Source organism: Microbacterium sp. 5K110 (assembly GCF_005774735.1).
Classification (GTDB): Bacteria; Actinomycetota; Actinomycetes; order Actinomycetales; family Microbacteriaceae; genus Microbacterium.
Genome location: NZ_VBUM01000016.1, coordinates 1 through 47609, shown reverse-complemented (window position 1 = coordinate 47609; position 47609 = coordinate 1). Strand labels below are relative to the sequence as shown.

Below are 47609 nucleotides of genomic sequence, written 5' to 3'. Positions count from 1 at the left end.
CTCCCGCGCCCACCGCCCCGCTCTCGGACGCCCAGGTCGCGGCGATCGCCGCGGGCTACGCCGGTGCGGGCGCGGCACTCGACCTGGGCGTCCTCGTCAACGGCGGGCCCGTGGCATCCGTCCCCGTCCGCATTCCTCTCGCGATGACCAACCGACACGGGCTCGTCGCCGGTGCGACGGGCACCGGGAAGACCCGCACGCTGCAGCTGCTCGCCGAGCAGTTGTCGGCCCACGGGGTGGCGGTGTTCGCGGCCGACATCAAGGGCGACCTCTCGGGTATCGCCGCGCCCGGCGTCTCGAACGAGAAGCTGCTCGCGCGCACGAGCGCGCTCGGGCAGGACTGGACGCCGCGCGCGTACCCCACGGAGTTCTACGCCCTCGGCGACGACGCCGGGTCGGGCATCCCGGTGCGGGCCACGGTGTCGGGATTCGGGCCGCTGCTCCTCAGTCGCGTTCTGGGGCTGAACGCGACGCAGGAGTCGAGCCTGGGCCTGGTGTTCCACTACGCCGACGAGAAGGGCCTCGCGCTCGTCGACCTCTCCGACTTGCGTGCCGTGCTGACGTTCCTGACCAGCGACGAGTGCAAGAGCGAGCTCAAGGAGCTCGGGGGCCTCTCCGGCGCGACCGCCGGTGTCATCCTGCGCGAACTCGTCGCTTTCTCGGCCGCCGGCGCCGACACGTTCTTCGGCGAGCCCGAACTCGATGTGACCGTGTTCCTGCGTACGACCGCCGACGGCGAGGGCGTCGTGAGCCTCCTCGAGGTGCCGAACGTCGCCTCGCGGCCCGAGCTGTACTCGACATTCCTGATGTACCTGCTGGCCGAGCTGTACGAGGCGCTCCCCGAGGTCGGCGACCTCGACAAGCCCAAGCTGGTGTTCTTCTTCGACGAGGCGCACCTGCTCTTCCGCGACGCCTCGAAGGCGTTCCTCGCCGCGATCACGCAGACGGTGCGTCTCATCCGCTCGAAGGGCGTCGGCGTCTTCTTCGTCACACAGACGCCGAAGGACGTCCCCGCCGACGTGCTCGCACAGCTCGGCTCGCGCGTCCAGCACGCCCTCCGTGCGTTCACCCCCGACGACGCGAAGGCGCTGCGCGCGTCGGTGCGCACCTACCCCGCCTCGGGCTACGACCTCGAGCGCGTGCTGCAGGAGCTCGGCACGGGAGAGGCGATCGTCACCGTCATGAGCGAGAAGGGCGCGCCGACGCCGGTCGCCTGGACGCGGCTGTTCGCCCCGCGGGCGTCGATGTCGCCGATCCCCGCCGCCGACCTCGGCGCCGCGGTCGCGGCATCCCCGCTCTTCGCGCAGTACGGCACCCCGATCGATCGGGAGTCGGCGCGCGAGATCCTCGGCGCCCGCATGCAGGCGGCGGCCGAGGCGCGCGACGCTGCCGAGCGGGCGAAGCAGGCCGCCGCCGACGAGGCCGAGTACGCGAAGCAGAAGGCCGCGATCGACAAGGCCCACGCCGAAGCGCAGAAGAAGGCCCAGCGCGAGTACGAGCGACTGCTCAAGAGCACGTCGGCCCCGGCACGGCGCACGACGGCCCCGGCGGCGCCGCTCGACGATCTGCTCGGTCGCGGTTCGACCAAGACGATCCTCAACGGCGTCATCCGGGGCCTGTTCGGCACCGGGCGCCGGAGCTGAGCGCGCTCAGCTCCGGCGGATCTCCAACGGCATCGTCGACGTGTCGATGAGGGGGTCCTCGTCCTGGCGTGCGACGACCGCCTCGGCCTCGGCGGGGGTCTCCACGGCGGGAACCGAGCCGAGCAGCGGTCGGCGTGCGGTCTCGCGCATCGACAGCAGGGCGACGAGCCCGAGGGCGGCGAAGAACATGATGTAGAACGCCGGCATGAGCGTGTTGCCGGTCCACTCGATGAGCGCCTGGCTGAACAGCGGGGTCGTCCCGCCGAAGAGCGACACCGCGATGTTGTACGCCACCGCCATCGCCCCGAAGCGAGAGGCGGTCGGGAAGAGCGCCGGCAGAGCGGATGCCGAGATCGCGACGTAGAACGCCACCGGCACCGCCGCGAGGAACAGGGCGATGATGACCGCCCACAGCTCGCCGATCTGCATGATGAGGAAGGCGGGGATCAGCAGCACCAGCGCGGAGGTCGCGGCGATCGCGTACACCGGCTTCCGACCGATCCGGTCGCTGAGCTTGCCGATGAAGGGGAGCGTCGCCGACATCACCAGCAGCACCGGCACGGTCGCCACGGCGGCGCCGAGGTTCGAGATGCCGACCTCGGTCTCGAGGTAGGTGGGCATGTAGCTGGTGAGGGCGTACCCGGCGGTGTTGGTCGCCGCGACCAGCGCGATGCCGATCAGCAGCGCGCGCCAGTGGTGACGGACGATACCGGCGAGGCCCTGACGCGCCATCGGGTCGTCGGAGCCGGCCTCCTGCGCGGCCTCGGCGGCATGGGTCTGCTCGAACGACGGGGTCTCGGGAATGCGGAGGCGGAAGTAGATCGCGACGATGCCCAGGGGGATGGCGAGGAGGAACGGGATACGCCACCCGTACTCGACCATCGCGTTCTCGCCCGAGACCGCGGTGGTGATCGCGGTCGTGATCGCCACGACCGAGGCCCCGGCGGCGAAGCCGACGTACGAGCCGACGTCGAGCCACGACGACCAGAAGCCGCGGCTGCGGTCCGGGGAGAATTCCGACACGTACGTCGTTGCTCCGGCGTACTCGCCACCGGTGGAGAAGCCCTGCACCATCTTCAGCAGGTACAGGGGCACGATCGCCCACAGCCCGATCGCCGCGGAGGTGGGCAGCATGCCGATGAGGGCCGTGGCGGCGGCCATCATGGCCATCGTGAGGAACAGCACCTTCTGACGCCCGATGCGGTCGCCGAGGGGGCCGAGGACGAAACCGCCGAAGGGGCGGACGAGGAACGAGATCGCGAACCCCAGGAGGGTCACGAGCAGACCCCAGGGCTCGGGCAGGTCGGAGGTGAAGACGACGGCGAGCGTGACGGCCAGGTAGCCGTAGATGCCGAAGTCGAACCACTCCATGAAGTTGCCGACGACGGTGCCTCCGATGGCCGTGCGTACGCGTTTCTTGTCCACGACGATGACGTCGTCGACCTCGAGTCGAGGGCTTTCGGGGGCCACGGGGGGATGTTGGCTCATTCCTCTACCCCTACCGCGATCGTCCGGAGTTTTCCAGTCGACCGGGGTGCGCGGCGGCGGTGTGGTATTCCCGTCGCGAGGTCAGGAGAAGGCCAGGGTGCCGTCTCCCCACGCCCGCCGGAGTTCGCCGTCGAGGTCGTCCACGACGAGGTCGTGCCGGTCGATCACGAGCGTGGTCCGGGCGTGGTCTCCGTCGACGGAGAAGGGCGGCCAGTCGGGCGCGTCGGGCGCGTCGGGGGCGTCGCCGTGGGCGAACGCGGTCCAGCGGCGCTGCATCCGCGCGGAGATGAGTTCGGCGACACGGCGGCCGCCCAGGCGGAACGTGAGGTCCTTCGGTCCGCTCACCAGGTTGCCCCACAGATAGGGGAGTTCCGTCGCGTGCGTCGCGCCGAGGCCGATGAGCCGCAGGAACGGCGAGGCGTGGTCGAAACGGTACAACCAGACCGGGGCCGCCGCCGCGTGCCCCTCCGCGACCCAGAGGGTGGGCAGGCGGAAGCCGATGTCGCGGGCCACGCCCAGCCCCACCGCACGGTGACGCACGTGCTCGTACGCGGTGAGCACTTGTTCACGGCTGGGGAGTTCGACGCCCGGGTTCTCCGACGCCATGTCGGCGAACATCGTGTCGATGCGATCACCCGTGATCGGGATGAGCGGCGACTTCATGTACGAGAACAGCGACGCCTCGTCCTTGTTGGTGCCGATGAGGAGCGGGACCGGGATGCCGCGGCCCTCGCGCAGCACCGTGACCGGCGCCTCGGGCAGGAGCGTCCCATCGATCACGGGGGCGAAGGCGAGCGTCCCCGGATCGGTGGTGGGGATCTCGGCATAGACGGTCTTGCCGGCCGCGACGATCTTCTCCGCCGGGGCCGAACGCAGCAGGTCGGCGGCCCCCGGGTCGGCGGGGTCGATGCCGAGCTCGCCGAGGAAGCGCTCCGCGACGTGCCGCGCGCGCTCCGGTCCGTAGACGCTGGACGCGGGGGAGGATTGCGCGATCGCGCGGTGGAACAGACCTTCCGCGGACGGGGTGGCCAGGAGCGTCGTGACCAGACCTCCGCCGGCGGACTCGCCGAACACCGTCACCCGGTCGGGGTCGCCGCCGAAGGCCGCGACGTTGCGCTGCACCCACCGCAGCGCCAGCAGCACGTCCTTGAGGGCGAGGTTGCCGTCGAAGCCGGCGCCGGGCAGGGCGCCGGAGAGGTCGACGAAGCCGAGTGCCCCGAGCCGGTAGTTGAGCGTCACCACGATCACGTCGCCGGAGGACACCATCGCGGTGGCGTCGTACAGCGGCTGGCTCGACGACCCGAAGGTGTAGGCCCCGCCGTGCAGCCACACCATCACCGGCCGCGGCGCCGCGGCCTCGGACTCGGGGGCCCAGACGTTGAGCGACAGGCAGTCCTCGTCCTGTACGGCGCCGTCCCCGAGCGGGATCGCAGGGTTCGCGGGCTGCGGGCAGACGGAACCGAAGACCGTGGCATCCGTCTCTCCGTCGGCGTCGGGGGCGGCCACCGGGTCGCGGAAGCGACGCTCACCGATGGCGGGAAGAGCGAAGCGGATGCCGCGCCACGAGCGCACACCGCGGTCGACCATGCCCACGAAGACACCGGCGGGGGCGGCGGCACGGCAAGAGGGGGAAGAAGTATCCATGAGGGTCCTCACGCGATCAGCTGGTGGATGAGATGGGCCGCCTCGTTGGCGGCGAGGACGGCGAAGAGCACCGTCATGATCACGGCGTTGTGCGCGATCATCTCGTTCTTCAGGCGGTCCAGAGCGCTGGTGATCCCCGGGATGCCGGTGGCTCCGAGCGCGGTCGGGACCAGGAGCGTGATCGTGCCGACCACGGCGACCCCGATGCACAGCAGCACCGCGAGGGCGATCGGCGCGTGGGCCGCCCCGATGAGGGCGCCGCCCTTGAGCTCGAGCGGGAGGTTCTTGCTGTTGGTCGCCGCCATCAGCAGCCCCAAGCCGGCGGCGCGGGCCGGGGTGATGGCATCCATCGCGGCGAGCCAGCTCGGCGGGGTCGCCGCGGTCCCGGGCTTCGGGCGGCTGCGCCAGCTGAGGATCGCCATGACGCTGAAGCCGACGGTGAGCAGCCCGCCGAGGACCATCACCACGATGCGGCCGCCCTCGCCGTGCGAGGAGCCCGCCGATGCGCCCGCGGATGTCGCCGCGCCCACGGCGAGCACCGCGAGCGTCACCGCGAAGAAGGTCGCGGTGTAGATCGGCGCGGCCACCCGGCCGCGGGCGGAGAGCAGGATGGCCACGACGGCGACGATCGGCAGCGGCGAGATCGCCATGCCGACGGCGAGGGGCAGGAGTGCGGTGAGTTCGGACATCGGGGCCGACGCTACGCCGGGGACGGCGAGCCCTCGGCGGAATGTTCGGCTGACACGACATCCGTCTCCGCGATCGCGAACCGTGCCTCCAGGACAGCGGTGTCTCCCGCATCGCGGAGCCGCGCCCCGAGCGCGTGAGCCCGCGCTCCTCCGCGCAGGGCGGCCCCGCGCGGAGGGGCGCCGGGGGAGGTGACCCGTACGTCGAGCCGCGGCCCGCCCGCGGTGGCACGGAGCTCCACCGCGACCGCCGCCGCTCGTTCGCGCGCGTGCTTCGCGGCGTTGAGGAGGCCCTCCGCGACCACGTCGATCACGTCCCGCGCGAGAGCGGGATCGGTCTGCAGCGCGCCGCGCGCGGCGTCGGTGACGTGCGCGTCGACGGGCATCGCGCGAGCCCACGTGGCCAGCAGCGCATCGAGGGAGGCGGCCCCCGCACCGGTCGCCGGGGCATCGAGGGCTCGCCGGACGCCGTCGGCGACAGCGGCCAGCTCCGCGCGGAAGGCCGCGAACTCGTCGGGACCCGGATCGGGATGCCGCAGGACGAACTGCACCGCCGCGCCCTGTCCGTCGCGATGCAACCGCTCCGCCGCTTCGTGCAGGCCCGCCCGCACGGCACGGGTACCCAGGTCGTCGGCGCGGACGCGCTCGGCGATGGCGCCGGACAGCCGCCGGCGTTCGATCGCGAGAGTGCGTGCCCCGCCGCGCCAGCGCGCGAGGGCCGCCGCCAACGCCGGGTAGGCCAGGGCCGGGACCGCCGACGCGGGGAACGGCACTCCCTGCGCCGCCCCGATCGCCGCGAGGACGACGCCCACCGCGACCACCGAGACGGCGAAGATCGCCCCGCCGGCGACGCGGGCGCGGCGCAGGCGCGGCAGCCGGGGAACGGTATCGACGAGCAGCCCCAGCACGACCGTGGCGGAGAGGCCGAGCGCGAGATCGATCGGCGCGATCGTGCGGACGGCGTAGGGGAGGACGGCGACGCCGTAGACGGCGGCCGTCAGACCGAGGGGCGGCAGCCGGAAGCCGCCGCGCGGGGGACGGGCGCGCGCGGCGGGCGCGGTCGGCTGCGACGGCAGCCCGTCGGCGAGAGAGCCGAGGGCGTGCGCGTGGGTGCGCAGCTGCGTCGCCAGTGCGCGCACGTCGTCCGTCGTCACGGGCTGGGCCGCTCCGATCGCGGCGGCGGCGGCCGACACCGCGCGGCGGGCCTCGACGCGGAAGTCCGCCACGCGATCGGCGCTGCTCCGCAGCTGAGCGAGAACGGCGCGCAGGAGGGCGTCGGTCTCGCGGGTGGCGCGCGCGGCTCCGACCAGGACGGCCGTGCCGATCAGGGCGATCGTCCACACCGCGAGGTTCGTCGCCGCCCGCAGCGGCAGGGCGTCGGGAGTCGGGGCCGGCAGCCCCAGCGCGAGAGACAGGGCGTCTTGGCCGACGGGGCGGAGGATCGCGGTGACGACGAGGGCCGTCGCGACGATCGCCGCTCGCGCGACCGGGGCCGACACCCGGCGCTCGATCACGGCGACGAGTCCCCACGCCGCGGCGAACATCGCCGCCGTCATCAGCGACACCGTCGCGCGTTCGACCGGGGTGAGTGCGGCGGGCAACGGCGCCAGCACGATCAGCGACACCGCGATGACGGTGACGAACGTCCAGCGCGTGACGAACCGGCCGCCGGCGAGGGCGGCGGCGATCGTCTTCACGGCGCGGAGCCGAATTCGGCCAGGTACAGCGCGCTCGCGCGCACCCGGGGATTCGTCGCCGGGTCGGACCCCAGCGCCAACCTCTCGAAGATGCGGCTCACGGCACGCTCGACGGCGCGCGTGGTGGTCCCGCGCTCACGGGCGATCTGCGCGTTCGACCATCCGCGCGCAACGAGCGCGAGCACGTCGATCTGCCGCCGCGTGAGCCCCGCGAGAGGAGACGGCCGGGGAGACGTCGGCGCCGGCGGGATCGCCTCGGCGAGGGCCGCCTCGATGGCCTCCACGACGACGTCGGCGCTGGTCACGTCGAGTTTGGAGACGAACACCGCTCCCTCGGGGCCGACACGGCCCGCCCCCGCCGCGGCCCGGGGGAAGCTGCTGAGGAACACCACGGCCAGGTGCGGCGCGAGCCCCGTGAGCATCGTCGCGAGTTCCACGCCGGAGGGACGCGTGCCCAGGTCGATGTCGGTGAGCAGGACGTCGGGGTCGGTCGCGGCGAACGCGGTCGTGGCTTCGGCGGCGTCGGCGGCACCGGTGGGCTCGAACCCACGATGGGCGAGCATGTCGCACAAGAGCGCGCGCATCGCCGGTTGATCCTCCACGACGAGCACGCGTCGCACCCACGCGGTCTCCACGGCCCTCACCCTAGCGTCGTCAAGCCCCCGTCGATGTCGGGGGCCGGGCGTACCGTGTCGGCATGAGCGAGCTGTCCGCCCCCACCGGCCGTGAACCCGCGCTCGTCGCGCAGCCTCGCGCCGACGGGTCACCGCCGCGGGCCCTCGTCCTCGGGGCGACCGGGTATCTCGGCGGTCGGCTCGTACCGCGCCTTCTGTCGGCCGGGTACCGGGTGCGCGTGCTCGCGCGCGATCCGCGCCGGGTCGAGGCCTTCCCGTGGGGAGACGAGGTCGAGACGGTCAAGGGCGATGCGACCGACCGGGCGGCGGTGACCCGCGCGGCCGAGGGCGTCGACGTGCTGTATTACCTCATCCACTCCATGGGCGGAGGGCGCGACTTCGAAGACACCGATCGACGGGCCGCCCGCACGGTCGCCACGGCGGCCGCGGCGGCGGGGGCCGCGCGCATCGTCTACCTCGGCGGACTCCACCCCGACGACGCGCCCCTCTCGGCCCACTTGCGCTCGCGCGTCGAGGTCGGCGACATCCTCCTCGCCAGCGGCGTGCCCACGCTCGTCCTGCAGGCCGGCGTCGTCATCGGCTCGGGATCGGCGTCGTTCGAGATGGTGCGCCATCTGACCGACGTGCTGCCCTACATGCCCGCGCCGAAGTGGGTGCGCAACCACATCCAGCCGATCGCGGTGCGTGACGTGCTGCACTACCTGCTCGGGGCGGCGCGCGTCGCGCCCGACGTCAATCGTGCCGTCGACATCGGCGGCCCCGACGTGCTGCGCTACGGGCAGATGATGAACGGCTACGCGATCGAGGCGGGTCTGCACCAGCGTGCGATCGCGTCGCTGCCGGTGCTGACGCCGCGCCTGGCCTCGCACTGGGTCAATCTCGTCACCCCGATCCCGAAGTCGATCGCGCGTCCGCTGGTCGAGTCGCTGCAGAACGACTGCGTCGTGAAGGACCGCGCGGTCGACGACCTGATCCCGCGCCCCGAGGGCGGGTTGATGCCCTACCGCGAAGCCGTCCAGCGCGCGCTCGGGCGCCTGAACGACGACGCGATCGAGACGAGTTGGCAGGATGCCGAGGTCTCCGGTGCCCCGAGCGACCCGCTGCCGAGCGACCCCGAGTGGGCCGGTCGCCTCGTCTACACCGACGAGCGGACGATGCGCACGAGCGCCAGCCCCGAGCAGTTGTGGTCGGTCATCGAGGGCATCGGCGGCGAGAACGGCTGGTACTCCTCGCCGCTGCTGTGGGCCATCCGCGGGTGGATGGATCGCCTGGTCGGCGGCGTGGGCCTGGCCCGCGGGCGCCGGAGTCGCTCGATCGTGACGGTCGGCGACGCCCTGGACTTCTGGCGCGTCGAGGCGATCGAGCCCGGGCACCTCCTGCGTCTGCGCGCCGAGATGAAGGTGCCCGGCGGGGCGTGGCTCGAATTGCGTGCGAGCCCCGACGGCGGCGGCGCGCGCTTCGATCAGCGGGCACTGTTCTTTCCGACCGGCCTCGCCGGGCGGCTCTACTGGCTCTCGGTCCTGCCTTTCCACGGCTTGATCTTCAGCGGGATGGCCCGGCGCATCACGGCGGCCGCCGAGTCGGTCCAGCGCGACGATCTGGCGCCGAAGGCGAAGGCGGGACGCATCGCGCCCGAGATCCCCGAGGTCGAGACGATCGCCTCGGGCTCCGACGCGCACGCCTAGGCTGAAGAGGTGCCGCACACCGCTCGCGTGATCACCGTCTCCGACCGCTCCGCCGCGGGGCTTCGCGAGGACCGCGGGGGCCCCTTGACCGTCTCGCTGTTGCGCGACGCGGGGTTCGATTGCGCCGACGCGGTCGTCGTCCCCGACGGCGCCGACAACGTGGAGGCCGCGCTGCGTGCGGCGATCGCCATGGGAGCGGGCCTGGTCGTCACGACCGGCGGGACCGGCATCGCCCCCACCGACCGCACCCCCGAGGGCACGGCTCGAGTCCTCGACCGCGAGCTTCCGGGCATCGCCGAGGAGCTCCGCCGCCGAGGACTGACCGACACCCCGCTGTCGGTGATCTCGCGCGGGCTCGCGGGGATCGTCGACCCGGGCACGCTCGTGGTGAACCTCCCGGGCTCGACCCGGGCCGTGGCATCCGGGATCGCCGTCCTCGCCGAGCTCGCGCCGCACGTGCTCGACCAGCTCGCCGGAGGAGACCACTCATGAGCGCCGTCCGCATCGCCCGCCTGTCCGAGGTGCCGCTCGACCTCGACGCGCACCTCGACGCCGTCGAGGACTCCTCGTCGGGTGCCGTCACGACCTTCGTCGGCCGCGTGCGCGACACCGACCCGGACGCGACCGACGCCGTCGTCGCGCTCGAGTACAGCGCGCACCCCGACGCCGAACAGGCGCTGCACCGCCTCGCCGAGCAGGCCGCCGAGGGTACCGACGCGATCGTCGCCGTGAGCCACCGCGTCGGCCGGCTGAGCGTGGGGGAGGCCGCGGTGGTCATCGCCGTCGCCTCCGGCCACCGCGCGGCCGCCTTCGAGGTCTGCCGCACGGTCATCGAGACCATCAAGACCGACCTGCCGGTGTGGAAGCGACAGGTGGAGGCCGACGGCACGACGGCCTGGAAGGGCCTGGGCGGCTGAGCCCGGGTCAGCCGCCCGCGAAGGGCGGCAGCACGTCGACGTGGGTCGCGCCGGCCAGTGGAGCGTCGTCGTCTCGACGCTCGCCGTCGACGAGCACCGCGCAGCGATCCAGGATGCCGCCGAGCTCGGGGTGGTCGGCCACGATCGCCGCGCGCAGTGCGAGCAGGGTCGGCTCGTCGCGGTCCTCGGCATCCGTCCCCGCCGCGTCGGCGGCGGCGGCGAAGTAGCGCACCCGCACGCTCACGCGGGCTCTCCCGGGCGGTGCCAGTCGCCGGACTTGCCCCCGGTCTTCGCCACGATCCGCACGTTCTCGATGAACGTGCCCTTGTCCATGCCCTTCACCATGTCGACGATCGCGAGCGCGGCGACCGAGACGCTCGTGAGCGCCTCCATCTCGACACCCGTGCGGTCGGCGGTGCCGACGGTCGCCTCGATCTCGACGCCGTCGTCGACGATCGCGAGATCGACCGAGGCGCGGTGCACGCCGATGACGTGCGCGAGGGGAAGGAGCGCGGGCGTGGACTTCGCGGCCTGGATGCCGGAGATCCGCGCCACGGCCAGCACGTCGCCCTTCGGCGCGGTGCCGTCGCGCAGGGCGGCGACGACCTCGGGGGCGCAGCGGACGAAGCCGCGGGCGGTGGCGGTCCGGACGGTGGGCTGCTTGGCGGTGACGTCGACCATACGGGCGTGGCCCGCGGCATCCAGGTGGGTGAAGGTCATGGAATCAGCATGACATCGACGGGATCGCCGACGGCGACGGTCGACACCTCGGCGGGCACGATCGCGAAGGCCTCCGCACGCGCGAGCGAGGCGGCGAGGTGCGATCCGGATCCGCCGGCGGTGGCGGGACGCACGGTGCCGCCGACGAGGTCGATCACCGCGGGGAGGTACTGGCGACGACCGGGCGGCGTCGTCCAGGCCTCGGATGCCGTGAGTCGGGCGATCCGTCGGTCGGTCACCGTGCGGCCCTGCAACGCGAGGAGCGCCGGGCGCACGAACACCTCGAACGACACCGCGACGCTCACCGGGTTGCCGGGCAGTCCGAACACGAGTCGGCCGTCGTCGAGGACTCCGAACGCCTGCGGTTTGCCGGGCTGCATCGCCACCCGGGAGAACACGATGCGCGCCGACAGCGCCTGGCGGACGGGCTCGTACGCGCCCGCGCTCACTCCGCCGCTGAAGACCACGACGTCGGCGTCGGCCGCGTGCTCCAGCACGGCCTCGATCGCGCTCGCGTCGTCCCGGACGGATGCCAAGACCGTGACCTCGGCGTCGGCGTCGGCGACCAGGGAGGCGAGCAACGTCGTGTTCGAGTCGGGGGTCTGTCCGCGGCCCGGCACGGCGCCGGGGGCGACGAGTTCGCTCCCGGTCGACACGACCGCGACGCGGGGGCGTCGGCGGACCTCGAGTTCGGGGACGCCCGCGGCGGCGGCCGCCGAGAGAGCGAAGGGGCCGAGCCGCTCGCCCGCGGACAGCACGACGTCACCGGTGCGCACGTCTCCGCCGCGGCGACGGATGAACGCCCCCGCGGCGGACGGTGCGCGGTGCACCTCGACGGTGCCGAGGGAGTCGGCGAGGCCTCCGGCGGTGTCCTCGAACGGCACGATCGTGTCGGCGTCGGACGGCACCGGTGCGCCCGTCATGATGCGCACGGCCTCGCCGGGACCGAAGCTTGGGTTCTCGGCCGACCCCGCCGGCAGATCGCCGACGACCCGCAGCGACACCGGGTGCGCGGCATCCGCCCGCTCGACGTCGGCGAAGCGCACGGCGAACCCGTCCATCGACGAGTTGTCGTCGCCGGGGAGGTCGTGACGGGCGCCGACGTCGGCGGCGAGCGTCCGCCCCGCGGCGTCGGCCAGGCGCACCGTCTCGACGGGCAGCACGGTCACGGCGGCCCGCACACGGGCGCGGTGCTCTTCGACGGTGATCAGATCGGTCACGGGGTCCTCCGGGCGACGAGCGGGACGATGTCGTGGCGGGCGCGCAGGGCGTCGATGATCGCCATGCGCCCGAGGAGCGGATCGCCGGCGCCCGTGACGAGCTTGATCGCCTCGGTCGCGAGGAGCCCGCCCACCTGGACGCACAGCGAACCCAGGACCCCGACCTGCGCGCACGTGGGCGGCTCGCCGACGGAGTCCGCGGGGAACACGTCGGACAGGGCGACGGGGGAGTGCCCCGCGGGGGGCCGCGACCAGAACACCGTCACTTGCGCGGACCACTCCTGCACGGCGCCCCACACCAGCGGCATCCCGAGCTCGTCGGTGGCGGAGGCCACGGCGCTGCGGGTGTCGAACGTGTCGCTGCCGTCGATGACGACGTGCGCGCCGGCGAGGAGCTCCCGCGCGTTGTCGGGGGTCAGTCGGCGGTTCTCCTCACGGACGCGGGTGAGCGGGGAGAGATCGCGCACCGCGCGGGCGGCGGAGGTGGTCTTGGGGATGCCGATGTCGTCGACGCGGTGGAGGAGCTGCCGCTGCAGATTGGTGCGCTCGACGACATCGTCGTCGATCACGACGAGTTCGCCGATCCCGGCCGCGGCGAGGGCGAGCAGCACGGGGGAGCCGAGGCCGCCCGCGCCGACGACGGCGATGCGCGCGGCGGCGAGACGCCGCTGCCCCTCTTCGCCGATCCCGGAGAGGACGGCGTGCCGGGCGGTGCGGATGAGTTCTTCGGGGGCGAGCGAGGCCACCGGGTCGACGAGCGGCCTCATCCGCCGATCGCGCTCATCGTGCGCTCCGGCTGGATGAAATCGGCGCGCGCGAGGCCGACGCGGTCGGAGCCGTGCGCGCGGGGCTTGCGCCACATTGCCTCGCGCCAGATCTGCGCGAGGTCCTCGTCGCTCGCCCCGTCGCGGAGCGCGGTGAGCAGGTCGGTCTCTTCGTGCGAGAAGAGGCAGGAACGGATCCGCCCGTCGGCGGTGACGCGGGTGCGCGTGCAGGCCGCGCAGAACGGCTCGGTCACCGACGAGATGATGCCGACGTGCCCGGCGAGGGTGCTGTCGCCCGCACGCCGCACCTCCCAGCGTTCGGCAGGGGCGGCCCCGCGTCCGCGCGGGTCGGCGGCGAGGTCGAACGTCTGCTCGAGGGCGGCGCGGATCTCTCGCGCGGGCACGACCTGCGTTTCGGTCCACGCCCGGTCGCCGTCGAGGGGCATGTCCTCGATGAAGCGCATCTCGAAGCCGTTCGTCACGGCCCAGTCCACGAGCGGAACGATCTCGGTGTCGTTGATGCCGCGCAGCAGCACCGCATTGATCTTGATGGGGCCGAGGCCCGCCGCGCGGGCCGCCTGGAGTCCCGCGAGCACCTTGTCGAGGTGGGGGCGGCGGGTGAGCTCGGCGAAGGTCTCGGGGTGCAGGGTGTCGAGCGAGACGTTGAGACGGGTGAGCCCCGCGTCCTTCAGGGCCTGCGCCCGGCGGTCCAGCCCCACGGCGTTCGTGGTCATCGAGATCGGCAGGTCGGGGTTGTCGGCACGGATGCGGGCGATGACGTCTTCGAGATCCTTGCGCACGAGAGGTTCGCCGCCCGTGAGCCGCAACTCCTCGGCGCCGAGCGAGCGCACGGCCACCCGGACGATCCGCGCGATCTCGTCGCCGGTCATGAGCTGCGTCTGCGGCATCCAGGGAAGCCCCTCGGCCGGCATGCAGTACGTGCAGCGCAGGTTGCACTTGTCGATCACCGACACGCGCAGATCGCGGGCGACGCGACCGAATCGGTCGAGCAGCCCGCCGTCGCGCGGTGCCCCGGTCTCGCGCACGCCATCCATGGATCGAGCCTAGGCGAGCCGGGGCCGTCGGGGGCCGCCGTGGGCGCTAGCGTCGGGGCATGACGACCACGTACCGGATCGCGACCGCCGCCGGTCTGCTCGGGGTCAGCGACGACACCGTGCGCCGGTGGATCGACCAGGGACTGCTGTCGACGACCGGGACGTCGCCCGTCGAGATCCCCGGCGAGGCGCTCGCCGCCCGCGCCGTCGCGCTCGCGGACGAGCCCGACGATCCCACCGGCGTCTCCTCGAGCGCTCGCAACCGCTTCGTCGGGATCGTCACGCGCGTGCGCATCGACGGCGTCATGGCGCAGGTCGACCTGCAGTGCGGGCCGCACCGGGTCGTCTCGCTCATGTCGGCCGAGGCCGCCGAGGAGCTCGCGCTCGTTCCCGGTGCCCTCGCCGTGGCATCCGTCAAGGCGACCGTCGTGACCGTGGAAACTCCGCGCGAGCGACACTGAAGGCGCCCGAGTATCCGCACATGCGGAATACTGGATGCCGCGGGCCCCGGGCTCTGCGGAAAGGACCCCTCATGCGTCGTCCCGCCGCCGTGCTCGCCCTCTTCGGCGCCGTCGTCGTCCTCGCCGCCGCGTGCGCCGCGCAGACCCCGGCCCCGGCGGCCTCCGCGGGTGCGCTCTCGGGCACCGTCGAGGTCTCGGCCGCCGCGTCGCTGCAGCGCTCCTTCAATGAGATCGCCCGCGCGTTCGAGGCCGAGCACCCCGGTGTCACCGTGCAGACGGTCTACGACGGGTCGAGCACCCTCGCGACGCAGATCGGCGAGGGGGCACCCGTGGACGTCTTCGCCTCCGCCGACGAGAAGAACATGGCCAAGGTCGCGGCACAGGCCCCCGATCCGCGCGTGTTCGCGGGGAACACCCTCGTCATCGCGGTGCCGACGGGCAACCCCGGCGGGGTCGCGACCCTCGCCGACCTCGCCCGCGTCACGACCGTGCTGTGCGCGCCCGAGGTCCCGTGCGGGGCGGCGTCGGCCACGCTCTTGGGGAATGCCGGAGTGGGCGTCACTCCCGCGAGCGTCGAACAGAACGTCACCGCCGTGCTGACGAAGGTCGCGGCGGGCGAAGCGGATGCCGGACTCGTCTACGCCACCGACGTCGTCGGCCGCGCGGACGTGGAGGCGGTCGTGCCGGCCGGGGCCGACGCGGTCGTCAACCGTTACCCGATCGCGGCACTGGCGGACGCCCCGAACCCGATCGCGGCGGAGGCCTACGTCGACTTCGTGCTGTCGGCGGGCGGGCAGGCGATCCTCGCCGACGCCGGATTCCGCGCGCCGTGAGCGGCACGGGTGCCGGCTACGTCCCGCGCTGGCTGATCGTGCCGGCGGCGGCCGGGCTGCTGTTCCTCCTCGTCCCGCTCACGGCGCTCGTCGCGCGCGTGCAGTGGGCCTCCCTCGTCGCCGACGTGACGTCACCGGCCGCGCTCGCCGCCCTCGGGCTGTCGCTGGGGACCGGGGCCGTGGCGACGGCGGTGTGCGCGGTCGTCGGCATCCCTCTCGCCCTCGTGATCGCCCGCAGCTCCCCCCGCGCCGCCGCGGTCCTTCGGGCCCTCGTCACGGTGCCGCTCGTGCTGCCGCCGATGGTCGGGGGAGTGGCGCTGCTCTACCTGTTCGGGCGCACCGGGTGGTTCGGTGGCCTCGGCCTGCCGTTCACGACCGCCGCCGTGGTGCTCGCGCAGGTGTTCGTCGCGCTGCCGTTCCTCGTGCTGGCCGTGGAGGGGGCGCTCCGCAGCACCGGCGTGGAGTTCGAGCGCGCGGCCGCGTCGCTCGGCGCCTCGCGGGCGACGATCCTGCGCCGCGTCACGCTGCCGCTCGCCGCCCCCGGGATCGTCGCGGGCGTCGTGCTGTGCTTCGCCCGTGCGATCGGGGAGTTCGGGGCCACCGCCCTGTTCGCCGGAAACCGCCCCGGGGTCACCCAGACGATGCCCCTCGCGATCTACACCGCCTTCAACGGGGCGGGGGTATCGCAGGGCACCGCCGTGGCGCTGGCTCTGCTGCTGCTGGTCACCGCGATCGCGGTGCTGCTCCTGGTGCGGGGCTGGCGCCCGACGGGGACTCCCGCATGACGGCCGTGCTGTCGGCGCGCGTCGTCGTGCGCCGGCGCGAGTTCGCGGTCGACCTCGCGCTCGACGTGGCGCCCGGCGAGACCGTCGCGGTGATGGGACGCAGCGGTGCCGGCAAGTCGACGCTCCTCGCGGCGCTCGCGGGACTCCAGCCCCTCGACGACGGCGAGATCTCGGTCGACGGTCGCGTGCTCGACCGCACCGCGCGGCCGCGCGTGCGTACCGCCCCGATGCATCGCGGCATCGTGCTCCTCGGTCAGGACGCGCGCCTGTTCCCCCACCTCCCCGTTCGCGAGAACGTCGCGTTCGGTCCGCGCGCCGCGGGGGTCGCGGCATCCGACGCCCGTGCCGATGCCGACGCGTGGCTCGCGCGCGTGGGGCTCCCCGGAACCGGCGGCCGGCGCCCCGCCGAGCTCTCGGGCGGCGAGCAGCAGCGCGTCGCGGTGGCGCGGGCCCTGGCCGCGGGGCCGCGGGTCGTGCTGCTCGACGAGCCGCTCGTCGCCCTCGACGCCGTGACCGCGTCGGAGATCCGCGCGATGCTGCGCGATGCGCTCGCGGGCGTCACGACGGTCGCGGTCACCCACGACGCCGTGGATGCCGCGGCCCTCGCCGACCGTCTCGTCATCGTCGAGCGTGGGCGCGTCACGCAGCAGGGCGCGGTGCGCGAGGTGTTGAGCGCTCCGGCGACCGACGTCGCGGCGCGCATCGCGGGTCTCGAACGGCTCGTCGGTCGCGCCGACGGCGGCGGGTTCGCGGCCGGGGGAGTGCGCCTCGAAGCGGCGGATGCCGGGTCGCGGACGGTCGCGGCGGTCGACGGCGCCCCGCTCGCCGCGGTCTACCGCGCATCCGACGTGCGGGTGGGGTCCGAGCCCGCAGACGCCCCCGGCATCGGCGCGTGGACGGCGACCGTCTCGTACCTCGAACCGACGCCGAGGGGCGTGCGCGTCGTCACCGACGCGGGGGTCGCGGAGCTCGACGTCACCGCGGCCGCGGGTCTCACTCCCGGCACCCGAGTGGAAGTGCGGCTAGCCCCCGCGCACGTACGGTTCGTCGCGGCATCCTGATCGCTCGTCAGCCGACCAGCACCCGCCCGTCCTCGAGCCGTACCACCCGGTCGACGAGCTCGGTGGGGACGTCGACGTGCGACACCAGCAGCACGGCGCGATCGCGGCCGACGGCGCCGAGCAGATCGCGGAGCAGGACGTCGGATGCCGCCGGGTCGACGCCCGCGGTGGGCTCGTCGAGCACGAGGACGGGGAAGTCGCGCAGCAGCGCGCGGGCCAGGGCGAGGCGCTGCGCCTGCCCGCCCGAGACGAGGGCACCCCGGTCGCCGACGCGGGCGTCGAGTCCGCCGCGCTCGGCGACCCAGGCGTCCAGGCCGACTCGCGCGAGCACGGCGCGCACGTCGTCGTCGGTGGCGTCGTCGCGCGCGAAGAGCAGGTTCTGGCGCACCGACTCGTCGAACAGGAACGGCGACTGCTCGACGAGGCCGATCGTGCGGCGCAGGTCGTCTCCGGACAGGGAGCGCGCCTCGATGCCGCCGACGGTGAAGGAGCCGCCGTAGTCGAGGAAGCGTGCCAGGACGTGCGCGAGCGTCGTCTTCCCCGCGCCGCTCGGGCCGGTCACGAGCACGCGTTCACCCGGACCCACCCGCAACGTCACGTCGGTGATGCGGCCGGTGTCCTCGAGTGCGGCGTCCGAGCGCGCGGGCCAGTGCGCGTCCACGTCGCGGAGCTCGATGCCCGAGCCCAGGGCCGGGGCGATGCCGGTCGGGGCCGGCTCGTCGCGGGGGAGGCCGTCGGGGATCTCCGCCGGGACGGCCTCGGCGATGCGCTCGGCCGCGGCGCGCACCTGCCGCCACGAGGCCAGCGCCAGGGGGACAGGGCCGAACACCTCGAAGACGGCCATCGGCAGCAGGACGACGACGGCGAGCCCCGGGCCCGACAGCGTCCCGCCCGTCACGGCCGGAGCGGCCACGACGAGCGCCAGGAGCGAGGCGAGCCCGGCGAGCACCGACACCGTGCCCGAGGTCAATCCCTGCGCGGTCCCGCGGCGCACGACCGCCCGGCGGAGCGCGGCGTCGGCGAGGCGCACGCGCTCGCGCGCGGCATCCACCGCCCCGTAGGCGGTGAGCACGTCGAGGTTCGTCAGCAGATCGTGCACGGCGTCGGCCACCGCCGCCCGGAGCGGCGCGATCGACCGTTCCGCGCGGGATCCCGCCGCCCAGCCGAGCCCGACCGACACCGCGAACGCGACGATCAGGCACCCGAGGAGGGCGAGCGCGGCCGGCCACGACACGAACGCCGTGAACCCGACCGCCGCCAGCGCGGTGACGGCCGCGACCGACAGGGGGAGCACGACGCGCAAAGGGAGGTTCTGCAGCTCTTCGACGTCGTCGACGAGGCCCGAGAGCAGCCCTCCGCGCCGGGCACGGGCCAGCCCGTCGGGCGCGAGGGGGACGAGCTCGCGCACGAGGTCGGCCCGCACCCCGGCGAGTCGGTCGAGCGCGGCGTCGTGCCCCGTGAGTCGCTCCAGGTAGCGGAACACCCCGCGCGACAGCGCGAAGGCCCGCACACCCACGACCGCGGCGGAGAGGTACATCACGAGCGGCTGCTCCGCGGCCCTCGCGATGAGCCACGCGCTCGCCGCGAGAAGCGCCACGGCGCTCCCGGCGGTGCCGAATCCCGAGAGCACGGCGGGGGCGAATCGACGACGCGAGGGCATCGCCGAGCCCAGGATGCCGCGGGCCCGGGCGTTCACGAGAGGACTCCGAGGTCCACGACGCGATCGGCGATGGCACGGGCCGAGACGCGGTGCGACACCAGCAGGACACCGGCGCCCGCGTCGGCCTCCGCCCGCACCGTGCGCCACACGTGCGCCTCGGTCTCGGCATCCAGGGCGCTCGAGGGCTCGTCGAGGACGAGCACGCGCGTGCCGGCGAGGCGCGAACGGTAGAGGGCTCGGGCGACCGCGACGCGCTGGGCCTGGCCACCGGAGAGACCCGAGCCACCGGCGCCGAGTGTCGTCGCGGGGTCGAGGTCGGACGCCCCCGCATCGGCGAGGGCCCGTGCGATGGTCGCGCTGTCGGCGTCGGAGCCCAGCGCGACGTTCTCGGCCACGGTTCCGGAGACCAGCCCGGGACGCTGGCCCGCCCACGCGACGGTGTCGCGCGCGTGGGCGACCCGGCGACCGTCCACGCGCACCTCGCCCTCGTGGTCGGCGTAGCCCAGGAGCGCCGCGACGAGACTCGACTTGCCGGCGCCGCTCGGACCGGTCAGCAGCACGACCTCGCCCGGACCGACCGACAGTGACACCCTCGGCATCGCGTGTGCGCCGCGGTCGACCCGCACCTCGCGCAGCTCGACGGTCGAGCCGCGGGGGGAGTCCGAGTCCTCGGTCGCGTCGGCGGTGCGCGCGGCATCCAGCGCGTCGAAGATCTCCTCGGTCGCGGCGACGCCCTCGGATGCCGCGTGGAACTGCACGCCCACTTGGCGCAGCGGCAAGTACGCCTCGGGCGCCAGCAGCAGCACGAAGAGCCCCACGAGCAGACTGAGGTCGCCCGCGAGCAGGCGGAACCCGATCGTGACGGCGATGATCGCGACCGAGATGGATGCCAGGAACTCCAGGGCGAAGCCCGAGAGGAACGACACGCGCAGCACCGTCATCGTCTCGCGCTTGTAGTCGCGGGTGGTCTGCTCGATCGTGTCGGCGGCGCGGTGCTCGCGACCGAACGCCTTGAGCGTGCCGAGTCCCTCGACGGTGTCGGCGAACCGGGCCGCGAGGCGCCCGAGCGTGCCGTACTGCTTCTTCTGCACCGTCCGGGTCGCGAGCCCGATGAGCACCATGAACAGCGGGATGAGCGGCAGCGTCAGCACGACGATGAGCCCGGAGAGGGGATCGGCGAGCGTGATCGCGCCGATGAGGATCGGCGTCGTGATCGCGGTCGCCACCAGCTGCGGGAGGTAGCGGCCGAAATACGCGTCGAGCGCCTCGAGGCCGTGGCCCGCCGTCACCGACAGCGAGGCGGCGTTGCGTCGCGCGAGCCAGCCCGGACCGAGGGCCGCCACGGCCCCGACGAGACGTTCGCGCAACTGCAGCGATGCGGCTGCGGCGCCGCGGGCCGAGACCCGCTCGGATGCCGCGACCAGCAGGCTGCGCACGATGACGAGCAGCACGGCGGCCGCGAGCAAGCCGGACAGATCGCCGAGGGGACGCTCGTCGATCGCGCCGACCAGGGCCGAGGTCAGCGTCCAGGCAAATCCGACGACGACCCCCGACTGGGCGAGAACGATCGCCGCGCTCACCGCGAAGAAGCCGCGGGAGGCAGAGGCGTATCGCACCAGTCGGGGGTCGACGGGGCGCACCCGGGTCGTGTCGGTCAATGCGCCACCAGCGCGGCCTTCTCGATGCGGGCGCGGGTGACGCGCTTGCGGAACACCCAGTAGGTCCAACTCTGATACGCCAGGACGATCGGCAGGAAGATGAGCGCCGCCCAACTCATGATCGTCAGCGTGTAGTCGGTGCTGGAGGCGTTCTCGATCGTCAGGCCCGAGCCGGCTTCGAGGGTCGAGGGCATGACGTTCGGGAACAGGGCGAAGAAGAGAGCCGCCACGGCGGTCACGATCGTGATCGCGCCGAGGGTGAAGGCCGTTCCCTCGCGATCGCGGAGGTTGGCCACCCAGGACCCGATGAGCGCGAGCGCCGCGATGCCCGAGAGGGCGACGACGCCGAGGAGCAGCGGAGCCTGATTGTTGGCGGCCTGGATGATCGTCCAGACCAGGAACACCGCGGCGGCGACGATCGTGAGCAGTCCCGAGGTCTTCGCGAGCGCCCGGGCATCGGTGCGCACCTGTCCGTCGGTCTTCAGCGCGACGAAGTAGACGCCGTGCGTGAAGAACAGCAGCAGGGTCACGACGCCACCGAGGAGGCCGTAGGGGTTCAGCAGCGTGAACAGGGTTCCGACGTACTCGTGGTTGGCATCCAGGGGCACACCCTGCACGATGTTCGCGAACGCCACACCCCACAGCAGGGCCGGGACGGCCGATCCGATCACGATCATCCGGTCGAATCCGCGCTTCCACTTCAGCGAGTCCCGCTGGTGCCGGTACTCGAACGACACACCGCGGGCGATGAGCGCGAGGAGGATCAGCAGGAGCGGCAGGTAGAAGCCGCTGAAGAGGGTGGCGTACCACTCCGGGAACGAGGCGAACAGCGCCGCACCGGCGACGATCACCCAGGTCTCGTTGAGGTCCCACACGGGGCCGATGGTGTTGATGATCTGCCGGCGGGCGATGTCGTCCTTGCCGAGGAACGGCAACGACATTCCGACGCCGAAGTCGAATCCGTCGAGGACGAAGTAGCCGATGAAGAGGAATCCGACGATCCAGAACCAGAGGTATGCGAGGTCCATGACTGTGCTCCTAGTAGACGGTCGTCGGGGTGTTCTCGAGGGAATCGGGCTCGCGCGGGGCGTTCGGGTCGGGTAGCGGGTCCGGACCCTTCTGCGCGTACTTCTTGATGAGTCCGAACTCGACCACGGCCAGCGCGGCGTAGATCGCGGTGAAGGCGACGAGCGAGATCAGGACGCTCCAGCCCGGAACACTGGGCGAGACGCCGTCCTCGGTGAGCATGAGGCCGAAGACGATCCAGGGCTGGCGGCCCATCTCGGTGAAGACCCAGCCGACGAGGCTGCCCAGCAGCGGCAGGGGTGCCGCCCAGATCGCCACGCGCCACATCCACGGCGCCACGGGGCGGGTCGCCTTCTTCCGCGTGACCCACAGGCCCACCACGCTGATCAGGGTGGCGAGACCGCCGAGGGCGATCATCCACCGGAAGGCCCAGTAGGTCACCCACAGGACGGGGGCGAAGTTGCCGTCGACCTGATCGGCGAACTGCGGGAACATCTGCTGGCTGTACATCGTGTTCAGGTCGTTGATGCCTTCGACGCAGCCGTCCAAGGAGTGCGTGGACAGGATGCTGAGCAGGAACGGCACCCGGATGGAGAACAGCTCGCTCGTGCCGTCCGGGGTTCCCAACGTGAAGATGGAGAACGAGGCGTTCGCCCCGCAGACGGTGTTGAACGTCGCTTCGGCCGCGGCCATCTTCATGGGCTGGGTGGCCACCATCACCAGGCTCAACTGGTCGCCGGCGATCGCGACGAGCACGAACGACACGACGGTGGACCACAGCCCGAAACGCAGCGGTGCGCGCATCATCTCGACGTTCCGTCCGCGGGCCAGGTGCCAGGCGGAGATGGAGACGACGACCATCGCGGCGAACATCCAGCCCGAGAAGATCGTGTGCGGGAACGCCGCGAGGGCGACGGGGTTGGTGAGCATCGCCCAGAAGTCGACGAGCTCGGCGCGGCCGCCGTCGGCGGCCATCTGATAGCCGACCGGGTTCTGCATGAAGGCGTTGGCGGCGATGATGAAGTACGCCGAGAACGTCGCCCCGAGCGTGGCCATCCAGATGGTGCCGAGGTGGGCGAGGCGGGGGAGCTTGTCCCACCCGAAGATCCACAGGCCGATGAACGTGGCCTCGAGGAAGAAGGCCAGAAGCCCCTCGAAGGCCAGGGGAGCGCCGAAGACGTCGCCGACGAAGCGGGAATACGCCGACCAGTTCATGCCGAACTGGAATTCCTGCACGATTCCCGTCACGACGCCCATGGCGAAGTTGATGAGGAAGATCTTGCCGAAGAAGCGGGTCAGGTGCAGCCACTTCACATCGCCGGTGCGGTACCAGACGGTCTGGAAGATCGCCACGACGAGCGACATTCCGAGCGTCAGGGGCACGAACAGGAAGTGGTACAGGGTGGTCAGTCCGAACTGCCACCGAGCGAGCATGAGGGGGTCGAGCCACTCCACGGGATGCCTCCGATCAACGACCTACTGTGTGGTCGGACCACAGGCTACTCCCGCGCGGTGGAGCGTGCCGGGACGATCACTCGGCATCGAACCATATACTCGGAACACCATTCCTGGCGGGTCGGAGGGCCCTATGTCCGTGCGTCAAAGCCTGCTAGCGATCCTCGATCGCGGCGACTGCTACGGCTCGCAATTGCGCTCCGAGTACCTGCGGCGCACCGGTGCTTCGGTGAACGTGGGTCAGGTCTACACGACCCTCGAGCGGCTCGAGCGGGACGGTCTCGTCGAGCGGCGCGGCGCGGACGACGACGGCCGCGTGCTGTGGCGGGTGACGGCGGCGGGTCGCCTCCAGGCTCGGGCGTGGTTGGGTTCGGCATCCTCGACCGAGCGGCGGGACGACGTCGCCCTGCGCATCGCGCTGGCCCTCACCCTCCCCGGAGCAGAAGTGGGCCCGATGATCGCCGCGCAGCGGGCGGCCGTCCGCGGCGCCCTCGCCGAGCCCGAACCCGACGACGAGAGCATGGATGCCGTCGCCCGCGCGGTCGTGGCCGCCGCTCGCCGGGTGCGACTCGAGGCGGATCTGCGTTTCCTCGACGAGGTCGAGCGGATGGCCGCGGACGCCGTGCCCTTCGACCTGTCGGACGAGCGTCCCCGTCGGGGGCGTCCCGTCCGAGCGACCCGCTGACGTGCGTATCCTCCCCTCGCTGATCCGTCAACCCTGGGGCGGCGGGCGGGATTTCGGCGCACGCTGAGAGGGCCCCGGACGAAGAAGGAGCCCTCATGGTCATGGACATTCCCGTCGGTCGCCCGGAGCCGATCTCGAACGTCGCCGCACGTACCGCCGAAGATGCCGCGCCCGCCGCGCTTCCCGTCACCGAGATCCCCTGGACCCGCATCGATCTCGATCTCTACGAGGTCGCCCGCGACGGACGGATCGTCGGGTACATCGAGGTCGTCGGGGCCGTGTTCGTGGCCCTCGGGGGCACGCGGTACGACCGCGCGGTCGAGGTCGCCCAGCACCTCACCTTCCACGCCGCCGTCGATACCGTCCTGCGTCACGCCGGTCGGGAGACGCGCTCCGCGATGTAGCACCCTTCCGGGAAGAGTCAACCCCCTCGGTGAGGTTCGCGCACTGACGCAGTGTCGAAGCACCAGGAGGTCGACATGTTTTCCCGACTCGCCGGAGGTGGTCGCCGATGACCGCCGATCCCTTCCCCACCGGACCCCACCGTCCCGTCCGTATCGCGCATCTGCCCCCCGTTCGCGCGCAGCGACGAGAATCGAAGGATGACGCGAACGCTGGCCGCCCTGCCCGGCGCGGCGCGCAGGCTGTGCCTGAGTCGCCGAATGGGAGAGATCTGCACGCGTGAGAAGGGCCACCGCGGTCTGCACCACCGCCGTGGCGGGTCTCTGCTCTGGAACGACCTGCAGGCCGATCCGCCGGAATGCTCCGGCGCGGGCACACCGGCACCGCCCGCCGCGACGCTCGACGACGGCTTCCCCGACGGTCGAGGTCTCTGCCCCGTGTGCTGGGCTTTCGTCTCGCTCGAGAGCGGAGTGTTGACCCCGCACGACAGCTGGCGCGGAGACCCCACGCGCGCCGAGGCCGATCAGCGCCGCGAGTGGTTCAACACGTTCGGCTGGTGAGACCCGCGGGGCGCGCCGTCCCGTCGACCACTTCGACGGTCTCATCGAGCGCGCTCTCGTGGACGAGGTCGTGCGTCACGAGCAGCGTCGCCGTCCCGCGCTCCCGGGTCAGTCGGGCGAGCAGCTCCATGATCGCGGCCCCGCGCTGACGGTCGAGGGCGCTCGTCGGTTCGTCGACCAGCAGCACGCGCGGCTCGTGCACGAGGGCACGGGCGATCGCGATGCGCTGACGTTGGCCGCCCGAGAGCTGCGCGGGCCGACGATCGGCCTGATCGATCAACCCCACGGCATCCAGGAGATCGTCCACGCGGGCCCGCACCGCGGCGCGGCGTGCCCGGGTCCCGCGTCCGCCGAGCTCGGCCATGACACGCACCTGCTCGCGCGCGGTCAGCGCCGGGAGCAATTGCGGCTGCTGGAAGACGATGCCGATCTTCTCGCGGCGCAGCGTGGTGGCCTCGGCGCGGCTGAGGGTCGTGGCATCCGTCCCGTCGACGAGCACCCGACCGGAGTCGGGCCGTACGAGGGTGGCGGCGATCGCGAGGATGCTCGACTTGCCCGACCCCGACGGGCCGGTGATGCCGGTCACGATGCCCGGGCGGCCTTCGAGGGTCACGCGGTCGACCGCGGTGACGCGCGAATCGCCGTCGGGGTAGGTGAGGGTGACGTCGTCGAGAAGGATCATCGTGTGCTCCCGAGTGCGGTGAGGGGATCGGAGTTCGTGACGGTGCGCAGCGACACGGCCGCGCCGAGAGTGCCGAGCAGGATCATCGCCAGGCCCGGGGCGAGGGTCGTGAGGGGATTCAGGACGAACGGCAGCGCTCCGCCGGCCGCGGCGCCCAGGAGCGCGGTGAGGCCGATGCCGACGCCGACGCCGACCATCAGGACGATCAACGCCTGACCGAGTGCATCGCGCACCAGCGCGGGTGTGCTCGCCCCGAGCGCCTTGAGGACGGCGATGTCGCCCGCTCGCTGCATGGTCCAGACCGTGAAGAACGCGCCGACGACGAGGGCCGAGACCCCGAAGAGCATCGCGATCATGAGCGCCAGTGAGCCGATCTCGGACCGGAAGGTCGGCAACGCGGTGAGGCTGGCGAGCGTCCCGGTCGCGGTGGTGCCGGTCTGCGCCGCGACGTCGTCCCACGCGGGCGATCCGCTCACGCCGAGGATCGTGGCCGCGCCCGAGCCGCCCAGCCGCGTGTCCAGCGCGGCCCACGCCGACGTGGTCAGCGCGACGACCGGCGTGTGGCTGTACCAGGCGTCGCCCCCGACGGATGCCACGCGGTACGTCGTCCCGGCGACGGTGATGTCATCGCCCACTGCGGCTCCGAGCGCACTCGCGGCACCCGCCGACAGGCCGACGTCGCCGTCGCGTGCGGGGGCGAGGGCGGTCAGGGCGGTGGAGTCGGAGTCCGCACCGAGCCCGAAGAGCGCCACTCCGCCGCTGCCGCCGGGTCCTTCGGCGCGACCCTGCGCGATGCCGATCGGGTCGACGGCATCGACGCCGGGGGCCGCGCGCCACGCGGCGACGGTGGCATCCGAGATCGTGGAGTCCGTGAACGTCGCCGCGGCGCCGTCGACGGGCTGCAGGACCAGGCGGTCGCCGGGGAGCTCGAGCACCGCGGAGACGTTCTGCGCCGCCAGTCCGCCGGTCAGGCCCGAGAGGAAACCTACGAGCAGGGTGATGAGGGCCACGACCGCCCCGATGAGGGCGAACCGCCCGCGGGCGAACCGCAGATCGCGCCATGCGACGTACACGTCGCCTCCTTCCGCCCGGCGGATCTCACCGGATGCCTCCACCCTCGTCGGGGAGGCCGCGCGGGTCATCGCCGACGTGGGCGAACATCCTCTCCACCTTTCGGATGATCCGCCGGGCGCCCGGCATCCGTACCCTGGAGGACGACATGCCGCACCGCACCCTCGCTCCCGTCTTCACGGGGCTGCGCGTGGGACTCCACGCGCTGTTCGCCGGGCTCCTCGCGCTCGTCGTCGTGCGCGTCGTCTGGACCGGCGCGTCCCCGTGGCCGCTCGTGCTGGCGGCGCTCTTGGCCCTGGTGTACGTCGCCGGCCTCGGGATCGCCCGTCGGCGCAGCAGAACCGGAGGCATCGCGTGGGTGTGCGCCCTCACCTTCGTGTGGGCACCGCTGATGTGGCTCGTGCCCGAGGCGGCCTACCTCGTCTTCCCGTTGTTCTTCCTCTACCTGCACCTGCTGCCCGGATGGGCGGGACCGGCCGCGGTCGTGGGCGCGACCACCCTCACGATCGCCGGATTCGCGGTGCACGGCGGCCTCACCGTCGGCGGGGTCGTCGGACCCGTCGTGGGGGCGGGGGTCGCGCTGCTCATCGGGCTCGGGTACGGCGCGCTGCAGAGGCGCAGCGCCGAGAGCGAAGCGCTCGTCGCGGAACTGCTCGCGACCCGCGACCGTCTGGCGGCGACCGAACGCGAGCAGGGGGTCCTCGCCGAACGGGCGCGCCTCGCGCGAGAGATCCACGACACCGTCGCGCAGGGGCTGTCGAGCATTCAGATGCTGCTGCACGCGGCAGAGCGGGCGGATGCCACGGGGCCGGGGATCGCGCACATCCGACTGGCGCGGCAGACCGCCGCCGACGGTCTGGCCGAGACGCGACGGTTCATCCGCGAGCTCGCGCCGCCGAACCTGGAGCGCGGTCTCGGCTCGGCGTTGCGGCGGCTGGCCGAGGGGTGGGCACAGCGGGAAGGGATCGACGTCGAGACGGTGACGTCGGCCGAGGCGGCCCTTCCGATGGACTCCCAGGCGGCGCTGCTGCGCATCGCGCAGGGCGCGCTCGCGAACGTGGCCCAGCACGCCGATGCCTCCCGCGTGCGGGTCGCCCTCGAGCAGGACGGCCCGGACGTGCGGCTCTCGATCGCCGACGACGGCCGCGGATTCGATCCGGGCCGCGCCGAGCGGACGGCATCCGGGACCGATTCGTTCGGCTTGCGGGCGATGCGCGAACGCGTCGACCAGCTCGATGGCGATCTCGTCGTCGAGAGCGCGCCGGGCGGGGGGACCGTCGTCGCGGTCACTCTCCACGGAGCCGCCGCGTGATCCGGGTCGTGATCGCCGACGACCATCCGGTCGTACGCGCCGGGGTGCGGGCGCTCCTGGAAGCCGAACCCGACATCGAGGTGGTCGGCGCAGCCGCGACCCCGGACGAGGCGGTCGCACTCGCCGCCGACCTCTCGCCCGAGCTGGTGCTCATGGACCTGCAGTTCGGCGATCGGGCCGCCGGGGCCGAGGCGACGCGCCGGGTCCGGGCGCTCGCCGCGCCCCCGTACGTGCTCGTGCTGACCAACTACGACACCGACGGAGACATCCTCGGTGCCGTCGAGGCCGGGGCCAGCGGCTACCTCCTCAAGGACGCGCCGCCCCACGAGCTGCTGGCCGGGGTGCGCGCGGCCGCCGCCGGGCAGAGCGCACTGGCCCCGGCGATCGCGGGGCGCCTGCTGGCACGGCTCCGCGAGCCGCGGGTGAGCCTGTCCGCGCGCGAGATCGAGGTGCTCCGTCTGGTCGCTCGTGGCTCCTCCAACGCCGAGGTCGCGGCGCGGCTGCACATCACCGACGCCACGGTGAAGTCGCATTTGGCCCACGTGTTCTCCAAGCTCGGGGTCTCCTCGCGGACCGCGGCGGTGTCCGCGGCCCGCGCCCTCGGGGTGCTGCGCTGACCGGACGCCCGCACGGCCCCCGTACGATGGCGGCATGGTCCCGGTTCGCGTGCTCGGGGTGGCCCTGGATTCCGCCCAGCACCATGTCGTCCTGCTCGCGCCGCTGCCGGGAGGCGGCGCCGAGGGAGGGATCGTCCTGCCGGTGTGGATCGGTTCGCAGGAGGCGATGTCGATCCTCGTCGCGATCGAGCGCGCGGCCACCCCTCGCCCGCTCGCGCACGACCTCATGGCCGTCATGATCCGTGAGCTGTCGGCATCCGTCGAACGCGTCGTCGTGACGCGGCTGGTCGAAGGCACGTTCTTCGCCGAGATCCACCTCGCGACGCCGCGGGGCCCGTTCGTCATCGACGCCCGGCCCTCGGATGCCATCGCACTGGCCGCGCGGACGGACGCGCCCATCCTCGTCGCCGAGGCCGTGCTGGCCGAGGCGGGCGTGCCGGAGGGCGCGATGGAGTTCGACACCCGCGGCGACGACGACCGGGTCGAGGAGTTCCGGAAGTTCCTCGACGACGTCGACCCCGACGACTTCCAGGGCTGACGCGGCCGCCGGGTCGCCCACGCTCCTAGACTCGCGAGTGGGCCGCCGATCGCGGCGACCATCCACGACGAACGGGGTACGGATGCAACTCGCCATGGTCGGACTCGGACGGATGGGCGCCAACATCGTCCGCAGACTCATGAAGGACGGCCACGAGTGCGTCGTCTACGACGTGAACCAGGATGCCGTGGCGGGCCTGGCCGCCGAGGGCGCGATCGGGGCGTCGAGCATCGCCGACCTCGCCGCGAAGCTCGAGAAGCCCCGCGCGGTGTGGCTGATGATCCCGGCCGGCCTCACGGGAGGCGTCGTCGACGAGGTCGCCGAGGTCCTCGAGGCGGGCGACATCATCATCGACGGCGGCAACTCCAACTACCGCGACGACGTGCGCCGGGCCGCGAAGCTCAACGACACCGGCATCCACTACGTCGACATCGGCACGAGCGGCGGGGTGTTCGGCTTGGAACGCGGCTACTGCCTCATGGTCGGCGGCCACGACGAGGCCGTCGCGCACCTCGAACCGGTGCTGCGCACGATCGCACCGGGGCCCGGCGAGGTCGAGCGCACGCCCGGTCGCACCGGCGACTACACCGCCGAGGAACGCGGGTACCTGCACTGCGGACCCTCCGGTGCCGGGCACTTCGTGAAGATGGTCCACAACGGCATCGAGTACGGCATCATGGCGGCGCTCGCCGAGGGTCTCAACGTGCTGAACAACGCGGACGCGGGCCTGCGCCAGGGCGAGCACTCCGCCGAGGTGGCGCCGCTGGAAGAGCCGGAGTTCTATCAGTTCGACATCGACACCGCCAAGGTCGCCGAGCTGTGGCGGCGGGGATCGGTGATCTCGTCGTGGCTGCTCGATCTGACCGCCGCCGCGCTCGCCCAGAACCCCACGCTCGACGGGCTCGCCGGCCGCGTGTCCGACTCCGGTGAGGGACGGTGGACCGTGAAGGCTGCCGTCGACACCGGTGTGCCGGTGCCGGTGCTCGCGTCGTCGCTGTTCGAGCGGTTCGCTTCGCGCGGGGAGGACCACTTCGCCAACCAGGTGCTCTCGGCGATGCGGCTGCAATTCGGCGGTCACCAGGAGCTCCCCGCGGGCGACGTTCTCGAGGCGGGCGGGAAGAAGGCGGACAGCGCCGGCTGAGCGCGGCGTCAGCGCGTCAGCGTGATCGCGCAGACGAAGAGGGCGGCGCCGTCGTTCCAGACGTCGGTGGCGGGAGCCACGCATCCGCCGTCTTCGGCGGTCAGCAGGGTGACCTCGGCGCCGCGGTACTCCACGTAGGGGCCGACGGTGCCGCCGACCGGAGCGGATACTCCTTCGGGCAGCGTGCCGACGGAGGCGAGAGCCTCCATCAGCGGCACGCTGCCCGTCTCGGTGTAGTAGCTGCTCGCGTCGTAATCGCGACAGTTGGCGGTGCCGCCGCTCCCCGTCGGGAACCCGGTGCCCAGGCAATAGCCGCCGTCGGGCAGGTCGGGGAGCTGGCCGTGCTCGGCGCGATACCGCTCGAACAGCTCCTGCCACTGCGTGAGCTTCTGCGTCGCTGCGGTGTTCGGGTCGGCCGCGGCGTTCGGGCCGTTCAGGAACCAGGCCAGGAACCCGACCGCGGCCACGATGATCACGGCGGCAGCGGTCAGAGCGGCGATCGCGGCAGGATGCAGGCGGGCACGGGGCTCGGATGTGGCGCTGGGCTCGGACGTGGCGCTGGGCTCGGACGTGGCGGTGGGTTCGGACATCGCGCAGGCTTTCTGACGGGGAAGGGGCCTCCACGGTGCCACGTGGTCGTCGGTATGTTGCCGAGGTCCCCCGGAAAGACGTGGGCGGAGCGGGCGGAGTCCATCCGCCACTTCATCCGGGTCGTCGACGACGGGTCCGCCGCCGCGGTCGGCGAGGATAGAGGGATGAGCAGCTCCGCCGTGTCCGCGTCCTCCGATCGCTACGTCGTCGCCACTGACGGCGCCTGCAAGGGCAACCCGGGCCCCGCCGGCTGGGCATGGGTGGGCGAGGACGGTCACTGGGCGGCCGGGTCGATCCCCGAGGGGACGAACAACATCGGCGAACTGCTGGGGCTGCTGCACGCCATCACCGATCACGCCGAGGTGCGCGACCTCGTCGTGCAAGCGGACTCGAAGTACGCCATCGACACGTACTCGTCGTGGATGGACGGTCACCGTCGGCGCGGGTGGGTCACTTCGGCGAAGAAGCCGGTCGCGAACCGCGGCATCCTGGAGGCCCTGATCGCGGCGCGAGACGCGCGGCGTGCGGCGGGGCTGCCCGACGTGGTGCTCGAACACGTGCGGGGCCACAGTGGTCACGTACTGAACTCGTGGGCCGACGAGCGGGCCGTGCGCGCCTCGCAGCACGCGGCGAAGGGCGAGGAGCTCGTCTGGACGTCGTTGCGCGGGCTCGACCGGCTCGAGGTCGCGTCGGCGCCGCCGCGGTCGGCCGCGGATCGCAACGGCCGGTAGCCGCGGCCGTCAGCCCTCGAGGACCTCGCGCTCCTCGGACGGGGTGAGCCCGGCGCGTCGCGGGCGATCGATCCCGCGTGCCCGCTCATCGGCGAGCGTGCGCTGCATCGTCTCGGCGAGCGGTCGCCGCACGCCGCCGGAGGCCAGGAACGCGGCGTCACTGCGCCGCGCGAAGCCTCCCGCGTCGGCGGGAAGCCACAGCGGCAGCGACCGGGGGCCCGCCCAGTGCTCCACTCCCCGGGACTCGAGCGTGTCGTCGTCGAGGGCGATCGTCTCGCTCGCGGTGCCCGCCGCGTCGCGGGCGGCCGCGAGGACGTCGGAGAGCGGGACCTCTTCGCCGACCGCGTTGACGGGTCCGCTCGTGCCTGCGCGCCCGGCGTGCGCGATCCACGCGGCGAGGTCGTCCACGTCGATGCCCTGGACGTGACGCCCCGCCGTCGCCGGGGCGAGGACACGCCCGCCGCGGGCGAAGCGCGCGGGCCAATATCCGAATCTGTCGGTGGGGTCGCCCGGGCCCACGATGAGGCCGGCTCTCGCGAGCAGGCCCCGTTCGCCCACTTGCGCCGAGGTGATCCGCTCGGCGTGCACTTTGGCATCCGCGTACCGCTCGAGGTCGACGGGGTCGACGAGCTCCGCCGTCTCGTCGGCGAAGGGGACGTCGGCGCGGGCGTAGACCGACACGCTCGACACCAGCGTCCAATGCGCGGCGCGATCGGCCAGGGCGTCGAGACCGGATGCCACGAATCGCGGATCCCACGAGAGTTCGACGACCTCGTCCCAGTCATAGCCGACGCCGTCGTAGGCGTCCGGGGCGTTCCGGTCCGCGCGGACGAGCCGGGCGCCGGGAGCGACGGCGCCGGCGTCGCCGCGCGCGAGGCACGTCACCTCAGCGCCGCCGGTGATCGCGGCCGCCGCGATCGCGCGGCCGAGCCACGCGGTGCCGCCGAGGATGAGGATGCGTCGCATGGTCGCCAGCCAAGCATCGTCGGGCTCATGCAGCGAGAGGGGTTCGCGGAGGGCGGACGTGCCGGGGCGACTCAGAACGGCGGCGGATCCGGTTCGGGGACGAAGGCGACGTATCTCTCGGGATGATCGGTGATCACGCGGCCCAGCGGACTCGTCCACTCGATGCTCCCGTCAGGGAGCTGTCGGGCCACCCAGGGGGTCTCGGTCTTGAGGGTGTGATGCCGTGTGCACAGGCACGCGAGGTTGCACCGGCTCGTCGGTCCGCCGCGGGCGTGGTCGTGGTTGTGATCGATCTCGCATCGCCGCGCCGGCTGCCGGCATCCGGGGAACCTGCAGTGCACGTCGCGCGCGCGGACGAAGCGCTGAAGCGCGGGAGAGGGGCGGTAGCGGTCGACCGCGAGGACGGTGCCCGTGACCGGGTCGGTGACGAGGCGATCCCAGGCGGGAGAGCCGGCCAGGAGCCGCCGCGCCGTATCGGCGTCGATGGGGCTGAGCCCGTCGATCGACGCGCCGCGGTCGCTCGCCCCGACGGCGGTGAGGGCGGGCACCGTGACCGAGACGTGCGCGCGGATCGCGCCGAGGCCGCCGGGAAGCGAGTCGGCGGTCGGATCGATCGCCGGCTGGCCCGTGAGCACGAGGTCGCACAGCAGGTCGGCTCGGACCTGGTCGATCGCGCGGCGGTCGTGCACGGCATCCGGATCGGTGTCGTCGTCCGCGGCGGGCCCTGCGACCGCGCGGATCTCGTTCGCTTGTCGGGTGAGGCGGTCGTACATCGCGCGGATCTTCGTCGCCCCGTCGAGCACCCCGAGCCGCGCCATGCCGTCGACGTCGTCGTCGATCCAGACCCGGCGCTGCTGCTCGGCGCGTGCGAAGCGCTCGGTGATCGAGGCGGGGTGCAGTTCTTCGACGAGAGCGCGCGCGAAGGCCCGCGTGCCGGCGACGGTGTCGTTCGCGGCCCGCACGACCACGCGGCGCTCGTACTCCGCCCGCACGGCGGGATCGTCCATCTCGACGCCGATGTCGCGGATCACCGCGGCGTGGCGTGGGCTCAGGCGCCCCTCGGACAGCGCCTGCAGCGTCGCGGGGAAGTCGTCGACCAGCTGCAGGGCTTCGCCGAGGCGGCGCTGCACCGTGCGGTCGTTCCAGCGCAGCGCGCCGCCGATCTCGGCCGCGATCGAACGCAGCGCCATCTCGCGCTCCTGCACCGCTCGAGGCCGGTGCGCCGACCGCTGCAGGGCGACACGCATCGCGGCCGCGAACTGCAGGACGCGCGCCGCCTCGAGTTCGGCGAGGGCGCGCTCGCTCTCGATCAGCGCACCGACGACGTCGGTGAGGACGGCGTCCTCGCGATCGTCGAAGAGCGGTGGTCGTTCCGGCATGCACACATGCTGCCACGAACCTCCGACATCGCGCCGAGACCGTCCACAGGGGGAGGAGGGGTCAGCCCTCGCTCTGTCCGATCGCCGTGCCCTGGTGGAAAACGCAGCGGGGTTCCGGGTCACAACGCCACAGCGCCGCGCGGCGGCTGTCGCGTCCGTCGAACCGCACACGGTACTCGAGCAGGACGAGATCCGGCCCGATCATCCGTGCCTCGCGGTCGCTGACGACGGCGTCGCCGACCCCCGGCTCGTCGACCAGCGCGGCGACGATCTCGTCCCGCGTCCACCGGCGTCCCGACTGCCCGATCTCGACGAAACCCTCGGCGAGCAGGGCAGCGACGCGCGCAGGATCGGACCGCACGCCGGGGGTGAGCAGCTGCTCCTCGGCCTCCCACGCCCGCCGGATCGCATCGGGAACTGCGCGCGAGTCCCTGTCGCGTCGCACGAGGGCGTAGGCGACGGATGCCACCGGCTCGCCGCCCTCGATCTGCCATCCGTCGCGGTAGTGCGCCTCCTGCACCCAGCCGCGGCGCGAGAACGTCTGGCGCATCGCGACGTTGTCTGCACGCGTCTGGCCCTCGAACCGCAGCACCGAGGGCCGCGTCCGGAAGATGTGATCGGCTGCCGCGTCGAGCGCCTCGGCGCCCAGGCCGCGTCCGCGCCACCGCTCGGCGAGGCGCAGGTCGAGCATCACGGTGGGGTCGTTCACGTCCTGCAGGCGGAGCACGCCGATCCGGCCGTGGTCGGGGTGGTCGATCCACAGGGTTTCGGTGTCCGCGCCGCCCCACGCGCCGGCGTCGATCGCGGCATCCACCTGTTCCGGGGTGGGTCGGGCGACGACGTGGAACGGGAACGTCTCGGTCGTGAGGAAGCGGCGCAGAGCGCTCCGGTCGGTGCCGGCGGCGTCGACGGGAACGAGATGGACGGTCACGTTGTCAGGGTAGCGACCTCGCGCCCGCATCCGTCCGGAGCGGAGGGGCGGGTACGGTCGACCACCATGACGGATATCGCCGACGCGCCCTCGCACCCGCCGTTCGCCCTGGTCGCGGCGGTCGCCCACGCTCACGAGCTCGGGTACCACGGCATCCGGATCGATGCGTACCTCTACGCCACGGGGCACTGGCGGTGCCGCATCCACGTGCCCTCAGAGGACGGCGACGACGAAGACACTGAGCTGCTGAGCTACTCCAGCGCCGGCGAATGGGACCTGTTCCGCGACGGCCGCACCGCGTGGACGGTGCAGGCCATCGCCGAGCGACTGATCGCTCGGGCGAGGCCGTTCCCCGCGGCATCCCTTCCCGATCCCGCCTATGCGGCCTGGCTCGCGGAGCTGCGGCGTCGGACCGGCGGCGGGGCGTTCGTCATGTCCGAGGACGCCTACACACGTGAGCAGTTGTGGAAGCAGCGCGGCCTCGTCTCGCTGATGTACGCGGATGCCGAGGCGGCCCGCCGCGACGCGGAGCGGCCGGGCGCGGGCGCGGTGGACGAGAACGGCTGGACGCTCGATCGCACCATGCCGGTCCCGCCGGCGCGGTGAGCGGGACCCGCCGCGTGGCCTCAGCGCACGGACGCGCGTCGGAGGAAGGAGTACTGCCCCACGAGGGCGAGGACGATCACCACGCCCGCCGCCGCCGCGACCCACCACGGCTGGAACGCCGACGCGATCGGGACGAGGAGGATCACGACGATCCCCAGCGAGACCACGAGCGCCGCCGCGAGCCCGATCGGCCCGAGTGCTCCGAACCGCACCCAGGCGGCGGCGAAGGCGCCGCCGACCGAGAGGACGAAGAGCGTGCCGAGGAACGCGGTGACCGCGAGCTGAACGGGATTTCCGGAGCCGAGGATCGTGACGTCGGTCATGTAGATGTCGAAGAACCAGTGCCCCGTCGCCAGCTCGATGGCCAGCAGGGCCAGCAGCATGGCGGTGACGTAGAGCGAGAGCGCGACGTGGGTGAGCACGGTGCCGAAGACGAAGGTGCGACGGGTGCTGCCGAGCGACAGGGCGAGCGGGAACGTCAGTGACACGGTCTGGACCCCGAGCCATCCGAAGAATCCGGGCAGCGCCCAGAAGACCGCCGCGTTGTTGCGACTGTTCTGCACCCACTCCGGGCTGCCAGGGACCGAGCCGATCCGCCAGAAGATGATCGCGATGATCACGGTGAGCGCGAACACGATGAGCATGATGCCCGGCGGGGTGCGCAGCAGCATCGCGCGCTGCGCGAAGTGCAGGCGCAGGACATCCAGCGGCGCGGCGCCGCGCGAGCGGGTGACGGTGGCGGAGGTCATGCGAGGGTTCCTTCCCGGGTGTCGTTCTGGACGCCGTAGGCGGCGACGAGGTCCTGCAGCGTGGCCGAGGTCAGTTGGACGCCGGTGCGGGCGACCTGCGCGCGCAGGTCGTCGTCGGCCCGGGTCTCGACGACGAGCGACGTGAGACCGCCGATCGAGCGGCGCTGGAGGACACGGCGTCCCTCGGCCAGATCGTCGACCGCGGCGGTGAGTCCGCTCAGCGTGACGGCGCTGCCGCGCAGTTCGTCCGCCGTGGCCGTGCGCACGAGGCGCCCGTCATCGACGATCACGACGTGCTCGAGCAGGGGCTCCATCTCGTCGATGAGGTGAGTGGACACCAGGATCGTGCGCGGGTGGTCGAGGTAGTCCTGCATGAGCGAGTCGTAGAAGAAGCGTCGGGCCGTGGCATCCAGTCCGAGGTAGGGCTCGTCGAAGATCGTCACGGGTGCGCGCGAGGCGAGGCCGAGCACGATCCCGAGCGAGGAGGCCTGCCCGCGCGACAGCTTCTTGATCGCGGTCTTCCGGGGGAGTCGGAAGCCGTGGATCAGGCGCTCGGCCACCTCGGCATCCCATCCGGCATGGAAGAGCGGGGCGACCTCGATCGCCTGGCGCAGCGTGAAGTCCTCGGGATAGCGCTGGTTGTCGCGCACGAAGCTGATGGATGACATCGTCACGGCGTTCTCGAACGGATCGGTGCCGAAGACCTCGACGGAGCCGGTGCTGGGCCGGTCGTGGCCGGCGATGATCGACATGAGCGTCGTCTTGCCGGCGCCGTTGCGGCCGAGGAGCCCGGTGATGGCGTTCTCGGGGATGTCGACGGTCACGGAGTCGAGGGCGAGCGTGCGACGGAAGCGTCGCGATACCCCCGACAGACGGATGGCGGGCTGTGTCATGACGAGGCCCCTTCCTGGTCGATGATGCGGTGGATGTCGGGAAGATCGAGACCGAGGGAGTGCGCTTCGGCGAGCAGCGGCGCGACGAAGTCGGCGCGGAAGGCGGTGGTGCGTTCGTCGCGGAGTCGCTGACGCGCTCCTTCGCTGACGAACATGCCCAGCCCGCGCCGTTTGTGCAGGATGCCGCGATCGACGAGCAGGCCGAGGCCCTTGCCGACGGTCGCGGGGTTGATGCGGTGGAACGCGGCGAGTTCGTTGGTCGAGGGGACTTGTGTGCCCTCGGGGTAGCTGCCGGCCAGGACGCCGTCGGCGATGGACTCCGCGATCTGGAGGAAGATCGGCTTGCCGTCGTCGAGCATCGGACTCCTTGGGTTCGTTACTTGAGTAATGAACCTACGAGCCTGCGAGGTCGCTGTCAAGCGGTGCGAGCGACGACGGCTCCTGTCTCGCCGGACACCACGAGGTCGGCACGATCGCGCGTCGTCTCGATCAGGTCGGCGTTTCCCCCGTCGACGTTCCGCGCCCACGCGGTGGCCGCCTCCACCGTGCGCCCGTGGCGCGTGTGGCGCTCGATCAGGCGCGCCTCGCGCGCCGCCGGGGGAGCGGTGCAGAACCACGTTTCGTCGAGAGCATCGCGCACGAGCGCCCACGGGCCGTCGTCGACGAGGAGGTAGTTGCCCTCGACCACGACGAGGCGTGTGGCGGGCTCGATCGCGATCTCGCCCGCGACGCCCTCGTCGACGGCGCGGTGGAAGCTCGGTGCGAAGACAGTACGGTCGGTCTCGGCCCGCACCCGGTGCAGCAGGGCGAGGAACCCCCAGCCGTCGAACGTGTCGAGTGCCCCTTTGCGGTCGCGCCGCCCGAGACGGTCGAGCGTGGCGTTGGCGAGGTGGAAACCGTCCATCGGCAGAGCGGCCGCCACCCCGGCGAGGCGGGCGTTCAACTCGTCGACGAGGGCGGCCGCGAGCGTCGTCTTGCCGCTGCCCGGGCTGCCGGCGATGCCGAGCAGGAAGCGCGCGGATCCGGATGCCGCGCGCTCGACGCGGTCGGCGAGGGCTTCGACGGCGTGCGGGGGCGGGGAAGCGGGGGCCGGCATTCCCCGAATCTATCCGGGGCGTGGCCCGGGCGCGGATCGACCGCGGGAGACGCGGGAGGGGATGCGTCAGGCGCCGACGCGGGCCGCCTGCAGCTCGCTCAGCACCGTAGCGATGAGATCGGCGCGGGGGACGGGCTTGATGAGGACGACGTCGAATCCGTGACGCTCGGCGAACCCCTCCTCCGTCTCGGCCTCCACGCGGGCGGTCATCAGGATCAGGCGAGTGTTCTTCAGGGCATCGTCGGCGCGGACGAGGCGGGCGAGTTCGAGGCCGTCCATTCCGGGCATCATCCAGTCGAGAATCGCCACCGCGGGACGGCTTTCGCGCAGGATCTGCAGCGCGGTGGAGCCGTCGTAGCACTCCACGGCGTCGAGACCGGCGGCATCCAGGCGCATACGCGTGAGTCGGGCGAGGTCGACCTCGTCGTCGGCGATGAGTACTGATGGCACGTGAGACCCTCTCCCCTCGGCATCCGACCTCCCGCCCGCGCCTCGCGAGTCGGGGTGCCCGACGGCACTCGATCGGGTCTCTGCACGGATACTATCCCGGCATGTCCCACAGCAATATCGCCGACAGGGTGCGCGCGCTCCCGGGGTGGCGCCACCCGGCAGCGCTGGCGCTGACCCTGCTCATCAGCTTCGTCGTGGGGCTGGCCAGCGTCACGTGGGTGAGTGGGCCTGCGACGTTGAGCTGGTGGTGGCCCGCCGCGGGTGTCGGTGCCGCTGCGGGCCTGATGTCCTCGTCAGCCCAGCGCCCCTACGTCAGTGCGGGCTACGGGCTGATGATGGTCGCCGTCTCGGTGATCGGCGAGCGCGGGATGGGGGTCGCCGTCCTCGGCGGCTTGTCGGCGGCCTTCGAGGTGTACGTCGTGGCGACCATCGCCACGGGTCGCTCCGCCGCGCCGGGGATCCGCAACCTGAAAGCCGCCGGCCGGTTCATGCTGGGCGCGGTCGTCGGCGGCTCCGTGGGCGGGCTCGGGATCGCAGCGGGCGTGGCCGTGGGGGGCGGGTCGTTCCTCTCCACGGTCGGCGGTATCGTCGCATCCCATACCTCGGCCATCCTGGTCATCACCCCTCTCGTCCTGATCGCACGGGAGAAGCGCGTGACCCCGTGGAGGATCTCCCTGGGGCTGACGCTCCTCACCCTCGCCACCACGGCGGTGGCGTTCTTCCCCGGTTGGAGGGATCCGCTGGGGTTCTTACCGGTGCCCGTCCTGATGTACGCGGCCTTCACGCAATCGATGCGTGTGACGTACGCGCAACTGGTCCTGACGATCGCCGTGGTGAGCGGGTTGACCGCCCTCGGCGGCGGGGCGTTCGCCAATTCCGCCGGAGCGATCAGGGTCGTGAGCCTGTTGCAGCTCTATGCCATCACCCTGGCCGTCACCGCCCTGTTCGTCGCTGCGGCGCAGGCCCACCAGCGTGCGTTGATCGACCAGCGCGAAGGCACCCGGCGACTCTTGAACGAGGGATTCGCGCGCGCCCGCAGCGGCTTCGCGATCCTGTCGGAAGAAGCGGGCGGGGGGCTCGTGGTCCTGGAGATCAACCCGATGGCGACCACCGTGCTGGCCTCCGAGTTGACGGCGACGGCGAAGTCGGGCCTGGTCGTCCGGCCGGACGGAACGCTCCGATCGTTCGCGAGGACTCTCGTGCCCGGCCGGTCCGACACCACGGCGTGGCCGGTCGACGAGGGCGACGACGCTCTCTTGCGCGTCACGATCGAGGCGCTCGACCGATCGGACTACGGCACGTTCTACCTCCTCTACGTCGAGGATCTCAGCGCTCTGCGCGAGGCCGAGGCGGTCATGGCCGCGCGGTTGGAGAAGCAGCGCCAGATCGTCGACGCGCTGCGGGCGATGAACCAGCAGAAGGACGACTTCGTCGCCAGCGTGTCGCACGAGCTGAGAACGCCGCTCACCTCGATCAGCGGGTATGCGGAGGAGCTGGCCGATCTCGTGCGCACTCCCGTGGAACGCGACTACGTCGCGGTGATCCTCCGCAACTCCGAACGCCTTCTCGAGCTGGTCAGCAACGTGCTCGCCGCTGCCCGACGGCAGCGGGAAGACGCCGAGGCGCCGGCGGTGCCGGTCGTGCTCGCGGAGGTCATCGAGCAATGCCTGCTCGACGTGCGGTACAGCGTCGTGAGCCGAGAACTGACCACCGAGGTGGACTGCGCTTCCTCCGTGCGGGTGATGGCGTATGCGAGCGATCTCGGCCGAGTGATCACGAACCTCCTCACCAACGCCGTGAAGTTCTCGCCTCGCGGGGGAGCGGTGACGATCACCGTGCGCACCACCGAGGACGCGGTGATCGTCACAGTGCAGGACGAGGGGCCCGGGATCGACCCCGCGGAGCGCGAGCGGCTGTTCGAGCCCTTCTACCGCGCCCCGCGGACGATCCATGACGGGGTCGCCGGAACGGGTTTGGGGCTGGCGATCACGCGAGACCTGCTCGCGGGGATGAAGGCGACCATCAGCCTCGACAATGCTCCCGACAGTGGCACGATCGCCGAGGTCCGTTTCCCGCTGGCGCCTGCTCCCGCAGAGGTGACCGCCGGGGCCCGGTAGATCGCGCCGTCGCGCTCCCCGCCCCGAAGTCGAGTCACCCCGGAGACGGACGCGATGTTCGCCCGCACTCCGGGGTGGTGACCTTTACCGCCGCGTCTTGATCAGTTCGCGGACACGGAATCGCGGGTCGGCACCCACCCGAGCGCCGGTGCGACGTACTTCGCGAAGTTCTCCACCAGTCGCAGGTTGAACGCGACGCCCATCTGCGACGGGATCGTCAGCATGAGGGTGTCGGCGCTCATCACGGCGGCGTCGTTCTGCAGCTGCTCGACGAGGGCGTCGGGCTCGGCGGCGTACGTCTTGCCGAAGGTCGAGCGCATGCCGTCGATCACACCGATCTGGTCGGAGCCCGCCGACCCGCCGAAGTACATCCGGTCCTCGTCGCTGACGATGGGGAAGATGCTACGGCTCACCGACGTGCGCGGTGTGCCCGCGTGGCCGGCTTCGGCCCAGGCGGCGCGGAAGGCGTCGAGCTGCCGAGCCTGGAGGATGTCGAAGGGCGTGCCGTCGGCCTCGGTGAGCAGGGTCGACGACATGAGGTTGATGCCCTTGCGGCCCGCCCACTCGGCGGTCGCCGTCGTGCCGGCACCCCACCAGATGCGCTTACGCAGGCCGGGGGAGTGCGGTTCGATGCGCTGCAGACCGGTCCCGCCGCCGAAGGGGCTCATCGGATCGCGCTCGGCGAGACCTTCGCCGTCGATCGCGCGCAGGAACAGGTCGAAATGCTCGCGGGCGATGTCGGCGCCGCGCTCGTCCTCGGACCCCGTGTAGCCGAACGCCTCGTAGCCGCGCACGACCGTCTCGGGTGACCCGCGGCTCACGCCGAGCGCGAGTCGGTTCGCGCTGATCAGGTCGACGGATGCCGCCTCTTCGGCGAGCATGAGCGGGTTCTCGTACCGCATGTCGATGACGCCGGTGCCCACCTCGATGCGCGACGTGCGCGCCGCGATCGCGGCGAGCAGCGGCATGGGCGCCGACTGCTGTCGAGCGAAGTGGTGGACGCGGAAGGCGACGCCGTTCACGCCGAGGTCGTCCATGCCCTGGGCGAGGTCGATCGCCTGGAGCATCGAGTCGCCGGCGGACAGGTGATGCCCGCCGCCGAGGGGGCCGTAGTGCCCGAAGGAGAGGGTGCCGAAAGAGCGCATGACGTATGCAACGCGGCATCCTCAGGTCTATTCCCACGCATGCAAGCCCCGCCCTCGACTCCGCGTGCTGTGGGACGATTCACGGGATGGATGCCGAGGCGCAGGACGAACTGACGAGGCTTCGCGCGCGCGCCTACGGGCCGGATGCCGATCTCGCCGACGACCCGGTCGCCTGGGCGCGACTGCACGAACTGGAAGACCTCGAACGGCGACGCCGCGCCGAGGCGGCGGTCTCGCCACCGGTCCGGACCGGATCCTCCGAACCCGAGGACGACCCGACGAGGGCGGACACCGAGGGGGAGGACGACGAGGAAGCGACCATCCCGGAGCGCCCCTCCCGGAGGCCCGTCGTACACCGCCCGCGGACGCTCTGGCTGTGGGCCGGCTCTCTCGCCGCGGTCGCCGCCGTGGCGAGCGCGGCCTCGGTCGCCGCGGCGACCTTCGTTCCGGTCGCGCGCACCGCTGGCGTCGCTCAGGTGGAGACCCTGCTGCCTGATCCGTCCGTTCAGACCGACTCGCTGTCGCCGCTCGGCATCGACCCGTCCGAGGTGGAGGGCTACGCCGACTTCCTGGGGCTGACGACGTTCGCCGGCTCCACGCAGATCGACTCCGCCGGCAACCGTGCCGAGTGCCTGTTCCTCATCGAGACGGCCGACGCCCCGTGGACCGAGGACGACGGGACCTTCCAGGGCGGTTTCCGGTACGGCGGGTGCGGGGCGGGCGCCTTCCCCGCGACGGTGGAGTTCGTCGTCACCCCCGAACTGCCCGAGGCCTTCCGCCAGCGGTTCCCCGTCGGCAGCGCCGTCCAGTTCGTCCGCGACGGGGATCGGATCGGCGTCTTCTCCGACGCCGACTGAGCGCGACCGGCGGGTCGCGGATCGGGGGATGAGAGGGTGGAGCAGTGACCTCGCTCCTCGACCACGTGCCCGCGGGCACCGATCCGGATTCCGCCTACCTGGGATTCGTCGAGTGGGCGAGCGAGCGCGGGCTCACGCTCTACCCCGCCCAGGACGAGGCCGTCATCGAGATCGTGTCGGGGGCGAACGTCATCCTGTCCACGCCGACCGGGACGGGGAAGTCCCTCGTCGCCGTCGCCGCGCACGCGGCATCCCTCGCCCGCGGCGGCCGCAGCTACTACACGGCCCCCATCAAGGCGCTCGTGAGCGAGAAGTTCTTTGCCCTCGTCGAGATCTTCGGCGCCGAGAACGTGGGGATGGTCACGGGCGATTCCTCGGTCAACTCCGACGCTCCGATCATCTGCTGCACGGCCGAGATCCTCGCCAACCTCGCCCTGCGACAGGGCCCGGATGCCGTGGTCGACCAGGTCGTGATGGACGAGTTCCACTACTACGGCGAGCCCGACCGCGGCTGGGCCTGGCAGGTGCCGCTGCTGCTGCTGACGCGCGCGCAGTTCATCCTCATGTCGGCGACGCTCGGCGATGTCACCGGTATCGCCGACGACCTTTCCCGCCGCACCGGCCGGCCCACCGCCCGCGTCACCGGCGTCGAACGGCCCGTTCCCCTGCACTTCGAGTACGCCCGGACGCCCATCCACGAGACCGTGCAAGAGCTCCTCGACACTCGCCAGGCGCCGGTGTACGTGGTGCATTTCTCTCAGGCGGCGGCGATGGAGCGCGCGCAAGCACTGTCGTCGATCCGCATCATCGGCCGTGAGCAGCGCGACGAGATCGCCGAGGCCATCGGCGGGTTCCGCTTCACCACCGGCTTCGGCAAGACCCTGTCGCGGTACGTGCGCGCCGGCATCGGGGTCCACCACGCCGGGATGCTCCCGCGGTACCGGCGCCTGGTCGAGACGCTCGCGCAGCGCGGGCTCTTGCGCGTCATCTGCGGTACCGACACTCTCGGGGTCGGGATCAACGTCCCGATCCGGACCGTGCTGATGACGGCGCTGACGAAGTACGACGGCACGCGCATGCGCCAGCTCTCGGCGCGAGAGTTCCACCAGATCGCGGGGCGCGCGGGCCGCGCCGGCTACGACACCGCCGGCACGGTCGTCGTCATGGCACCCGACCACGAGATCGAGAACGCCGCGCAGATCCTCAAAGCCGGGGACGACCTCAAGAAGCAGAAGAAGATCGTGCGGAAGAAGGCGCCGCAGGGCTTCGTCAACTGGACCGAACAGAGCTACGACCGCCTCGTCGCCGCGGAGCCCGAGCCGCTCCAGCCGCAGATGAAGCTCACCGCCGCGATGCTCATCAACGTCATCGCCCGCGGTGGCGACGTCTTCGAGAACGTGCGGTCGCTGGTGTTCGACAACCACGAACCGCAGGCCCGGAAGTACGAACTCGCCCGCCGCGCGCTCGCGATCTTCCGCACCCTCGTGCAGGCCGGCGTGGTCGAGGTGCTCCCGCCGCGTGAGGGGTCGAAATCTGTCGCCCAGGGAGGGTCCCAGGCGACAGATATTGACTCCTCACGCATTGCGCTCACCGTTGAGCTGCAGCCGAACTTCGCGCTCAACCAGCCGCTGTCGCCGTTCGCGCTCGCCGCGATCGAGATGCTCGATCCCGAGGTGGAGTTGGGACGGGGGCCGGATGCCGCGCCCCCGGCGTCGTCGGTCGGCACCGGGCACTACGCGCTCGACGTCGTCAGCGTCATCGAGGCGACGCTCGACGATCCGCGGCCGGTGCTCTCGCAGCAGCAGTTCCGCGCGCGCGGTGAGGCCGTCGCGGCGATGAAGCGCGAGGGCATCGAGTACGACGAGCGCATGGAGCTGCTCGAGGAGATCACGTGGCCCAAGCCCCTCGACGCGTTGCTCGCGCAGGCGTACGAGGTGTTCGCGTCGAGCCAGCCGTGGATCCGCGACTTCGAGCTGTCGCCCAAGTCGGTGGTGCGCGACATGTTCGAGCGGGCACTGTCGTTCGGGGAGTTCGTCTCGCTGTACCAGCTCGCCCGGAGCGAGGGACTGGTGCTGCGCTACCTCAGCGACGCCTACCGGGCCATCCGCCAGACGGTACCCGTCGATGCGCAGACCCCTGACCTGCTCGATCTCATCGAGTGGCTCGGCGAACTCGTGCGACAGGTGGACTCGAGCCTCGTCGACGAGTGGGAGCAGCTCATCAACCCCGCCGACGACCCGACCGCGCCCGTGGTGCCGCCGGCACCGCCGTCGATCCTCACCAACCGCCGCGCGTTCGTCGTGCTCGTGCGCAACGAGATGTTCCGGCGCGTGCAGCTCGCGGCCCTGCAGCGCGACGACGAACTCGTCGAACTCGACCCCGACGTGGATTGGCCCGCCGCGCTGGACGCCTATTTCGACGAGCACGATGCGATCGGCACCGGGGGAGCGGCGCGATCGTCGGCGTACGTAGACATCGACGAGTCGGCCGCGGCGGAGGGTGTGTGGCGCGTCGAGCAGACGATCGACGACCCCGCCGGCGATCACGACTGGCGCATCCGCGCCGACGTCGATCTCGCCGCGTCCGAGGAAGAGGGGACGGCGGTCGTGCGGGTCACCGAGGTGCTGCGGATCTGACGGTTCCTCCTCAATGGGCGTGGGGGTGAAGTCGTCCACCGCACGCCGAGAGGCGCTGGCGCGCGTGCCGAGGGGGTCCGTAAAGTCGATGCCACCCCGCCCGGAAGAACCGACCGTGACCCTCGATACCGCTCAGGTCCTCATCGCACTCGCCGCGTTCTTCCTGACCTTCGCGGCGGCGATCCTGAGCGGAATGAAGTGGATGCTCGATCGGGTCGAGCGTCGCACGGAGCGGCAGTTCGCGCAGGTCGATCACCGGTTCGAGCAGGTCGACCGCCACTTCGCGCAGGTCGATCACCGGTTCGAGCAGATGGACCAGCGATTCGACCGGATCGAGTCCCGCATGGAGCGCGCCGAGACGCGGATGGACCGCGCGGATGCGCGGTTCGACGAGCGAATGGCGCGCATCGACGCCCGCGAACGGCAGATCGACGAGCGCCTCCTCACCATCGACGCCAATATCGTCGGAATCACGGCAAACATCGCCGATATCAAGGCCTCCATCGCCCGGCTCGAAGGGCCGCGGCCGCCGCTCGTCCTTCCCGGGCGCTGACCGGGCCGGCGTCCGGAGCCCCGAACGGACGCGGGACGTCGGACTGGCGGCTCACCGAGTCGGCTCAACCGCACCGGCGCGACGCGCCCGGGGCAGCACCCGTCGCAGCGCGAGACCGGCCGCGGCGACCACGACCGTGACGACCAGCGAGGGCAGGGTCAGCTCCGGGAGCGAGAGCGCGGAGAAGAACACGGTGACGCCGTAGTCGGCCATCCCGGGGAGATCACGGGCGAGCACGCGCGTCCCCGCGGCGGACGCGAGCGCCGTGCTCAGGGCGGGGACCACCCACACGAGCAGGAGACCGACCACCGCTGCGGCCACGCGCCCGATGGTGTCGACCCCCGTCCAGGCGATCACGGCGCCGACGAGCACCGGGCCGAGGTGGACGGTCAGAGGGAGGATGGCGGCGAACGGAGAACCGTACGCGAACGGCAGCGTCAGCCACGCGCCGATCCACATGCCCGCGGCCATCGCACCGATCGCGAGGGCGACTCCGGCGCCTGCGCGGGGCGCGGCGGCGAGCACGAACGCGGAGACCAGGGAGACGACGAGAGCGAGGATCGCGACGGCGGTGACCAGGAGCAGGTACACCGTCGACTCCACGCGCTCCTGCAGCACGCTCGCCGTCACGAGCGCGGTCTCGATGATCGCGACGACCTGGACCAGCGCGAGCCCGCCGACCGTCGCGATCGCTCGCGTGACACCGGGCCGCGACCGCAGGGCGCGGGCTGCGATCCCCGCGGCGACACCGCCCATCACCAGGAGCACGATGATCGTCGTGATCTCGTACTGGCTGAAGGGGAGGAGCACGAACGGTCCCACCCGCGACGCATCGCCGGTCTCCTCGAGATTCTGGAGGGGGAGGAACGGGCCGGTGGTGAGCCACGGCAGCAGACCTGCCGCCGCACCTATCGCCCCGATCAGGAGGAACCACGAGGCTCCCCGTCGTGCTCGGACGTCGACGACCTGACCGTTCGACATGGATCCCCCCGGTTCCCGTCGGCGTCCGCCGACGTCATCGAGCGTCCCACACCCCGAGCGGTCGGGGAGGCACCGCTCGGCGCGGCGGGCGCTGGCCCGCGACGAACGACGGATGCCGGGACCCTCAGGCCCCGGCATCCGGTGTGTTCTCCGCCGCGGTTACTTGCGGGCGACGCGGTTCTCGGCGCTGACCATCCATGACAGCTGTTCGAGACGCTCGAGGATCGAGTGCAGGATGTCTGCGCTGGTGGGGTCCTCGTCGTCGACCCCGTCGTGCACATCGCGGACGGTGCCGACGACGGCGTCGATGCGCTCGGTGATGAGGTCGATGACCTCGGCCGTGTCGATCTCGCCCTGGGGGAACTCCGGCAGGGTCGTCGTCTCGGCGATCGTGTCGCTGCGGCCGTCGGGCAGGGCGTGCAGCGCGCGCATGCGCTCGGCGACGGTGTCGCTGAACTCGCGCGCCGCCTCGATGATCTCGTCGAGCTGGAGGTGAGTGTCACGGAAGTTCTTGCCGACGACGTTCCAGTGGGCCTGCTTGCCCTGGACCGACAGCTCGATGAGGTCGATCAGCACGGCTTGCAGCGCGCCGGTGAGCTTCTCGGACGCCTGGAAGCCCTTCTCGGCGTTCTGCTCGTTGGTGGTCTCGGGGCCGCTGCCGCCTCGAGCCGGGCGACGGCGGTTCTTGGTGGGTGCGTCCTTCGTGGTGGCGGCCATTCGCATTCCTTTCGCTCACGTTCGCTGTCGACGTTAGGACGGTCGGCCGTGGGCGCGGCGGGGGTTGCGGGCGCGTCGGCGGCGGGGTAGCGCCTCGGCTCCGTAGCCGC

Annotated in this window: 49 protein-coding genes; 21 read left to right on the top strand and 28 right to left on the bottom strand. The window is 72.2% G+C overall.

Features of this window, described 5'->3' with window-relative positions; genetic code table 11:
- A partial coding sequence (locus tag FE256_RS06165) for a helicase HerA-like domain-containing protein (protein WP_212743485.1) occupies positions 1-1643 on the top strand: 1643 nt, incomplete at its 5' end.
- Between the two features lie 6 nt (positions 1644-1649).
- Here FE256_RS06165 and FE256_RS06160 read toward each other — a convergent pair.
- The 5 genes from FE256_RS06160 to FE256_RS06140 all read right to left on the bottom strand — a co-directional run bounded on the left by FE256_RS06160 (position 1650) and on the right by FE256_RS06140 (position 7793).
- Positions 1650-3131 carry an MFS transporter gene (locus FE256_RS06160; RefSeq protein WP_138173819.1) on the bottom strand — a complete coding sequence of 494 codons (1482 nt, stop codon included), beginning with the start codon at positions 3129-3131 and terminating at the stop codon, positions 1650-1652.
- An 81-nt stretch (positions 3132-3212) separates the two neighbouring features.
- Positions 3213-4775, bottom strand: coding sequence for a carboxylesterase/lipase family protein (locus FE256_RS06155; RefSeq protein WP_138173817.1), 1563 nt, complete (start codon positions 4773-4775; stop codon positions 3213-3215).
- Between the two features lie 8 nt (positions 4776-4783).
- The gene (locus FE256_RS06150) at positions 4784-5464 is read right to left on the bottom strand and encodes a GAP family protein (protein WP_138173815.1); all 681 of its coding nucleotides are present in this window, start codon (positions 5462-5464) and stop codon (positions 4784-4786) included.
- 11 nt (positions 5465-5475) lie between these two features.
- Positions 5476-7158 carry a hypothetical protein gene (locus FE256_RS06145; RefSeq protein WP_138173813.1) on the bottom strand — a complete coding sequence of 561 codons (1683 nt, stop codon included), beginning with the start codon at positions 7156-7158 and terminating at the stop codon, positions 5476-5478.
- On the bottom strand, positions 7155-7793 hold the full coding sequence (locus FE256_RS06140; RefSeq protein WP_138173811.1) for a LuxR family transcriptional regulator: 639 nt from the start codon (positions 7791-7793) through the stop codon (positions 7155-7157). Before FE256_RS06140 ends, FE256_RS06145 begins: the two co-directional genes overlap by 4 nt.
- Positions 7794-7855: 62 nt before the next feature.
- Here FE256_RS06140 and FE256_RS06135 point away from each other — a divergent pair, with 62 nt between their 5' ends.
- From FE256_RS06135 to FE256_RS06125, 3 genes are read left to right on the top strand one after another with little or no spacing between them, the layout of a single operon-like run.
- The gene (locus tag FE256_RS06135; protein ID WP_138173809.1) at positions 7856-9478 is read left to right on the top strand and encodes an SDR family oxidoreductase; all 1623 of its coding nucleotides are present in this window, start codon (positions 7856-7858) and stop codon (positions 9476-9478) included.
- A 9-nt stretch (positions 9479-9487) separates the two neighbouring features.
- The gene (locus tag FE256_RS06130; RefSeq protein WP_138173807.1) at positions 9488-9970 is read left to right on the top strand and encodes a MogA/MoaB family molybdenum cofactor biosynthesis protein; all 483 of its coding nucleotides are present in this window, start codon (positions 9488-9490) and stop codon (positions 9968-9970) included.
- Complete coding sequence (locus FE256_RS06125; protein ID WP_138173805.1) at positions 9967-10395, top strand: molybdenum cofactor biosynthesis protein MoaE; 429 nt, start codon at positions 9967-9969, stop codon at positions 10393-10395. Before FE256_RS06130 ends, FE256_RS06125 begins: the two co-directional genes overlap by 4 nt.
- Positions 10396-10402: 7 nt before the next feature.
- Here the strand turns inward: FE256_RS06125 and FE256_RS06120 are convergent, their stop codons facing one another.
- From FE256_RS06120 to moaA, 5 genes are read right to left on the bottom strand one after another with little or no spacing between them, the layout of a single operon-like run.
- Entirely contained in the window at positions 10403-10639 is a 237-nt protein-coding gene (locus FE256_RS06120; RefSeq protein WP_138173803.1) for a MoaD/ThiS family protein, read from the bottom strand.
- Positions 10636-11115 (bottom strand): cyclic pyranopterin monophosphate synthase MoaC, encoded by a 480-nt coding sequence (gene moaC / locus FE256_RS06115; protein ID WP_138173801.1) that lies wholly within the window; start codon positions 11113-11115, stop codon positions 10636-10638. The genes FE256_RS06120 and moaC overlap by 4 nt, the downstream gene beginning before the upstream one ends.
- Positions 11112-12335 (bottom strand): molybdopterin molybdotransferase MoeA, encoded by a 1224-nt coding sequence (locus FE256_RS06110; RefSeq protein ID WP_138173800.1) that lies wholly within the window; start codon positions 12333-12335, stop codon positions 11112-11114. The genes moaC and FE256_RS06110 overlap by 4 nt, the downstream gene beginning before the upstream one ends.
- Positions 12332-13102 carry a HesA/MoeB/ThiF family protein gene (locus FE256_RS06105; protein WP_138173798.1) on the bottom strand — a complete coding sequence of 257 codons (771 nt, stop codon included), beginning with the start codon at positions 13100-13102 and terminating at the stop codon, positions 12332-12334. Before FE256_RS06105 ends, FE256_RS06110 begins: the two co-directional genes overlap by 4 nt.
- Positions 13099-14154, bottom strand: coding sequence for a GTP 3',8-cyclase MoaA (gene moaA, locus FE256_RS06100; RefSeq protein ID WP_138173796.1), 1056 nt, complete (start codon positions 14152-14154; stop codon positions 13099-13101). Before moaA ends, FE256_RS06105 begins: the two co-directional genes overlap by 4 nt.
- Before the next feature lie 59 nt (positions 14155-14213).
- Between moaA and FE256_RS06095 the strand changes: the two genes are divergently transcribed.
- The 4 genes from FE256_RS06095 (at position 14214) to FE256_RS06080 (ending at position 17294) form a co-directional block, all read left to right on the top strand.
- Complete coding sequence (locus FE256_RS06095; RefSeq protein WP_138173794.1) at positions 14214-14615, top strand: TOBE domain-containing protein; 402 nt, start codon at positions 14214-14216, stop codon at positions 14613-14615.
- A 71-nt stretch (positions 14616-14686) separates the two neighbouring features.
- Positions 14687-15448 carry a molybdate ABC transporter substrate-binding protein gene (gene modA / locus FE256_RS06090; RefSeq protein WP_138173792.1) on the top strand — a complete coding sequence of 254 codons (762 nt, stop codon included), beginning with the start codon at positions 14687-14689 and terminating at the stop codon, positions 15446-15448.
- Positions 15445-16233: a molybdate ABC transporter permease subunit gene (gene modB / locus FE256_RS06085; RefSeq protein ID WP_138173790.1), complete on the top strand. Its 789-nt coding sequence runs from the start codon at positions 15445-15447 to the stop codon at positions 16231-16233. Before modA ends, modB begins: the two co-directional genes overlap by 4 nt.
- Positions 16230-17294: an ATP-binding cassette domain-containing protein gene (locus FE256_RS06080; protein ID WP_138173788.1), complete on the top strand. Its 1065-nt coding sequence runs from the start codon at positions 16230-16232 to the stop codon at positions 17292-17294. The genes modB and FE256_RS06080 overlap by 4 nt, the downstream gene beginning before the upstream one ends.
- A gap of 7 nt (positions 17295-17301) precedes the next feature.
- Here the strand turns inward: FE256_RS06080 and cydC are convergent, their stop codons facing one another.
- The 4 genes from cydC to FE256_RS06060 are packed head-to-tail and all read right to left on the bottom strand — an operon-like array spanning position 17302 to position 23093.
- Positions 17302-18990, bottom strand: a complete 1689-nt coding sequence (cydC, locus tag FE256_RS06075) for a thiol reductant ABC exporter subunit CydC (protein ID WP_289508576.1) — start codon at positions 18988-18990, stop codon at positions 17302-17304.
- Positions 18987-20612, bottom strand: coding sequence for a thiol reductant ABC exporter subunit CydD (cydD, locus tag FE256_RS06070; protein WP_138173786.1), 1626 nt, complete (start codon positions 20610-20612; stop codon positions 18987-18989). Before cydD ends, cydC begins: the two co-directional genes overlap by 4 nt.
- A complete protein-coding gene (gene cydB, locus FE256_RS06065; protein WP_138173784.1) occupies positions 20609-21640 on the bottom strand; it encodes a cytochrome d ubiquinol oxidase subunit II in 1032 nt (343 codons plus the stop codon). The genes cydD and cydB overlap by 4 nt, the downstream gene beginning before the upstream one ends.
- Before the next feature lie 10 nt (positions 21641-21650).
- Positions 21651-23093: a cytochrome ubiquinol oxidase subunit I gene (locus FE256_RS06060; RefSeq protein WP_138173782.1), complete on the bottom strand. Its 1443-nt coding sequence runs from the start codon at positions 23091-23093 to the stop codon at positions 21651-21653.
- 133 nt (positions 23094-23226) lie between these two features.
- Here FE256_RS06060 and FE256_RS06055 point away from each other — a divergent pair, with 133 nt between their 5' ends.
- The 3 genes from FE256_RS06055 to FE256_RS06045 all read left to right on the top strand — a co-directional run bounded on the left by FE256_RS06055 (position 23227) and on the right by FE256_RS06045 (position 24740).
- The gene (locus FE256_RS06055) at positions 23227-23778 is read left to right on the top strand and encodes a PadR family transcriptional regulator (RefSeq protein WP_138173780.1); all 552 of its coding nucleotides are present in this window, start codon (positions 23227-23229) and stop codon (positions 23776-23778) included.
- A 101-nt stretch (positions 23779-23879) separates the two neighbouring features.
- Positions 23880-24182: a hypothetical protein gene (locus FE256_RS06050; RefSeq protein WP_171024234.1), complete on the top strand. Its 303-nt coding sequence runs from the start codon at positions 23880-23882 to the stop codon at positions 24180-24182.
- A gap of 198 nt (positions 24183-24380) precedes the next feature.
- Positions 24381-24740: a hypothetical protein gene (locus FE256_RS06045; RefSeq protein ID WP_252370916.1), complete on the top strand. Its 360-nt coding sequence runs from the start codon at positions 24381-24383 to the stop codon at positions 24738-24740.
- Here the strand turns inward: FE256_RS06045 and FE256_RS06040 are convergent.
- Positions 24721-25422 carry an ABC transporter ATP-binding protein gene (locus tag FE256_RS06040; protein ID WP_138173776.1) on the bottom strand — a complete coding sequence of 234 codons (702 nt, stop codon included), beginning with the start codon at positions 25420-25422 and terminating at the stop codon, positions 24721-24723. The two genes, FE256_RS06045 and FE256_RS06040, sit on opposite strands and share 20 nt — an antisense overlap.
- The gene (locus tag FE256_RS06035) at positions 25419-26495 is read right to left on the bottom strand and encodes an ABC transporter permease (protein WP_138173774.1); all 1077 of its coding nucleotides are present in this window, start codon (positions 26493-26495) and stop codon (positions 25419-25421) included. The genes FE256_RS06040 and FE256_RS06035 overlap by 4 nt, the downstream gene beginning before the upstream one ends.
- A gap of 146 nt (positions 26496-26641) precedes the next feature.
- Here FE256_RS06035 and FE256_RS06030 point away from each other — a divergent pair, with 146 nt between their 5' ends.
- The 4 genes from FE256_RS06030 to gnd all read left to right on the top strand — a co-directional run bounded on the left by FE256_RS06030 (position 26642) and on the right by gnd (position 30101).
- Positions 26642-27805: a sensor histidine kinase gene (locus FE256_RS06030; protein ID WP_138173772.1), complete on the top strand. Its 1164-nt coding sequence runs from the start codon at positions 26642-26644 to the stop codon at positions 27803-27805.
- The gene (locus FE256_RS06025; RefSeq protein WP_138173770.1) at positions 27802-28422 is read left to right on the top strand and encodes a response regulator; all 621 of its coding nucleotides are present in this window, start codon (positions 27802-27804) and stop codon (positions 28420-28422) included. Before FE256_RS06030 ends, FE256_RS06025 begins: the two co-directional genes overlap by 4 nt.
- Positions 28423-28456: 34 nt before the next feature.
- Entirely contained in the window at positions 28457-28960 is a 504-nt protein-coding gene (locus tag FE256_RS06020; RefSeq protein ID WP_138173768.1) for a bifunctional nuclease family protein, read from the top strand.
- Between the two features lie 82 nt (positions 28961-29042).
- A complete protein-coding gene (gene gnd / locus FE256_RS06015; RefSeq protein WP_138173766.1) occupies positions 29043-30101 on the top strand; it encodes a phosphogluconate dehydrogenase (NAD(+)-dependent, decarboxylating) in 1059 nt (352 codons plus the stop codon).
- An 8-nt stretch (positions 30102-30109) separates the two neighbouring features.
- On the opposite strand, the gene FE256_RS06010 is transcribed toward gnd, so the two are convergent.
- Entirely contained in the window at positions 30110-30691 is a 582-nt protein-coding gene (locus tag FE256_RS06010) for a hypothetical protein (protein ID WP_171024233.1), read from the bottom strand.
- 165 nt (positions 30692-30856) lie between these two features.
- Between FE256_RS06010 and FE256_RS06000 the strand changes: the two genes are divergently transcribed.
- Complete coding sequence (locus FE256_RS06000) at positions 30857-31423, top strand: ribonuclease H family protein (protein WP_138173760.1); 567 nt, start codon at positions 30857-30859, stop codon at positions 31421-31423.
- 9 nt (positions 31424-31432) lie between these two features.
- Here the strand turns inward: FE256_RS06000 and FE256_RS05995 are convergent, their stop codons facing one another.
- The 3 genes from FE256_RS05995 to FE256_RS18625 all read right to left on the bottom strand — a co-directional run bounded on the left by FE256_RS05995 (position 31433) and on the right by FE256_RS18625 (position 34699).
- The gene (locus tag FE256_RS05995; RefSeq protein ID WP_138173758.1) at positions 31433-32389 is read right to left on the bottom strand and encodes a Rossmann-fold NAD(P)-binding domain-containing protein; all 957 of its coding nucleotides are present in this window, start codon (positions 32387-32389) and stop codon (positions 31433-31435) included.
- A gap of 71 nt (positions 32390-32460) precedes the next feature.
- Positions 32461-33768 (bottom strand): HNH endonuclease signature motif containing protein, encoded by a 1308-nt coding sequence (locus FE256_RS05990; protein ID WP_138173756.1) that lies wholly within the window; start codon positions 33766-33768, stop codon positions 32461-32463.
- Between the two features lie 61 nt (positions 33769-33829).
- Entirely contained in the window at positions 33830-34699 is an 870-nt protein-coding gene (locus FE256_RS18625) for a GNAT family N-acetyltransferase (protein WP_354645980.1), read from the bottom strand.
- Between the two features lie 66 nt (positions 34700-34765).
- Between FE256_RS18625 and FE256_RS18115 the strand changes: the two genes are divergently transcribed.
- The gene (locus FE256_RS18115; RefSeq protein WP_171024231.1) at positions 34766-35305 is read left to right on the top strand and encodes a hypothetical protein; all 540 of its coding nucleotides are present in this window, start codon (positions 34766-34768) and stop codon (positions 35303-35305) included.
- 20 nt (positions 35306-35325) lie between these two features.
- Here FE256_RS18115 and FE256_RS05975 read toward each other — a convergent pair whose 3' ends face one another.
- The 5 genes from FE256_RS05975 to FE256_RS05955 all read right to left on the bottom strand — a co-directional run bounded on the left by FE256_RS05975 (position 35326) and on the right by FE256_RS05955 (position 38493).
- Positions 35326-36054: a hypothetical protein gene (locus FE256_RS05975; RefSeq protein WP_138173754.1), complete on the bottom strand. Its 729-nt coding sequence runs from the start codon at positions 36052-36054 to the stop codon at positions 35326-35328.
- Positions 36051-36947: an ABC transporter ATP-binding protein gene (locus FE256_RS05970; protein WP_138173752.1), complete on the bottom strand. Its 897-nt coding sequence runs from the start codon at positions 36945-36947 to the stop codon at positions 36051-36053. Before FE256_RS05970 ends, FE256_RS05975 begins: the two co-directional genes overlap by 4 nt.
- Positions 36944-37306 (bottom strand): GntR family transcriptional regulator, encoded by a 363-nt coding sequence (locus FE256_RS05965; RefSeq protein ID WP_138173750.1) that lies wholly within the window; start codon positions 37304-37306, stop codon positions 36944-36946. The genes FE256_RS05970 and FE256_RS05965 overlap by 4 nt, the downstream gene beginning before the upstream one ends.
- A 56-nt stretch (positions 37307-37362) precedes the next feature.
- Positions 37363-38043, bottom strand: coding sequence for a nucleoside/nucleotide kinase family protein (locus FE256_RS05960; protein ID WP_138173747.1), 681 nt, complete (start codon positions 38041-38043; stop codon positions 37363-37365).
- A gap of 66 nt (positions 38044-38109) precedes the next feature.
- The gene (locus FE256_RS05955; RefSeq protein WP_138173745.1) at positions 38110-38493 is read right to left on the bottom strand and encodes a response regulator; all 384 of its coding nucleotides are present in this window, start codon (positions 38491-38493) and stop codon (positions 38110-38112) included.
- Between the two features lie 101 nt (positions 38494-38594).
- Here FE256_RS05955 and FE256_RS05950 point away from each other — a divergent pair, with 101 nt between their 5' ends.
- Positions 38595-40610, top strand: coding sequence for a sensor histidine kinase (locus FE256_RS05950; RefSeq protein ID WP_171024230.1), 2016 nt, complete (start codon positions 38595-38597; stop codon positions 40608-40610).
- Positions 40611-40711: 101 nt separating this feature from the next.
- Here the strand turns inward: FE256_RS05950 and FE256_RS05945 are convergent, their stop codons facing one another.
- A complete protein-coding gene (locus tag FE256_RS05945) occupies positions 40712-41755 on the bottom strand; it encodes an LLM class flavin-dependent oxidoreductase (protein WP_138173741.1) in 1044 nt (347 codons plus the stop codon).
- Positions 41756-41841: 86 nt separating this feature from the next.
- On the opposite strand from FE256_RS05945, the gene FE256_RS05940 reads away from it, so the two are divergent.
- From FE256_RS05940 to FE256_RS05930, 3 genes are all read left to right on the top strand, one after another.
- Positions 41842-42612: a hypothetical protein gene (locus FE256_RS05940; RefSeq protein ID WP_138173739.1), complete on the top strand. Its 771-nt coding sequence runs from the start codon at positions 41842-41844 to the stop codon at positions 42610-42612.
- A 44-nt stretch (positions 42613-42656) separates the two neighbouring features.
- Positions 42657-45248 (top strand): DEAD/DEAH box helicase, encoded by a 2592-nt coding sequence (locus tag FE256_RS05935; RefSeq protein ID WP_138173737.1) that lies wholly within the window; start codon positions 42657-42659, stop codon positions 45246-45248.
- 115 nt (positions 45249-45363) lie between these two features.
- Positions 45364-45801 carry a hypothetical protein gene (locus tag FE256_RS05930; protein ID WP_138173735.1) on the top strand — a complete coding sequence of 146 codons (438 nt, stop codon included), beginning with the start codon at positions 45364-45366 and terminating at the stop codon, positions 45799-45801.
- Between the two features lie 51 nt (positions 45802-45852).
- Here the strand turns inward: FE256_RS05930 and FE256_RS05925 are convergent, their stop codons facing one another.
- Together FE256_RS05925 and FE256_RS05920 are read right to left on the bottom strand one after the other, a co-directional pair.
- Positions 45853-46782 carry a hypothetical protein gene (locus FE256_RS05925; protein ID WP_138173733.1) on the bottom strand — a complete coding sequence of 310 codons (930 nt, stop codon included), beginning with the start codon at positions 46780-46782 and terminating at the stop codon, positions 45853-45855.
- Positions 46783-46941: 159 nt separating this feature from the next.
- Entirely contained in the window at positions 46942-47499 is a 558-nt protein-coding gene (locus FE256_RS05920) for a Dps family protein (RefSeq protein ID WP_138173731.1), read from the bottom strand.
- Between the last annotated feature and the right edge of the window lie 110 nt (positions 47500-47609).

Excerpts from the sequence above, each read along its gene's own strand:
- FE256_RS06000 (WP_138173760.1), top strand. The coding sequence starts at position 30,857 with ATGAGCAGCTCCGCCGTGTCCGCGTCCTCCGATCGCTACGTCGTCGCC.
- FE256_RS06125 (WP_138173805.1), top strand. The coding sequence starts at position 9,967 with ATGAGCGCCGTCCGCATCGCCCGCCTGTCCGAGGTGCCGCTCGACCTC.
- FE256_RS05920 (WP_138173731.1), bottom strand. The coding sequence starts at position 47,499 with ATGGCCGCCACCACGAAGGACGCACCCACCAAGAACCGCCGTCGCCCG.
- FE256_RS18115 (WP_171024231.1), top strand. The coding sequence starts at position 34,766 with ATGACGGATATCGCCGACGCGCCCTCGCACCCGCCGTTCGCCCTGGTC.
- FE256_RS05975 (WP_138173754.1), bottom strand. The coding sequence starts at position 36,054 with ATGACCTCCGCCACCGTCACCCGCTCGCGCGGCGCCGCGCCGCTGGAT.
- FE256_RS05970 (WP_138173752.1), bottom strand. The coding sequence starts at position 36,947 with ATGACACAGCCCGCCATCCGTCTGTCGGGGGTATCGCGACGCTTCCGT.
- FE256_RS06020 (WP_138173768.1), top strand. The coding sequence starts at position 28,457 with ATGGTCCCGGTTCGCGTGCTCGGGGTGGCCCTGGATTCCGCCCAGCAC.
- moaC (WP_138173801.1), bottom strand. The coding sequence starts at position 11,115 with ATGACCTTCACCCACCTGGATGCCGCGGGCCACGCCCGTATGGTCGAC.
- FE256_RS06010 (WP_171024233.1), bottom strand. The coding sequence starts at position 30,691 with ATGTCCGAACCCACCGCCACGTCCGAGCCCAGCGCCACGTCCGAGCCC.
- modA (WP_138173792.1), top strand. The coding sequence starts at position 14,687 with ATGCGTCGTCCCGCCGCCGTGCTCGCCCTCTTCGGCGCCGTCGTCGTC.
- FE256_RS06040 (WP_138173776.1), bottom strand. The coding sequence starts at position 25,422 with ATGATCCTTCTCGACGACGTCACCCTCACCTACCCCGACGGCGATTCG.
- FE256_RS06160 (WP_138173819.1), bottom strand. The coding sequence starts at position 3,131 with ATGAGCCAACATCCCCCCGTGGCCCCCGAAAGCCCTCGACTCGAGGTC.
- FE256_RS06105 (WP_138173798.1), bottom strand. The coding sequence starts at position 13,102 with ATGAGGCCGCTCGTCGACCCGGTGGCCTCGCTCGCCCCCGAAGAACTC.
- FE256_RS05940 (WP_138173739.1), top strand. The coding sequence starts at position 41,842 with ATGGATGCCGAGGCGCAGGACGAACTGACGAGGCTTCGCGCGCGCGCC.
- FE256_RS06080 (WP_138173788.1), top strand. The coding sequence starts at position 16,230 with ATGACGGCCGTGCTGTCGGCGCGCGTCGTCGTGCGCCGGCGCGAGTTC.
- gnd (WP_138173766.1), top strand. The coding sequence starts at position 29,043 with ATGCAACTCGCCATGGTCGGACTCGGACGGATGGGCGCCAACATCGTC.
- cydB (WP_138173784.1), bottom strand. The coding sequence starts at position 21,640 with ATGGACCTCGCATACCTCTGGTTCTGGATCGTCGGATTCCTCTTCATC.
- FE256_RS05965 (WP_138173750.1), bottom strand. The coding sequence starts at position 37,306 with ATGCTCGACGACGGCAAGCCGATCTTCCTCCAGATCGCGGAGTCCATC.
- FE256_RS05995 (WP_138173758.1), bottom strand. The coding sequence starts at position 32,389 with ATGCGACGCATCCTCATCCTCGGCGGCACCGCGTGGCTCGGCCGCGCG.
- FE256_RS06135 (WP_138173809.1), top strand. The coding sequence starts at position 7,856 with ATGAGCGAGCTGTCCGCCCCCACCGGCCGTGAACCCGCGCTCGTCGCG.
- FE256_RS05990 (WP_138173756.1), bottom strand. The coding sequence starts at position 33,768 with ATGCCGGAACGACCACCGCTCTTCGACGATCGCGAGGACGCCGTCCTC.
- moaA (WP_138173796.1), bottom strand. The coding sequence starts at position 14,154 with ATGGATGGCGTGCGCGAGACCGGGGCACCGCGCGACGGCGGGCTGCTC.
- FE256_RS05925 (WP_138173733.1), bottom strand. The coding sequence starts at position 46,782 with ATGTCGAACGGTCAGGTCGTCGACGTCCGAGCACGACGGGGAGCCTCG.
- FE256_RS06050 (WP_171024234.1), top strand. The coding sequence starts at position 23,880 with ATGGACATTCCCGTCGGTCGCCCGGAGCCGATCTCGAACGTCGCCGCA.
- FE256_RS05960 (WP_138173747.1), bottom strand. The coding sequence starts at position 38,043 with ATGCCGGCCCCCGCTTCCCCGCCCCCGCACGCCGTCGAAGCCCTCGCC.
- FE256_RS06055 (WP_138173780.1), top strand. The coding sequence starts at position 23,227 with ATGTCCGTGCGTCAAAGCCTGCTAGCGATCCTCGATCGCGGCGACTGC.
- FE256_RS06095 (WP_138173794.1), top strand. The coding sequence starts at position 14,214 with ATGACGACCACGTACCGGATCGCGACCGCCGCCGGTCTGCTCGGGGTC.
- FE256_RS06030 (WP_138173772.1), top strand. The coding sequence starts at position 26,642 with ATGCCGCACCGCACCCTCGCTCCCGTCTTCACGGGGCTGCGCGTGGGA.
- FE256_RS05950 (WP_171024230.1), top strand. The coding sequence starts at position 38,595 with ATGTCCCACAGCAATATCGCCGACAGGGTGCGCGCGCTCCCGGGGTGG.
- FE256_RS05945 (WP_138173741.1), bottom strand. The coding sequence starts at position 41,755 with ATGCGCTCTTTCGGCACCCTCTCCTTCGGGCACTACGGCCCCCTCGGC.
- FE256_RS06155 (WP_138173817.1), bottom strand. The coding sequence starts at position 4,775 with ATGGATACTTCTTCCCCCTCTTGCCGTGCCGCCGCCCCCGCCGGTGTC.
- FE256_RS06150 (WP_138173815.1), bottom strand. The coding sequence starts at position 5,464 with ATGTCCGAACTCACCGCACTCCTGCCCCTCGCCGTCGGCATGGCGATC.
- FE256_RS06045 (WP_252370916.1), top strand. The coding sequence starts at position 24,381 with ATGACGCGAACGCTGGCCGCCCTGCCCGGCGCGGCGCGCAGGCTGTGC.